This window comes from Nocardioides sp. Z30_9, assembly GCF_058215735.1.
In genome coordinates, this window is the sequence record NZ_JBZAJF010000002.1 from 1,012,401 (window position 1) to 1,068,659 (window position 56,259).

Sequence of the window (56,259 nt, forward strand, 5' to 3'; positions counted from 1 at the left end):
TTCGGCCGCTCGGACAAGCCCGCGCAGCACAGCGACCACAGCTTCGCCCGGCACGTGGAGTGGGTGCGCTCGCTGGTCTTCGACCACCTCGACCTGCAGGAGGTGACGCTGGTCGGCCAGGACTGGGGCGGCCTGATCGGGCTCCGGCTCGTGGCCGAGCACCCGGACCGGTTCGCTCGTGTCGTCGCGGCCAACACCGGCCTCCCGACGGGCGACTTCGACATGCCCGAGATCTGGTGGGACTTCCGTCGCGCCGTGGAGGGCGCCGACGCGCTGGACATCGGCCGTCTGGTCGCCGCGGGTTGCGTGCGCGGTCTCGCGGACACCGACCGTGCGGCGTACGACGCGCCGTTCCCGGACGAGTCGTTCAAGGCCGCGCCGAAGGTGATGCCGACGCTGGTTCCCACCCGTCCCGACGATCCGGCCACCGAGGCCAACCGGGCGGCGTGGGAGGTGCTGAGCCGCTGGGAGAAGCCGTTCCTGGTCGCGTTCAGCGACAGCGACCCGATCACGGGCGCGATGGCCCCGATCCTGCGCAAGCTCATCCCCGGGACCAGCGGCCTCACCCACCCCGTGATCGCCGGTGCCGGCCACTTCCTGCAGGAGGACGCCGGCCAGCAGCTGGGCCGGGTGGTGGCCGACTTCGTCGCCTCCACGACGCCCGATTTGGAGTAGTCGTCCATGGTCCCGTAACCTGTACTCACCGACGCGGGGTGGAGCAGCTCGGTAGCTCGCTGGGCTCATAACCCAGAGGTCGCAGGTTCAAATCCTGCCCCCGCTACCATGTGATATCGCAAGACATAGGAAAGATCCGAACCCTCACTGGGGGTTCGGATCTTTTCTGTTTCTGGGTTGGTAGTCGCGGCGTGGGTCGATGGTGAGCTCGCGGAGGGGCTCGCCGGTGGCGGCGTGGACGACTCGGACGTTGAGGTCCTGGATGAGCAGGATGACGTGGGTTCCCTTGTGGGTTCATCCGATGCCGATGTGGCGGAGTTTGCCGTGGACGCGCAGGGTCACGGTTCCGGACTTGTCGACTCTGTCGTGGCGGACGCGGTCGCGCCGGCGGTGGTTGTCCTTCTCGGGTAGTTGGCCCGGCAGGTCCTACCCCCGCTGCTTCGATCGGTGCGTGCGCGCCGATCAACTTGCTCCGATCGGAGCGGTCGCGCCTCGTGGTCTCGGCCTAGGCTGCCAAAGCGCGTAGCCCGAACTGTCCAGACCGGACTGGGCGGCGACGTGCAGGTCGTGGACCTGTCGCAGGACGCCCACCAAGGCTGCGGTTCCGTCCCGGCCACCGTTGATGCCCTCATGCCCGACTAGGAGTGACATGCCTGCCGCAGACCTCGTGATCGCCGGGGGCACCGTCGTGGCCCCGGATGGACGCCGTCGCGCGAACGTTGCCGTTACCGACGGGGTGATCACCTACGTCGGGACCGACCGCCCCAGTGCCCAGGAAACCGTTGATGCCGGCGGCCTGCTGGTCATGCCCGGGGCGGTGGACACCCACGTGCACCTGATGGACCCGGGCAGCCCCGAGCGGGAGGACTTCCCGACCGGCACCAGCGCGGCGGCAGCGTCGGGGGTCACCACCATCGTCGAGCACTCGCACGGCCGGCCGGTCCGCACCGCCGAGGACCTTCGGGGCAAGCTCGACCACCTGCAGGGCCGCGCCAATGTCGACTTCGGCTTGGCCGCGCACGCCTGGCCCGGTCAGACCGACCAGGTGGCGGACCTCTGGCGGGCGGGCGTCTCGTTCTTCAAGGTCTTCACCTGTACGACTCACGGTGTGCCCGGCCACGATGCCGCAGCGCTGAAGTCGCACCTCGAGTCCACGGCGCTGGCTGGCGCGGTGAGCCTGATGCACTGCGAGGACGAGTCCCTCACCGAGAGCGCGGAGAGACTGCTCCACGAGCAGGGTCGCGACGACAACGCCGTGCTCCTTGACTGGCGAAACCGGGACGCCGAGCTGGTGGCCGCCGCAGTCGCTGCTCTGCTCGTGCGACGCACAGGAGCCAGGGCGACCGTGGCGCACGTCAGCAACCCGGAGGTGGCCTCCTACATCGCCAGTGAGCGTGCCCGTGGAGCGATGCTGGCTGCGGAGGGCTGTCCGCAGTACTTCCTGCTGCGCGAGGACGAGGTCCACGAGCACGGGGCACTGCGCAAGTTCACCCCGCCGGCCCGCGCCCGCACCGATGAAGACGAGCGGGAGATGTGGGACCTGCTCCGACGGGGCGTACTCACCCACATGTCGACCGACCACGCACCCTCGACGCTCGAGCAGAAGCGGGAGGGGGACATTTGGAACGTCCACTTCGGTCTGCCGGGGCTGGACAGCACGATGGCGCTGCTGCTCGATGCCGCGGCTCGGGGACACCTCGCCTACGAGGACGTCGTACGGGTCTACAGCGAGACCCCGGCGAAGACCTACGGCCTGTGGCCACGCAAGGGCCGGCTGGCCCCGGGCGCCGACGGCGACGTGGTCCTGGTCGACCCTGCCGCCACGAGAACGCTCTCCCACGCCAGCGTCCTCTCGAAGGCGGGCTGGACGCCGTTCGACGGCCGCGAGGTGACCGGGCAGGTGGTGCGAACCTACCTGCGCGGTCGGCTCGCGGCGGAGGACGGCAAACCGGTGGACGACCGCAGCGGGGCCTTCCTGCCCGGCCCCGGGCACCGGGCATGACGAAGCCACGTGTTGCGGTCGGGTCCCTCGGCGGCACCATCGCCATGACGTCGGAGTCGGGCGTCGGAGTCACCCCCACCCTGGCGGCGGACGACCTCGTGGCCGCCGTCCCGGCTCTGGCCTCGCTGGCCACGCTGGAGGCGACGACGCTTGCGGTCATGCCGGGTGCCTCCCTCGGTCACGCCAACTGCCTCGATGCGCTGGCGTGGGCCCGCACGGTCATCGACGGTGGTGCTGCCGGCGTGGTGCTCGTCCAGGGGACCGACTCACTGGAGGAGACGGCCTACCTCTTGGACCTGTTCTGGGACCGTGACGAGCCTCTGGTGGTCACCGGCGCCATGCGCAGCCCGCAGCGCGCCGGCAGTGACGGTCCCGCGAACCTCGTGGCCGCCGTCATCACGGCTGCCGCCCCCGCGTCGCGCGATCTCGGCGTGCTGGTGGTGATGAACGACGAGATCCACGGCGCAGCCCGGGTCGCCAAGACCGACACCATGGCGCTCGAGGCCTTCCGGTCGCCAGTGTTCGGGCCATTCGGCCGTCTCGTCGAGGGGGAGCCCGTCTACGGCAATCGGCCGGCCAGGCACCCGGTCCTGGTGGGGGCGGAGGTGCCGGGGGTCGCGCTCCGGGTGGCTCTGTTGACCACTCATCTGGGGGACGACGGTGACCTGCTGCGGCTGACCGCCGACGCTGGGTACGACGGCGTGGTCCTCGCCGCGATGGGGGTGGGCCACGTCTCCACGGGGGTCGCCGCAGCGGTCAGTGACGTCGTCGATCGGTTGCCCGTGGTCTTCGCCAGCCGCACCGGTGGCGGGACCACCGCCCGGGAGACGTACGGCTTCGTCGGGTCGGAGCGTGACCTGCGCGGGCGGGGGGCGGTCGGGGCCGGGTGGCTGACACCGGTGAAGGCGCGGCTGCTGCTGTGGTCGCTGCTGCACGGGCGACACGGCCGTGAGGAGATAGCGCGGGAGTTCGCCCTCCGGGGCGCGGCCGCGTTCTCCCGCGCCTCGGGGTAGTCGACGCCTCCAGCTGGAGCCCGCCTGCTGCGCCTCCCGAGCGCCGTGCTTGCCCGAGGCGACCCATCCTGGGCCCAGTGGCACCAGGAGTGCAGCGACGACGAGGGTGGCGTACCCCAAGGAGACCGGGCGAGTAGTCGCCCCGGTTGGTCTGTGCCACGGCCACGGCGATGACCAAGGCCGCGACGGCAAGAGCTGCGAGCGAGGCCCACCACAGACTTCTCGACACGCCCCAAGGACGGCCTACTTGTTGGTCTCAACTGGTCGGGCGGCCACGCGACGGCTACGACCTGGCGCCGCGTGACGTGGAAAGGAACCTGAGCACCAGGCAGCCTCTCGTCGTGAGCACCCGCTCCGGGCGCAGTCAGCCCAGCAGGCTCTGACCCAGCCAGGTCGTCTCGGTGAAGCCGGGCAGTAGCGCGAACTCGGCCGAGCCGATGGCCGTGGTCCAGGTGTTGAGGTCGTCCTGCTCGTCGAGTCGCCGTTGCAACGGGGTGAACTGGGCGCCGATGTCGGCCTGGTGGCTGAGGAAGATCAGCCCCGCGGAGCGGGCCGGCCCCGGGTCGGTGAAGTTCGCGCCCTTGCGGAAGATGCGGATGCCGGCGTTCTGCGACGGGTGCGACAGACGGGAGTGGGCACCCAGCGGAATGACGAGGTCCCCACGGGCGTCGCGGGCCTCGAGGTCGAGCTCGTCGGTCTCCCGGGTGCCCGAGAGCGGTGCTCCGTGGGTCAGGTCGCGGCCGATGGCGCGCTCCTGCTCGTTCCTGGTGAGCTCGTCCCAGGTATCGAGGTTCATCGCGATGCGGCGTACGACGACGGTCGTGCCGCCGGTGAACCAGTCCGGCGTGGTGGCCCACACGGTGTCGTCGAACAGGGTGGTGCCGACCTCGGGGTTGCCGGTGCCGTCTACCTGGCCGAAGAGGTTCCGCCCGGTCACCGGGCGCTGACGCTGGTCGCGGCCCCGCCACGAGCCCTGCTGCTCCCACCGGAGGCGGGCGAACGGGCGTGCGTCGAGGAGGAGGCGCCGGGTGGCATGGCTGAGGCTGGTGTCGTCGTCACCGGCGACCACGAGCAGCAGGTCGCCGCCGCCCCAGCGCGGTTGCAGCCGGTCGTGACGCATCGCCGGGACCGTGCTCAGCCCTGCGGGGCGGGCGGAGGCCAGGCCGGTCTTGTCGAAGATCCCGGGTCCCCAGCCGACGGTGACCGTGAGGTCGGCTGCCGACTGGGCGAGGTCGGGGGCGGTGTCCCCGGGGGCCGGGCGCCCGGCCGCCAGCGCGGCGATGTCGCCGGTCCACAGGCGCATCAGTCGCGCGAGTGCGTCGGCGTCAGTGCCGTCCAGGAGGTCCAGGGCCAGCAGCCGCACGGCTCGCGGCATCGGCTGAGTGATGCCCGGTTGGTGCGCGCCGTAGGGGCTCACCGTGCGCGGCAGCGCCATCGTGTCGTCGATGGCGATGTCGTCGTGCTTGCTCTGCGCGAAGGTGAAGCCCGCTGTCCCGGCGGCCGCAGCGGCTCCGGCCGCACCCGCCCACCCCAGCAGGTGGCGCCGCGACGGCGCCCCGTCGCGGCCCCCGTCGGTCACGGCTCGGGGGTCGTCGACGGCGAGGGGGTCGTCGACGGGTGGTAGTGGTCCTCCTCCTCGGTGAACTCCTTCACCGGGAGGGTGAGTTCTTCCTCCGTGCCGTCGCTGAACTCGAGGGTGAGGTCGACCTCGTCGCCCGCTGCCAGTGGCTCGGAGAGCCCCATCAGCATCACGTGGTGGCCTCCGGGGCGCAGGTGGACGTGGGAGCCGGCCTTGATCTCGAGGCCCTCCTCGAGCTGCTGCATCAGGTTCTTGCCGTCCTTCATCACCATGGTGTGCACCTGGGTCATGTGTGCGGCCGACGACGTGGCGCCCACCAGCCGTACGGCGGCATCGCCCTTGTTCGCGACCTCCATGAAGGCGCCCGTCATCGAGGCGTCCTTGCTGCCCGTCGTGGCACGCACCCAGGCGTCGCTGACCTCCACCCCACGGGCCTTGGCCGAGGGCTCCGGTGCTGCCTCCGTGCCGCAGCCGGCAAGCAGCAGTGCGAGGCCCAGAGTGATGCCCAGCGTGATGCTCGCAGCGGCGGGGCGTAGGCGGTTCATGGGTCCTCTTCTCCTGAGCGACGATGTCGCCGGCAGGATACCCAGAGGGGTATAGGTTCCCAGAGGGTGGGTGGCACCCGTCGGACGCCTGTGCCAGCGCCGACGCGTGCGGGCGACCTTCAGATCCGCTTGAGCAGTGAGGGCGTCCGGATTCGGCCGTGTTCACCTGCGAGCCGCGCCAGGAGACGGTGCTGCCTGGGCTCCGGTGGCGTCGCAGGTGCCGGCCGGGTCTGCGGGTCCGTGGCCCGGCGGTAGAAGACGCGCTTGGTGGCCTCGGCGGAGGCGACGTAGGCGCAGGTGATGCCGGCCAGGGCCAGCAGCAGGGTGAGGGGTGGGCGGGTGAGCCCCAGGGCGTCGAGGGCGAAGGGCATGAACGGCAGGGCGATCGTGGTCACGCCCACGACCAGGGAGGTCACCATGAGCGGAGTGCCCGGCCGGCTGCGCCACGCCACCCGCGTGGTTCTCAGGACGAACAGGACGGCGAGCTCGGTGAGGGTGGAGCCGATGAACCAGCCGGTCTGGAACAGGGTCGCGCCTGCGTCGAAGACCAGGAGCAGGATCGCGAAGGTGAGCAGGTCGAAGGCGCTGCTGAGCAGGCCGAAGACGACCATGAAGTTCCTGACCTCGCGCAGGTTCCACCTGCGCGGGTGTACGACGCTCTCGGGGTCGACCCGGTCGGCGGCGATGGTGACGCTCGGGAGGTCGGAGAGGAAGTTGAGCAGCAGGATCTGGCGCGGCAGGAGCGGCAGGAACGGCAGGAAGGTGGAGGCGACCGCCATGCTGGCGGTGTTGCCGAAGTTCGCACTGACGGTCGTGTAGATGTACTTGAGGGTGTTGGTGAAGGTCGCTCGTCCCAGGCGGACGCCCTCGACGACCACCCCGAGGTCCTTGTCCAGCAGCACCATCGACGCAGCGCTCTTGGCGACGTCGACTGCGGTGTCGACCGAGATGCCGACGTCGGCCAGGTGCAGGGGCCCTGCGTCGTTGACGCCGTCGCCCAGGTAGCCGACCACCGACCCCCCGGCGCGCACCGCGGTGATGATCCGTTCCTTCTGGGTCGGCGTGAGCTCGGCGAACGCGTTCACCCCGGCGGCGGCCTGCGCCAGGTCTTCGTCGTCCAGGGCGTCGACCTCGGTCCCGGTCATGATGCGCGGTTCGCCGGCACTGAGCCTTCGTGCCACGTGCTGCGCCGAGAGCCGGTTGTCGCCGGTCAGCATGCACAGCCGGATGCCGAGGTCGGTGAGCTGGGTGATCGTCGAGTCGAGCCCTTCCTTGACGGGGTCGTCGAACGCCAGCAGGCCGAGGAGGGTCATGCCCTGCTCGTCCGCCGTACTGAGCTGCGACTGGTCCGGCAGGGACCGCTCCGCCACGGCGACGACCCGGTAGCCCTCCGCGCTGAGCGCACGGAACTGCTCGTCGTAGAGGTGCCTGACCTCGTCCAGTGCGCGCGTCCCGTCGGGGGTGGCTGCGGAGACGGCCAGCTCCAGGACCTTCGCGTAGGCGCCCTTGGTGATCAGGACGCGCCCGTCGGGTCCGTCGGCGAGGACCGAGAGTCGCTTGCGCTCGAAGTCGAAGGGGAGCTCTGCGACGGCCTGCCACGACGCGTCCGGACGTCCGTTGCGCAGGATGGCCTGGTCGAGCGGGTTGGTGAACCCGGTCTGCAGCGCCGCGTTCACCGCGGCGCGGTCGGCGGCTCTCGTGCACTCCTCCCCGTTGAGGTCGAGGGCGGCGTGGAGGGTGAGGCTGCCCTCGGTGAGGGTGCCGGTCTTGTCGGTGCACAGCACGTTCATGCTGCCGAGGTCCTCGATGGCGTCGAGTCGCCGCACGATGACACTCGCGCGGGCCATCCGACGCGCTCCCGTGGACAGGCTGACCGAGATGATGGCCGGAAGCATCTGGGGGGTGACCCCGACCGCGAGCGCGAGGGAGAACAGTGCCGCGTCGATCAGGGGGCGGCCGAGGACGACGTTGACCACCAGGATGAACAGGGTCAGCAGGAGCGTCACCCGGGCGAGGAGGAGCCCGAAGTGAGCGGTGCCCTCCTCGAAGCTGGTCGACGGCGCGGCGGACACGAGGGTTCGCGACATCTGGCCCAGCTCGGTGGCCCGACCGGTCACGACCACCACCGCCTCGCCCTGTCCGCTCACCACGTGGCTGCCCTGGAACAGGACGCCGTGACGGTTGGCGAGTGGGGCGTCTGCCGGGTCCGGCTCCGGGCCCTTGTGCTGCGGATAGGTCTCCCCGGTGAGGGCGGACTGGTCCAGCTGGAGCGAGGATGCGGCAAGGACACGGCAGTCGCACGGAATGACGTCGCCGGCGCTGAGCACCACGAGATCGCCAGGGACGACCTCCGCGGGATCGATGGACACCACACGTCCGTCGCGCCGTACCTCGACCTGGATCTGCACCTGTTCGAGCAACCCGGCGATGGTCGTCGAGGCACTGTGCTCCTGCCAGAAGCCGAGCAGGCCGCTCAGCACGACGATGCACAAGATGACGCCGGCGTCGATGTGGTCACCGAGGGCGAGGGACAGTACGGCGGCCGCGACCAGGATGAGCACGATCGGTTGGGTGAACTGGGATCGCAGCTCGTGGATCACCCCTGTCCCGCGCTTCGGCGACAGCCGGTTGGGACCGGAGGCCTCCAGGCGCCTGGCCGCCTCGTCGCTGCTGAGTCCGGCGCGGTCCGCCTCCAGGTCGTCGAGCACCTGGTTGCCCGACGAGGCCCAGTACGCCGCGTCCCCCGACGCTGGGCGACCGCCCGTGGGCGCTGGCGTTCCGGTCGCTGCCATCGGCTTGTGCGCCCCTTCCCGGAGCCGACCCCGAAGGTCACGGAGGGCGCCTGTCGCGCTGAACTGCTTCTCCAGCATCGTCGGTCCGGGGGGTGTTCCCAAGGGATCCATCGCCGGCCGCAGCCTGTGGGCGTCTCCGTGCGGGACAGGTTTCGGCTCGGTTTGGAATGCAGGTGGAGCATCGGAGTAGGTGATCCAGCTCACAACTCGTCGTGCCGCCCCGACAGCGAGGCAGTGCTCGACTCTCGAGGAAGGTTGTTCGACATGGCACTGCCCAGCCGCCGCAACAGTGACGTCAGGACGTGGAACCCGCTGCAGGAGATGGACGATCTCCAGAGCCGGTTCTCCAAGCTGCTCGAGTCATCCTTCGGCGACTCGCCGGGCCTGCTGGGCACGTCCTGGGCACCTCCCGTGGACATCGAGGAGACCGACGACGCCTTCGTCGTCGAGGCCGAGCTCCCGGACGTGAAGGCCGATGACGTCAACGTCGAGCTCGACGACAACCGGCTCACGATCCACGGCGAGGTCAAGGAGCGCGAGCACAAGGGCATCCTGCACCGGAACACCAGGCGCACCGGGCAGTTCGACTACCGGGTCGACCTGCCGGGCAAGGTGCAGGCCGACGGCGTGGATGCCTCGCTCAAGGACGGGGTGCTGCGGCTGACGATCCGCAAGAGCGAGGCGGACAAGCCGCGGCGGATCGAGATCAAGTAGCTGAAAGAGCTACGTGCCGTCGCTCGGCGCGGCGGTCCGGTGCGGACCGGTGTCCGTCGAGGAGTGCGGCCGTGACCGAGGCCGCGGACGCCGAGGTGCCCCAGCGCAAGGGCAGCCCGGTGATGCTGGTGCTGATCGTCGTGGTGGTGATCCCGTCGGTCCTGGTTGCCGATGTCCTCGGCGCCGGCGCGGCGGCGATCGTCGGGGGACTGGTGGGGATGTTCTCCCTGGTGACGTTCATGGGGGGTCCACTGCGGGCGGATCTGCGTCTCGCCGTACTGATGGCCGTTGCCGCTGCCGTCGTCGCCTCCGCTGTCCACGGCATGGCCCGCACCCTCACCCCGGACCTCAAGCGCGCCGCGATGGCCGTGGTCGTCGCTGCAGCCGTGGCTGGGGCCGTGGTGCTCTGAGGAGTCCTACTCTGTCTGGGTGACCGACGCCCCGGAGCCCGTTTCTGACGCCGTGGCGCGTGGCTCGCGGCGCAGGGAGCGCACGCGCGCCCTCCTCGTCGACGCGGCGGAGCAGCTGATGTCGCAGCGGGCGCCCGAGGAGATCAGGATCGAGGACGTCGCCGCGCAGGCCGGGATCTCGCCAGCGTCGGTCTACGTGCACTTCGGGACCAAGGACGCGCTGCTGGCAGCGGTCACCGAGCGGGTCCTGGCCGTGGCCACCGACGCGCTCCGGTCGGCGTACGCCGCGCAGACCTCCCCGCTCGAGCGGTTCGCGGGGGTCGGCGCCGCCTACCTGCGGCTCCTGCTCGACCACCCGGTGGTGGTGAAGTACCTGACGGTCACGGGCGAACGTGGTCCGCGCACGCCCGTCGAGGACGAGGTGGTCGCGCGGTTCAGCGAGCTCCGGCGGGAGTTCGAGCAGAGCATCCGCGAAGCAGTCGAGAGCGGGGCGATCCGGCAGGTCGACCCGGAGCTGATGTCGTACTTCCTCTTCGGCGCCTGGAACGGGGTCGCCGCGCTGGCGCTGCGCCGCGACGCCTTGGTGCTGTCGCCCGAGCGCGTCGAGCAGGCCGTGATCGAGGCTGGGCTGGTGCTGCTCGAGGGCCTGATCGGACAGCCCGGCGACGACTGAGCGCGCGGCGTCCTTGGTGAGACACGCCACAGGGAGTTAACTGGAGTCCGACTCCAGATCACTCCCCGAAGGTGCCCCCCATGACGCAGACCACGACGCCCCCGACCTCGATGACCGAGCCGGGTGAGGCCGAGGAGACCTGGGACGCCGTGGTGGTGGGAGCCGGCCCGGGCGGCCTGACCTGCGCGGCGTACCTCGCGGCCAACGGCAGGAGGGTGCTGGTGCTCGAGGCCAACCAGGTCGTCGGCGGCAGCACCCAGGTCTTCCGCCGCGCGGGCAACAAGTTCGAGTTCGACGTCGGCACCCACTACGTCGGGGAGTGCGGCCCCGGCGGCCGGATGCAGACCGCGCTCTCGGGCCTGGCCCTGAGCGAGCGGATCAAGTGGCTGCGCCAGCGCCCCGAGGGCCACTGCCAGATCATGATCCCGGGCACGACGTTCCAGACGCCGACCGGCTGGGACACCTACCTCGAGCGCCTGATCGCGGCCTTCCCCGACGAGGAGGCCGGCCTGCGCCGCTGCGTCGAGATCATGCGGATCATCGCGGCCGGCGAGCAGCCGCGCCGGCGCCCGTTGGCGCTGCTGCGCTGGGGGGTTCGGCCGGTCACGAAGCTGATGGCCGCGTGCGGGCTCAGCGCCGACGCCCAGGCCGTGATCCTCGCGGAGAACGGCGACTACACCTGGCCCCCGCACCGCACGCCCACCGCGATGCACGCCGGCTTCCTGCACCACTACCTCCAGGCGGGTGCGTACTACCCGCGCGGCGGTGGCCAGATGATCGGCGCGCACCTCACCGACGTGATCACGACCCACGGCGGCAAGGTCCGCACCAAGGCCCGGGTCGAGCAGATCCTGATCGAGGACGGGCGCGCTGTCGGCGTACGTCTGCGCGGGGGAGAGGAGATCCGCTCCGAGGTGGTCGTCTCCGCGGCCGACTTCAAGAAGACGTGGGCCGACCTGGTCGGCGAGGAGCACCTCACCCGGCGGCTGCGCCGCAAGCTGGAGAAGCTCGAGATGACCCTGCCGATGTTCGCGGTGTACGTCGCCCTCGACGTCGACCTGCGCGAGCGGGACACGCCCCCGTTGGCGTGGGTGTGGCCGAACAACGACGTCGACGGGTACTACCGCGAGGTCGCCGCGGGCCGCTGCCCCGAGCAGATGCCTGTCGGGATCAGCTGCCCCACCGCCAAGGATCCCGAGGGCACGCACTCGGCGCCGCCCGGCTACTCGACGCTCGAGCTGGTCAGCTGGGCGCCCAAGGACCACGAGTTCTGGAACGTCGCCGGCGACCCCGGGGACGGGGACGGCTACGGCCGCGACGAACGCTACCGCCAGGTCAAGGAGGAGCTCACCCAGCGGGTGCTGGACACCGCCGAGCTGATGATCCCGGACCTGCGCGAGCGGATGGTCTTCTGCGAGGCGTCCACGCCGATCACCCAGGAGCGGTTCACCCTCACCACCGACGGGTCCTGCTACGGGATCGCGCCGCTGCTGAGGAACCTCGGCCCGTTCCGGCCGAGGGTCACCACGCACATCCCGGGGCTGTTCCTCGCCGGTGGCAGCACCGAGCACATGTTCGGCATCAACGCCACGATCTGGGGTGGCATGGGCACGGCCGGCACCGTGCTCGGCCGCGACCTGGTGCAGGAGGTGCGCGACGGGGCCGTGTTCGTGGACGAGGCGGACCTCACGCCGATCACCGAGGACTTCGACCCGCTGCTCGCGTCCAAGCCCGGCTCGGTCATCCGCCGCGCGGTGCGTCGCCGACCCCTCACCGGAGCTCGCTGAGGGGGGCAGTCTTGAGTCGTTCCAGACAAGGTCCTATGGTGAGGGCATGTCGGTGTCGGGACTCGAGGGTCGGTTGCGGGAGAAGTCACTGCGCGTGACGGCCCCCCGGCTGGCGGTCCTGGCCGCGGTGCTCGAGCACCCGCACGCGGACACGGACACGCTCGCCACCGTGGTGCGATCCAGCCTCGGTTCGGTGTCCCACCAGACCGTCTACGACGTACTGCGCGTCCTCACCGAGGTCGGCCTGGTCAGGCGCATCCAGCCTGCCGGCGCGACCGCTCGCTACGAGGCGCGGGTCAGCGACAACCACCACCACCTCGTGTGCCGCTCGTGCGGCTCGATCGTGGACGTCGACTGCGCGGTGGGACGGGCCCCGTGCCTGCACGCCAGCGACGACCACGGCTTCGCGATCGACGAGGCAGAGGTCATCTACTGGGGCACCTGCCCCGACTGCTCGACAACATCCGCAAGTGAACTCCCGAGAGAAGGAATCAGATGAGCGGCAACCAGGACGAACCCACCAGCCCGCAGGGCGTGGACGCCAAGGCCGAGGCAGGCTGCCCAGTCGCCCACGACTCGGCAACCGCAGGTGGAAGCGAGAGCGAGAACCCCGCGATCGACTCCCCGACTCCCAAGACCGGCGGCCGCCCGCACTCCCTCAAGGACTGGTGGCCCAACTCGCTGGACCTGTCGGTGCTGCACGCACACTCCTCGAAGGGCAACCCGCTGGGCGAGGACTTCCGCTACGACCGCGAGTTCGAGAAGCTCGACGTCGAGGCGCTCAAGCGGGACATCACCGAGGTGCTCACCACCTCGCAGAGCTGGTGGCCGGCTGACTTCGGTCACTACGGCGGCCTGATGATCCGGATGAGCTGGCACTCCGCCGGCACCTACCGCATCTACGACGGCCGCGGCGGCGCCGGCGACGGCGGCCAGCGGTTCGCACCGCTGAACAGCTGGCCCGACAACGCCAACCTGGACAAGGCCCGCCGGCTGCTGTGGCCGGTGAAGCAGAAGTACGGCCAGGCGATCTCCTGGGCCGACCTGATCGTGCTCGCGGGCAACGTAGCGCTGGAGTCGATGGGCTTCGAGACCTTCGGCTTCGGCTTCGGGCGTGAGGACGTCTGGGAGCCCGAGGAGATCTTCTGGGGCCCCGAGGACACCTGGCTCGGTGACGAGCGGTACGCCGGCGAGCGCGAGCTCCACGAGTCGCTGGGCGCGGTGCAGATGGGCCTGATCTACGTCAACCCCGAGGGCCCCAACGGCAACCCCGACCCGCTGGCCTCGGCCCGCGACATCCGCGAGACGTTCGCCCGGATGGCGATGAACGACGAGGAGACGGTCGCCCTGATCGCGGGTGGCCACACCTTCGGCAAGACCCACGGAGCCGGCGACGCCAACCTCGTCGGCCCCGAGCCCGAGGCTGCCCCGCTGGAGGAGCAGGGCCTGGGCTGGAAGAGCTCGTTCGGGTCGGGCAAGGGCAAGGACGCGATCACCAGCGGCCTCGAGGTCACCTGGACCGACCGGCCGACCGAGTGGAGCAACCGGTTCTTCGAGATCCTGTTCGGCTTCGAGTGGGAGCTCTCGGAGAGCCCCGCCGGCGCCAAGCAGTGGGTCGCGAAGGACGCGGACGCGATCATCCCCGGGCCGACCCCCGACTCCCCGAAGCGCAAGCCGACGATGCTCACCAGTGACCTCGCACTCCGCTTCGACCCGGCGTACGAGAAGATCTCGCGCCGCTTCCTGGAGAACCCCGAGGAGTTCCGGCTCGCGTTCGCGAAGGCCTGGTACAAGCTGCTCCACCGCGACATGGGTCCGGTCAGCCGCTTCCTCGGACCGTGGGTCGCCGAGCCGCAGCTGTGGCAGGACCCCGTGCCGGCCGTCGACCACGAGCTCGTCACCGAGAGCCAGATCGACGACCTCAAGGCACGCGTGCTGGACTCCGGCCTCACCATCGCCCAGCTGGTCTCGACCGCCTGGGCCTCGGCCGCGAGCTTCCGCAGCACCGACAAGCGCGGTGGCGCCAACGGTGCCCGGATCCGGCTGGAGCCCCAGCGCAACTGGGAGGTCAACCAGCCCGAGCAGCTCGCCACGGTGCTCGAGACCCTCGAGGGCATCCAGAGCGACTTCAACGCCCAGGGCGACGCGAAGGTCTCGCTCGCTGACCTGATCGTCATCGCCGGAGCAGCGGCGGTCGAGAAGGCGGCTCGCGATGCCGGCGTCGAGATCAAGGTGCCGGTCCGTCCCGGTCGCACCGACGCGACGCAGGAGCAGACCGACGTCGACTCCTTCCGGGTGCTGGAGCCGCGGGCCGACGGGTTCCGCAACTACCTGCGTCCCGGGGAGAAGACCCAGCCGGAGATCCTCCTGGTCGACCGCGCCTACATGCTGGACCTGACCGCGCCGGAGATGACCGTCCTCATCGGCGGCCTCCGCGCACTCGGGGCCAACTTCGGCGGCGCCGCGCACGGCGTCCTCACCGACCGCCCGGGCGTGCTCAGCAACGACTTCTTCGCCAACCTGCTCGCCCCCGGCACCCGCTGGAAGGCAGCCGAGGACGCGGAGAACGTCTACGAGATCCGTGACCTGGACACCGACGAGGTGAAGTGGACCGCCACCGCGGTCGACCTCATCTTCGGCTCCAACTCCCAGCTGCGTGCCCTCGCCGAGGTGTACGGCAGCAGCGACGCGACCGAGAAGTTCGTGCAGGACTTCGTCGCGGCGTGGACCAAGGTGATGGAGCTCGACCGCTTCGACCTCGCCTGAGACAACCCACCAGCTGAGCCCGCGGTCCTCCGGGACCGCGGGCTCTTCTGTCTTCTCCCCGGCCTGCGCCCGCGAGTGCCGGGCCCGTGCGGGAGCGCCACGGTGACAGCATTACTGTCCCGGTCATGCCGGAGCTCGATGCAGACGTGGTGGTGGTGGGCAGTGGCTTCGGCGGGGCGGTCGCGGCCCTGCGGCTGACCGAGGCCGGTCACAAGGTGCTGGTCCTGGAGAAGGGCCGGCGCCTCTCCGACGAGGACCTGCTGCGCGCCCGCCGGGACCCGCGCGCCTACCTGTGGCAGCCGGGCGCGGGCCTGCGTGGCTTCTTCTGGCAGCGGATCTTCCGCCACGTCGCGATCATTGGCGCCAGCGGTGTCGGCGGTGGGTCCACCGTCTGGGCCGGGGTGCTGCTCGAGCCGCGCGAGGGCTTCTACACCGACCCCGCCTGGTCGCACCTGCGCCCGGACTGGCGCAGCGAGCTCGCCCCCCACCTCGCGCGCGCGGCTGCCATGCTCGGCCGCGTCGTCACCGGGCACCGCGGCCCGATGGACGAGCACCTCGCCGCCGCTGCCGAGAGCGTCGGGGCCGGTTCGACGTACGGGCCGGTGCCGGTGGCCATCCACTTCGGCCGCGAGGGCGTCACCGAGCCGGACCCGTTCTTCGGGGGCGAGGGGCCGGCCCGGACCGGCTGCCGGCTGTGCGGCGAGTGCCTGCTCGGCTGCCCCTACGGCGCCAAGAACCAGCTCACCCGCAACTACCTGCCGCTCGCCGAGAGGTACGGCGCCGAGGTGCGCGCCGAGCACGAGGTCACCGGGATCCGGCCGCTGCCCGGGGGCGGCTACGAGCTCTCCGCCGCTCACCCGTGGCGGCGTACGCCGATCCCGCCGATCACGGCGAACCGGGTGGTGCTGGCCGCCGGCGTGCTCGGCACCCTCGACCTGCTGTTCCGCTGCCGCGACGAGCTGGGGACGCTGCCGCACGTGTCGCGGATGCTGGGCCGGCGGGTCCGCACCAACAGCGAGGCGCTCACCGCGGTGCTCCAGCCGCCGGGGGAGGACCTCTCCCGGGGGCCGACGATCTCCAGCGACTTCTACCCCGACCCCGACACCCACGTCACCCAGAACCGCTTCGTGGGCGGCTGGCACATGCGGCTCCAGGTGGGACCGATCGTGGACGGCGAGCGCAGGCTCGGCCGGGCCGTGCGGACCCTGGGCAGGCTGGCGGCCGCGCCCGTCTCACAGGTGCGCCGGATGGCGGCGCGGGACTTCGAGCGGCGGCTCACGGTGCTCACCGTGATGCAGCACCTAGACAACGAGCTGGCCTTCGAGCGACGGAGGTCTCCGGTGCGGCCCTGGCGGCGCGTGCTGCGGTCGCGGGCGGTGCCCGGACGCCAGGCGCCGAGCTACCTGCCGGTGGCGAACGAGGTCACCCGTGCCTTCGCCGAGTCCTCCGGCGGCACCCCGCTGAACCTGCTCGGTGAGACCGTCGGCGGGCTCTCGGTGACCGCGCACATCCTGGGCGGCGCGGTGATGGGCTCCTCGCCCGCCGACGGCGTGGTCGACGCCTCGCACGAGGTGTTCGGGCACCCGGGGCTCTACGTCGCCGACGCGAGCACCATCCCCGCGAACCTCGGGGTGAACCCCTCGCTGACGATCACCGCGCTGGCCGAGCGGTTCGCGTCGCTGTTTCCGGCCGCACCCGAGGGCGCCGTACGCCGGGAGCCGATCACCGCGCACCCGGCCGGCACCCCGACCGTCACGGACGGTGCCCGATGAGACACCGCGTGACCGGGGTGCCCGCGCTGTTGCGCGCGTGGTCCAGCCTCCCCGCGCCCGCGCTCGACGACGTGGTCGGCGACCTGCGTGCGGAGTTCGTGGCGCCGCTGCGCCACGTCGCCCCAGGGGGTCTCGGCCTCGTCGGGCTGCCGCGCTGGCACGGCAAGCGGTTCGTGCGGTGCGGACCCGAGGAGCTGGCCGGGGTCAATCTCCTCCGGGCCAGGCACGGCTCTGGTGATTGGGCGGAGCGGTTGCCGATGCGGGCGGTGCTGGGGGAGGGGATGGCCGACGGCCGGCCCGCCGTGGTGGTGACCTACGCCGCCGACGCACCCCGCCCGTGGCGCTGGGTCCGCGACGAGCTCCGCGTCGGCAGTGACGGGGTGCTCGTCGGCATGTCGTACGTCGACCGCCCACTGGTTCGCCGCGGTGGGCTGCCGTTCCTGCTCCACCGCGAGTAGGAAGACACGATCCGACCTCGCAATAAGTCCGACAAATGCGCGTCGACGTCGATGATGGTCCACTCGTCCCTGGCCGAGCTCCTCGACTGCTAGCCTGAGCGAACGCTCACTAGCCCAAGGAGTCCTTCGATGACATCGTCACTTGCCGGTTCACGCGTTCTCGTGGTCGGAGGCACGTCCGGGATCGGGCTGGCCGTCGCGGTCATGGCGGCCGGACGTGGCGCGCAGGTCACCGTCGCAGGACGCGACGCAGCGCGGTTGCACGCCGCGACCGAGCAGGTCGGTCAGGGCTGCAGCGGGCGCACGATGGACACCACCGACGACGCCTCGGTCGAGGCATTCTTCGCCCCCGGCGAGGAGTTCGACCACGTGGTCGTGACCGCGGCCAAGCCCGGAGGCGCCTCGCTGAAGGAGCTCCCGATGGACGAGGCGCTGCAGCTGTTCAGCTCGAAGTTCTGGGGCTCCTACCGCGTGGCCAAGGCGGCGACGATCACCCCCGGCGGGTCGATCACGCTGGTCTCCGGACTCGCCGGCCGCCGCCCGCGTCCCAACCGGGTCGTCGTCGGGGCTGCGTGTGCGGCGCTCGAGTCGATGACCCGGGGCCTGGCCCTGGAGCTCGCCCCCGTGCGGGTCAACTGCGTCTCGCCCGGGGTCACCGACACCCCGCTCCTGCGCGCCGGGTTCCCCGACGGCATCGAGCACCTGGCCGCGGCCAGCCCGACCGGTCGCATCGGCACGGCCGACGAGATCGCGATGCAGATCCTCGCGTGCGCCGAGAACGGCTTCATGAGTGGCGCCGTGATCGACCTCGACGGCGCCCGCGCACTGGTCTGAGAGCCGTGACCAGCTCGGTTCCCCAGTCGGGCGATCGCCGCGAGGCGGCTCCGCGCACGTTACTGGGCAAGCTCTGGGACGACCACGTCGTCGTGGCGGGTGCCGACGGGCCGGACCTGCTCTACGTGGACCTCCACCTGCTCCACGAGATGACCTCGCCGCAGGCGTTCCAGGGGCTGCGCGAGAACGACCGCGTCGTACGCCGCCCGGACCTGACCATGGCCACCGAGGACCACAACGTCCCCACCTTCGCCGCCGACGCCGTGGTGAACGATCCCCTGAGCCGGCTCCAGCTCGACCTGGTGCGCACGAACTGCACCGACTTCGGGGTGCCGCACCACCCGATGGGGTCGGCCGGCAATGGGATCGTGCACGTCATCGGGCCCGAGCAGGGGCTGAGCCAACCGGGCCTGACCCTGGTCTGCGGTGACTCGCACACCTCCACGCACGGCGCGTTCGGCGCGCTCGCCTTCGGGATCGGCACCAGCGAGGTCGAGCACGTGCTGGCGACCCAGACGCTGTGGATCAAGCGCCCGGCGGCCCTGGAGGTCCGGGTCGAGGGCAGCCTGCGCCCTGGTGTGACTGCCAAGGACCTGGCGCTGCACGTCGTGCGCGTGCTGGGGCCCAACGGGGGAGCCGGTGCCGTGGTCGAGTACACCGGTGCAGCGGTCCGGTCGCTGACGATGGAGCAGCGGATGACGCTGTGCAACATGACCATCGAGTGCGGCGCCCGTGCCGGACTGGTGGCTCCCGACGAGACCACGTTCGCCTATCTGACCGGACGTCGCCACGCGCCGAGCGGGGAGCAGTGGGACCAGGCCGCGGCGTACTGGCGAACGCTCGTGACCGATCCCGGTGCCGCCTACGACCGCTGCGTGGTGATCGAGGGCGCAGACGTGGTCCCGACCGTCACCTGGGGCACGATGCCCAGCCAGTCGGCGCCGCTCGACGGACGGGTGCCCGCACCGCAGGACGCACCCGACGAGGCCGCACGCGAGGCGATCGTCCAGGCGCTGGCCTACATGGACCTGCGCTCCGGTACGCCGATCAAGGACATCGCCGTCGACACGGTGTTCATCGGCTCCTGCACCAACGGCCGGCTCGAGGACCTGCGCGCCGCGGCCGCGGTCCTCCGTGGTCGGTCCGTGGCCACCGGTGTACGGGCACTCGTCGTGCCGGGCTCCCGTGCGGTTGCCGACGCTGCCGAGGCCGAGGGCCTGGCCGAGGTCTTCACCGCCGCGGGCTTCGAGTGGCGCAGCTCGGGCTGCTCGATGTGCAGGGCGATGAACCCCGACGCCCTGGGTCCGGGGAAGCGGTCGGCGTCGACCACGAACCGCAACTTCGAGGGGCGCCAGGGGCCGGGGGCGCGCACGCACCTGGTCTCACCCGTGGTCGCCGCCGCGACCGCGGTCCGCGGCCGCCTCGGCTCCCCGGAGGACCTCTGAAGAGAGGACCTCTGAAGTCGCCTCAGGACGAGCTCGGCTCAGACGAGCGCGCTCTCGGCGGTGGGGGCGGGGAGGTCGCAGGACGCCGTGCCGTCCTCGCCGAGGACGCACACCGGGCAGTCCTCGTCCTGTCCGGTCATGTTCTGGTCTGCGGTCCGCAGCATCTCGGCCATCATCGGCTGGCGGGTCGAGCGCGGCACCCGGCTGTCCCGGCGGTGCGTCACGCCCCGGGCAACCACGGACTCCAGGGAGCAGTAGCCGGCCGAGGTCGGGTCGACGATGGGGATGCTCGATCGCTCGGCGAGGGTGCGCGCCACCGGCGACATGCAGTTGCAGCCGAGGATGACCGACCCGGCGCCCTCTGCGGCGACGGCCTCGATCTCGACGAGGATGCGCTCGATCATGTGCTCGCGGCCGGCCTTCATCTCGGTCAGGAAGTTCTCCTTCTCCGAGAGCGTCGCCTGCTCGGCGGGCGTGGAGACATAGCGCACCGAGGTGCACAGTTGCTCCGCGTGGTTCTCCTGCAGGATCCGGTCGTAGACGAAGTGCATCGTCTCGGGCCAGATCGTGACGATGGCGAAGCGCTCACCGAGGCCGAGGGCGGTCTGCACGCTCGCCTGGCCGCACCCGACGATCGGGATGTCGACGGCGGCGCGGGCAGCCGCGATGCCGTAGTCGGGCAGGGCGCCGATCAGGACACCGTCGTAGCCCTCATCCTGGGCGCGCATGGCCGCCTCGGCGTACGCGAGGTCGGAGAGGAGCAGGTCGGCCCGGTCGACCGGGAACACCCGGATCCCGGTCTCGACGAGGTCGACCTCGTAGCCGTCGTGCACCAGGCCGTCCTCGATGTGCAGGCCGGCCGCCGCAGCGCCCTTAAGGGTGATGTATGCGAGCCGCTTGTTCATCGTGCCTCCGTGGTCATCCGGTGCGCTGTCGAGGCGCCAGTATCGTATGCAATTGGGATGCGCGCAAGGACGACCTTCTGGAGGCCTTCGGCGTTTTCCCGTTGTTCCGCAGCGCAGAACGGGCATAGATTGTGTGCAACCGAGTGACTCCGTTCTGGTCGCCCGGCTCATCGAAGAAGGAGACATACCCCGTGCCACGTCTGCGCCAGGTGCCCAGGTCCGAAGTCCAGTCCGACGTCGTGCTCGCCATGTACGACAAGCTCTTCGGCAGCGACCGCGACCCGGTGGCCCAGCCCGGCACCTCCGCGGGAACCCCCGGCAACTGGTGGACCGTGTTCGCGCTCGTCCCGGACATCTTCGAGCACGCGGTCCGCGGCTTCGGGCTCTACCGGAGCCCGGTGCGCCAGCTGGACCCGGTGCTGCGTGAGCTCGGCCAGACCCGGGCGGGCTACCTGCGCGGCAGCCAGTTCGTGTTCTCCCAGCACTGCAAGGCGCTGCGCTCCCTCAAGGTCAGCGAGGAGCGCATCGCGGCGGTCGCCTCGTGGGGCGTCTCGGAGCTGTTCAGCCCGCTGGAGCGTGCGGTGCTGGCCTACACCGACTGCCTCGTCGGCGACGGCGGCCGCGTCGACGACGGCACCTTCGAGTACCTCAAGGAGCACCTCGGTGACGAGGTGCTGCTCGAGCTGACCTACATCACCTGCCTCTACGACATGCACGCCGTGATGAGCAAGGCACTGCGCCTGGAGTTCGACGACCGCGAGGAGCCGATCGTGGAGGTCGCCTCGCCGGAGGGCTTCACCGGCTTCGACCTCGGTGCCGCGATCAGCCTCGACGAAGACGCCTGATGACCGGCGCGGGCGAGGCTGGGGAGGCAGGTGAGGGCGGCAGCCTGCTCGGCCTGCACGACGTGCCGACGGCCGTCGAGCTGGTCGCCGCGGTCCGGGAGTTCCTCCAGGACGTGGTGGCCGACCAGGTCACCGGCGCGACCCGGTTCCACACCCGCGTGGCGGCGAACGCCCTGGCCATCGTGGAGCGCGAGCTCGAGCAGGACGGCGCCGACGTCCGCGCCCATGCCGCCCGCCTCTCCGGCCTCGGTTACGCCGACGACACGGCCCTCGCTGCCGCCATCCGCAGCGGCGAGCTCGACCACCGCTCACCAGACCTCACCGAGGCGATCGCCGCCGACGTCGCCGCCAAGCTGCGGGTCGCCAACCCCGCCTACCTCCAGGAGCACGCGTGACCTTCGCCGTCCCCGACCACATCCGCCCGCTGCGCGACGAGGTCTACCGGTTCATGGTCGACCGGGTCGAGCCGAACGAGGCAGTCCTGCACGCCGGTGGCGAGGAGGCCGACACCCTCCTTGCGGGCCTCCAGGCCGAGGCCAAGGAGCGCAACCTGTGGGCGCTGGGCCACCCTGCCGAGCTCGGCGGGGGAGGGCTGCCGTTCCTCGACTACGTCTACATCAACGAGGTGCAGGGACGCAGCGAGTACGGCCAGCTCGCCCTGGGCACCTGGACGCTGCAGGACTCGATCATGCTGCACAAGCACGCCAGCCCGAGGTGGCGCGAGGCCTACCTCGAGCCGCTGGTCGCGGGCCGGATCTCGCCGAGCTTCGCGATGACCGAGCCCGACGTCGCCGGCTCCGACCCGACCGCGTTGGAGACAGCTGCGGTGCTCGACGGCGACGAGTGGGTCATCAACGGCACCAAGTGGTTCACGACCGGAGCCGCGAAGGCGGCGTACACGACCGTGATGTGCCGCACCGAGCCCGATGCCCCGACGCACCAGGCGTTCAGCATGATCATCGTCCCGACCGACACCCCCGGCTACCGGATCCTGCGCGACACCACGGTGCTCGGCATCGACAGCGGCCACTACGAGGTGCAGTACGACGACGTCCGGGTCCCGGCCGAGAACATCCTCGGCGAGCGCGGTCACGGCTTCGTGATCGCCCAGGAGCGTCTCGGTCCCGGCCGCATCTTCCACGCGATGCGTTGGCTCGGCCAGGCGCAGCGCGCCTTCGACCTGATGTGCACCCGGCTCAACGAGCGCGTCGCCTTCGGTGGCCCGCTCGCCGACAAGCAGCTGATGCAGCAGCACGTGTTCGACTCCTACACCCAGATCCAGGCCTCACGGCTGCTCACGCTCAAGGCGGCCGAGCAGATGGACCAGGGGGAGCAGGCGCGGGTGGAGATCGGTGCGGTCAAGGTCTTCGGGGCGCACATGCTCCACGACGTCGTGGACCGTGCCCTGCAGGTGTACGGCGCGGCCGGGCTCACCGAGGACACCCCGCTCTCGCACATGTACCGGACCGCACGCTTCGCCCGCCTCTACGACGGTGCCGACGAGGTGCACATCCAGAGCGTCGGGCGCAGGATCCTCAGCGAGTACCGCAAGGGCGGCAGCTGGGAGTTCGGGCTCCGCTGAGCCACGCCACCACCATCACTGCCCTCGCGGGCGCCAGGAAGAAGGAGCACCACGATGATCGTGATCGAAGCATGGATGACCTGCCGGGCAGGGACCGAGGACGACTTCGCGACGAACGTGCGTGAGCTCGTGCTCGCGACCAGCACCGAGCCCGACTACCTGTCCTACGAGTGCTCCCGGGACGTCTCGAACCCCTCCAGGTTCGTCTTCGTCGAGCACTGGGAGGACATGGAGGCGTTCAGCCGCCACCTCGCCACCGAGCACTACCAGGCGTTCGCGGCCAAGGCGGTCGACTGGATCCAGGGCCGCGACGTGCGCATCCACGAGGTCTCCTCGACCACGCGTCGCTGAGCTCAGCCCAGCAGCTGGAGCAGGTCCCACTCGGTCTCGGCGGCACGCCGCCCGATGGTGGCCAGCTCGACCGAGCGCATCGCTCCCGAGCGGTGCCGCTCGGCCTGGACGATGCAGATGATCCCCCACTTCAGCGTGCCCATGACCTGCCACCAGTGCAGGGCGCGGCGGTCGACGATGGTGCCGCTCTCCGCCTCGTACGCCGCCACGAGGTCGTCGATCGTCCCGAAGCCACCGACCTCGGGCTGCTCGCCGAACCGCCAGGCCTTGACGCACAGCCAGCCCAGATCCTCCAGAGGGTCGCCGAGGTGGGCGAGCTCCCAGTCGAGGACCGCGCGCACGCCCTCAGGACCGACGATGAAGTTGCCGTTGCGGAAGTCGCCGTGCACCACGCGGGCGGGGACCGGGTCGGGCCGGTTCTCCTCGAGCCAGCGGAAGGCGAGCTCGAAGGCGGGGTGCGGCTGTCCGGTCCGGTCGAGGGCGCGCTGCCACTCGGTGAGCTGGTCCCGCTCCTCGAGGCCGGGCACCGCCTCGATCGGGATCCGGTGCAGGCGGGCGAGGATCTGGCCGCACTGCCCGGCGAGCAGCTCGCGGGCGCCGGCGTACTCCGCGTCGCGCAGGATCCGCCGCGGGATCGACTCGCCAAGGATCCGCTCCATCACGACGTACGCCGCCCCGAGGTCGTCCTCGGAGGTGCTCGAGGTGATGATCCCGGGCGAGGGCACGCCGGCCTCCGCGGCCGCGACCATCAGCCCGGCCTCGCGGCCCATCGCCTCGGTCTCCACGGACCCGGGGGCGTCGAGCCGCAGGATCAGGGTGGCCGGCGCCGTCTGCTCGCCCTCGACCGAGAACAGCCAGGTGTGTCGCGACGCCCCGGCAGGGAGCCGGCTCAGGTCGGAGACCTCGAGGGTGTCGTCGCCGGTGCTACGTCGTAGCGCCGCACGGAGCCGGACGCCCAGGTCGTCAGCGGCGGCGCTGGCGGGGCTGTGTGTCACCGGATACCTCCGTGGTTGTGTGCAGGGCCGAGAACCGGCCTAGAGTGTATGCAATCACGCCAGCTTTCGCACCGCGCTCCTGACTGAAAGGCCACATCGTGCACATCATCGAGGTCGGGCCCAGGGACGGCCTGCAGAACGAGGACGTGCTCGTCTCCACCGAGGACAAGATCCAGCTCGTGGAACGCAGCATCGCAGCCGGGTTGCGGCGCATCGAGGCGACCAGCTTCGTCCACCCCCGGCGGGTGCCGCAGATGGCCGACGCCGAGGCGGTGATGGCCGGCGTCCCCCGGCGCGACGACGTCTCCTACATCGGGCTGGTGCTGAACCGGCGCGGCTTCGACCGCGCGGTGGCGGCCGGGGTGGACGAGGTCAACTGCGTGGTGGTGGCCTCGGAGGAGTTCAGCCAGCGCAACCAGGGGATGTCGGTCGCGGACTCGGTGCGGACGGTCGGCTCCCTCGCCCAGGACGCCCGCGACGCCGGACTGATGTTGTCGGTGACGATCGCAGCCGCCTTCGGCTGCCCCTTCGAGGGCGAGGTCCCCGAGGCCCACGTGATCGACCTGGTGCGCCAGGTCGCCGACTTCGGCGTGGACGAGGTCGCCCTCGCCGACACCATCGGCGTCGGTGTCCCGGCACAGGTGACCAGCCTGCTCGAGCAGGCTGCCGTCGTGGCGCCCTCCGTCCAGCTGAGGTGCCACTTCCACAACACCCGCAACACCGGGTACGCGAACGCGATCGCGGCCGTCGCCGCCGGGGTGCACGCGCTGGACTCCTCCACGGGCGGCATCGGCGGATGCCCGTTCGCCCCCGACGCGACCGGCAACATCGCCACCGAGGACCTGGTCTACCTGCTGGAGCGCAGCGGCGCCGCGACCGGGGTGGACCTCGCCCAGGTGATGGAGACTGCGGTCTGGCTCGGTGGGGTGCTCGGTGACACGGTGCCGGGACAGCTGTCTCGCGCCGGCGCCTTTCCTGGTTGACGATCACCACCAACCTTCCCACATTGTGTACAATTTTGGGATGGACACGACCACCTCCCCGACGCCCGGAACCCCAAGCGGGACCACGGGCCCCCTGAGCGGGCTGCGCGTCATCGAGCTCGGAAGCTTCATCGCCGGACCCTTCGCCGGGCAGCTGCTCGGCGACTACGGCGCCGAGGTGCTCAAGGTCGAGTCGGTCGGCTCGGGGGACACGATGCGGCGCTGGGGGATCAACCTGGAGGGGGAGAGCCTCTGGTGGCCGGTGATCGCCCGGAACAAGAAGTCGATCGCGATCGACCTGCGCCAGCCCGACGGCAGGGAGCTGATCCGGCGCCTGGTGGCCGAGGCGGACATCGTGCTGGAGAACTTCCGGCCGGGCACCCTGGCCAAGTGGGGCCTGGGGTACGACGACCTCTCCGCCATCAACCCGCGGGTGATCATGGTGCACGTCTCGGGGTTCGGCCAGACCGGTCCCCGGTCCACCGATGCCGGCTTCGGCAGCATCGGCGAGGCGATGGGCGGGATCCGGCACACCACCGGGAACCCCGAGCTGCCGCCGACGCGCAGCGGGATCAGCCTCGGTGACTCGCTGGCCGCGCTGTTCGCGGTGATCGGAACCCTTGCCGCGGTGCACGAGCGCTCGGTGAGCGGCCGTGGCCAGGAGGTGGACGTCGCGATCTACGAGGCCGTCGCCGCCCTGATGGAGTCGACCATGGCCGACCACGAGCTCGCCGGGGTCACCCGGGGGAGGACCGGCTCGGTGCTCCCGGGCGTCTCCCCCTCGAACGTGTACCCGACCGCGGACGACGCCGAGGTCCTGATCGCGGCGAACGCCGACACCGTCTACGGCCGGCTCTGCGAGGCGATGGGCCGCCCGGAGCTGGCGACCGATCCCCGGTTCGCCACGCATGCCGCCCGCGGGGAGAACATGGCCGAGCTCGACGACCTGATCGGGGCCTGGACCGGTGCGATCCCGGCCGACGAGCTGCTCGCGACGATGGAGAGGCACGGCGTCCCGGCCGGGCGCATCTACACCGCGGCCGACATGCTCAGCGACCCGCACTTCGCCGCGCGGGAGATGGTCGTGCGGATGGTGAACAAGCTCGGCCTCGAGGTCCCGGCAGCAGGAGTGGTTCCGAAGTTCTCCCGGACCGTCCCGGGCGCGCCGGTGGCGGGTCCTGCCCTCGGTGAGCACACCCGGGACGTCCTCGGCTCGCTCGCCGGCGTCGACGACGAGCACTGGGAGCGCCTCGAGGAGGCCGGGGTCACGTTCCAGTCGACCGACTGACCCGACCCGAGGGTGCCGCGCGCAGATCCGCGCCGCGCCCTCGTCGTTCCGCCCCTGGGCCGGATCCGCCACCGCGGGTCCGGCCCATCTGCGTTCTCCGGCCGGTCCGGCCCTGGTTGACACCCCTGGTTCTGTTTTGCAGAATATGGCTCTGTTATCCAGAACTACTGAGCGAAGTGGAGTCAGATGAGCGACTTGCCCGAGGTCCTCGAGCACGTGCGGCGGGGGATGCTGCCGGCGCACATTTACAACGACGCGGAGATCTTCACCGCGGAGAAGGAGCGCCTCTTCGGCCGAGCCTGGATGTTCGTCGCCCACGAGTCCGAGATCCCTGACGTCGGCGACTACGTGGTTCGCCGGGTGATGGACAACTCGTTCATCGTCAGCCGCGCGCAGGACGGCACGATCCACGCCATGTTCAACATGTGCCTGCACCGCGGCATGCAGGTCTGTCGGGCCGAGCAGGGCAACGCCTCGCACTTCCGCTGCCCCTACCACGGCTGGTCCTACCGCAACGACGGCCGGATCGTCGGGCTGCCCTTCCACAAGGAGGCGTACGGCGGTGAGGAGGGGTTCGCCAAGAAGGGCGCCCGGCTGGTGCCCGCGCCCAACCTGGACTCGATCAACGGACTCGTCTTCGTCTCGATGGACCCTGACGCGATGCCGCTGCGGGACTACCTCGGTGACTTCGCCTTCTACCTCGACTACTACACCAGGCAGAGCGCGAGCGGCGTCGAGGTGCTCGGCCCCCAGCGGTGGCGGGTCAAGGCCAACTGGAAGATCGGCGCCGAGAACTTCGCCGGCGACATGTACCACACCCCCCAGACCCACACGAGCGTCGTGGAGATCGGCCTGTTCCGGGAGCCGAAGGCCGAGAAGCGCAAGGACGGGAACACCTACTGGGCCGGTCGCGGAGGCGGTACGACGTACAAGCTGCCCCCGGGGACCCTGGAGGAGCGGATCGCCTACGTGGGCTACCCCGCGGAGATGATCGAGCGGATGAAGCAGCAGTGGTCCGCCGAGCAGCTCGACGTCATCGGCAGGGACGGCTTCATGATCTCGGCGGCCTCGGTGTTCCCGAACCTGAGCCTGGTGCACAACTGGCCCAAGGTCGGTGACTCCGACGACGTGGTGCCGTTCATCTCGCTGCGGCAGTGGCAGCCGATCAGCGAGAACGAGACCGAGGTCGTGTCCTGGTTCGTCGTGGACAAGGAGGCGCCGGAGGAGTTCAAGAAGCTGTCCTACAAGGCCTACCTGATGTGCTTCGGCAGCACCGGCATGTTCGAGCAGGACGACGTGGAGAACTGGGTCTCGCTGACCAACACCGCGGCCGGCACGATGGCCCGCAACCTGCTGCTGAACGGCCGGATGGGGCTGCTCAAGGACGACACCCCCGTGGTGGCGCCGCTGAGCGCGGAGGAGTTCGCCGGGCCGGGTGTGGCCAGGGTCGGGTACGGCGAGTACAACCAGCGTGCGCTGCTGGCCGAGTGGGCCGACCACCTCGAGCGGCAGCCGGTGCCCAGTGCGCCGACGATCGTCGGGATGCCGGGCCAGGACGCCGCTGCGAAGGTGCCGGAGGCGTGCTTGTGACCACCCACATCCCGATCCGGTCGGACTCCTCGCCCCTGGGCCAGGACGCCTCGAGGACCGAGGCGGTCGGCGCCTCCCTGGCCTTCGACGACGCCCGCCACCTGCTGGCGCACCGCTGGCTGGTCGAGGAGGCCTACCTCCTGGACCACCAGGACTACGACCTCTGGCTCGACGTGCTGGCCGAGGACATCCACTACTTCATGCCGATCAAGGTGACCACCGCGCTGGGCACCGGCTACGACACGGCCAGGCGGATGGCGCACTTCGACGAGGACAAGTACTCCCTGAGCCGGCGGGTCGCGCGGTTCCAGACCGAGCACGCCTGGACCGAGGACCCGCCCTCGCGGATCCGGCACCACCTCTCCAACGTCCGCACCTTCGCCACCGACGTGCCGGACGAGCTGGTCGTCGAGTCGGCCGTGCTGCTGTTCCGCAGCCGTGGTGACGTCAACGAGCCCTCGTTGATCTCGGCCGGCCGCACCGACCTGCTCCGGCGTGAGGGCGACCGTTGGCTGCTGGCCCGCAGGCACATCGCGGTGGACGAGTCGGTGCTGCGCACCCAGAACCTGGCGATCTTCCTGTGAAGCTCTCCTGGGAGGGCGAGGCCGAGGACGCCGTCGCCGCTGCCCGGGCGGCCTCGGACCGGAGCAGCCTGGCCGAGCAGACCGAGGGCGAGCCGCTCACGATCGGCAACGAGTTCTCCACGGTGCGGGTCTCCAAGGTGCTCACGCGCAACGGGGCCCGGCTGCTGGTGGAGTCGACGAAGTCCGGGCAGTGGGTGACGCTCGACCCGCTCGAGATGGAGGCCCTCACCTGGCAGAACCCGACGACGCTGTCCGCGATGGTCGGGCACCCGTTCGCCCCGCTGCTCCCGGACGAGCCGGACGAGGCCGACGAGCCGGACGAGCCCGGGGAGCCCCGCGCGTGAGCGGCTGGCTGGAGGGCAAGCGCACGCTGGTCGTCGGGGGCGGCTCCGGGATCGGCCGCGGCGTGGTGTCCGCGTTCGCCGCCGAAGGCGCACGAGTCGCGGTGCTGGACGTCGACGCCGACAAGTGCGAGCGGCTGCGGGCCGAGACCGACGCGGTGGTCGTCCACGGCGACGCGACCACGGCCGCCGCGAACGACGCCGCCGTCGCGGCCGCGGTGGAGGCCTTCGGCGGGCTCGACGTGCTGGTCACCTGCGTGGGGATCTTCGACTTCTACCGGCCCCTGGCCGAGATCGACGCGGCGGACCTCGACGACGCGTTCGACGAGATGTTCGGCGTCAACGTGAAGTCACACCTGCACAGCGTCAAGGCGGCGATCCCGGCGCTGCGGGCCAGCGGTGGCAACGTGGTGCTGACCGAGTCGACCTCGGCGTACTACCCCGGCCGCGGTGGCACCCTCTACGTCGCCTCGAAGTTCGCGGTGCGCGGCCTGGTGACGACGCTCGGCCACGAGCTGGCCCCCGAGGTCCGGGTGAACGGGGTCGCGCCGGGAGGCACCCTGGCCACCGACCTGAAGGGGCTCAGCTCGCTGGGTCTCACCGAGCAGCGTCTCGACGGCCCGGACCGGGCCGCCGAGCTGGCGGCTCGCAACCCGCTCGGGGTCGCGCTCTCCGGCGACGACCACGCCTGGAGCTACGTGTTCCTGGCCTCCGACCGGGCGCGGGGGATCTCGGGACGGGTCGTCCACTCCGACGGCGGCATGGGGATCAAGGGATGAGAGAGGAAGTCCGATGGCACTGCTGAGGGCCGACCTGGACGCGTGCCAGGGATACGCGAACTGCGTCGTGGGCGCGGAGGACGTCTACGACCTCGACGACGACGGCACCGTCGTCCTGCTCCGGACGAGCATCGCCCCGGAGGAGGTCGCCAGGGTCGGAGCGGCTGCCCGCAGCTGTCCCGTCTCGGCGCTATGGCTGGAGGACGAGTGAGCCGGGCGGCGGCTTCCGGCGTACTGGTCGTCGGCGCCTCGGTCGCCGGGGTGGCCACCGCCCGCGAGCTCCGCGCCCAGGGGTACGCCGGGACGGTGCGCGTGCTCGACGCGCAGGCCGAGGTGCCCTACGACAAGCCCCCGCTCTCCAAGGCCCCGGTCGAGGACGACGCGCTCGTGCCGCTGATCACCCACGCGCAGGCCGAGGAGCTCGGGATCGAGCTCGTCCTCGGCCGTCGGGCCGCGGCGCTCGACGTGGCGACCTCCGAGGTCGTGCTGCAGGACGGCGACAGGCTCCGCTACGAGACGCTCGTGATCGCCACCGGGCTCACGCCGCGCCCCGCGCCCTGGGTGGACCCGCACGTCCACGTGCTGCGCACGGTCGAGGACGCACGCGCGCTCCGGGCCGACCTCCGCACCGCCGAGCACCTGCTGGTCGTCGGTGCCGGCTTCGTGGGGGCGGAGGTGGCCGCGCTGGCTCGCGGGCACGGCATCGCCGTGACGCTGGTGGACCCGGCCCCCATCCCGATGAGCCGCGTGGTCGGCGACGTGCTCGGCGAGCGGCTCGCCGCGCTGCACCGTCGTCACGGGGCCGACACCAGGTTCGGGACGGTCGTCACGGACTTGAGCCGGACCGGTCCTCGGCTGCGTGCCCGGCTCTCCGACGGCACGACGGTGGACACCGACGCGGTCCTGGTCGGGATCGGTTCCGAGCTCGACCTGGGGTGGCTGGAGGGCTCCGGTGCGGTCCTGGACGACGGGGTGCTGTGCGACGACTCCGGCCGGGTCCTCGGCTGTCCCGGGATCCACGCCGTGGGTGACGTCGCCCGCTGGCACCAGCCCCGCCTCGGCCGGGCCGAGCGCGTGGAGCACTGGACCAACGCCACCGAGCAGGCCGGGTGCGTCGCCCACAACATCGTCCGGCCCCAGGAGCCACGGTCGCTGGACCCGGTCGGCTTCGTCTGGAGCGACCAGTACGACTGGAGGATCCACCTCGCCGGCACCCGCGACCCGCGGCGTGCGCCCGAGGTGCTCGAGCAGGGCGACCCGTTCCGCCTGGCCGCGCTCTGGTCCGACGACGACGGCCACGTCACCGGCGGGATGACGGTGAACTGGCCCAAGGCCTCGGTCCGGCTGCGCGGTGCGGTGGCTGCCCAGAGCTCCGTGCAGACGCTCCTCGACCAGCTGGGCGGCGCGTCGGGCAGCCGGCCGGCCGGCCAGCCGGCCGGGACGGCGGTGTCGGCATGAGCGCGACGCTGGCACAGCTGCGCGAGGAGGTGGCCGAGGGCTGCCGGGTGCTCGCCGCGCGCGACCTGGCCCCCGGGATCCTCGGGCACATCAGCGTGCGGGTGGACGACGACCTGCTCCTGGTGCGCTGCCGCGGCCCCCGGGAACGCGGTCTGGCGTTCACCACTGCCGAGGACATCCGGCTGGTCGACCTCGACGGCAGGCCCGGAGCCGCAGGCGAGCTGGACGAGCACACCGTCCCCTTCGAGCTGCCGCTGCACACGGCCGTGCTCCGCCGGCGGCCCGACGTGACCTGCGTGGTGCACGCGCACCCGCGTGACGTGGTCGCCGCGGACCTGGCCGGGCTCTCGATCCGGCCCATCGTGGGGGCCTTCGACATCCCGGGGGCCAAGCTCGCGGCCGGCGGCGTCCCGGTCCACCCGCGCTCGGTGCTGGTGCACACCGCCGCCCTGGGGGACGCGCTCGCCGACTCCCTGGGGCAACGGCCGGTCGTGGTGATGCGCGGGCACGGGTTGACCTCGGTGGCCTCGTCGGTGCCCGAGGCGGTGCTCCAGGCCCTGTCGGTGGCGACGATCGCCTCGCTCTCGCTCCAGGTGGCCGCCGCGGGTGGGACACTGGAACCGATCGGCCCCGACGACCTGGCCGACCTCCCCGACGTGGGCAACGGGCTGAACCTCGGTGCCGCCTGGCGCCACGAGCTGGCGAGGATCGTTGCGCAGCAGGGCCCGGTCACTTAGCGTACGTTCGTTAGAAAGTGCTGATCCTGCGGCCCCTCGGCCCACGGACACAGAACACGCCTCGACCGCCCCTCGGGGCAGAGCGGACACCGATCTCCATGACTGCGCCATCCGATCCCGGCCCGGCGGCCGACGCCGACGTGGCCGAACCCGGCCCGGTCGACTGGCGAGACTGCCGCCCCGTCGAGCTGAGCCCGATCCTGCAGCACTCCAGCGAGGCGTTCTACGAGCACGGGTTCCACGGCACCACGGTGCGTGACATCGCCAACCGTGTCGGGGTCACCGTGCCGGCGCTCTACTACCACCACGAGAACAAGGAGGCGATCCTCGCGGCCGTGCTCGAGGCGGCGATCGGGGACCTGCTGCCCCGTGGTGAGGCGGCGATCGCCGAGGCCGGCGACGACGTGCTGCAACAGATGACGAACCTCGTCGAGAGCATCGTGCTGCACCTGACCGTGCGGGCCCGCCTCGCGGCGCTGGACTCGGAGTACCGCTACCTCAGCCCGGAGGCCCGGGCGACGTACGCCGACCTGCGCAAGCGCAACGAGCTGATGACCCTGGAGGTCATCGAACGCGGCCTCGACCAGGGTGTGTTCGCGGTGGCCGACCCGAAGGAGGCGAGCCGGGCGCTGCTCGGGATGCTCCAGGCGATCGCGCGCTGGTACGTGACCTCGGGTCCGCTGCCCCCGCAGGACGTCGCCGCCCGGTACGTCGACCTGAGTCTCGCCCTGCTCGGAGCACCGCGCCGCCTCGCCCGACCGTAGGTCCCTGCTCCGCATCCCGGCCGCCACCGGCCCTTCCTCACCACGCCCGACTGGAGGCACCATGAGCACCGCCAGCACTGCGGACCGCGGGTTCGTCCCCGGCAACATCGGCCACGGCGACCTGACCGTGACCCAGCTGCTGCGGCACGGGTCCACCTGGCACGGCGACCGGACGATCCGCACCGTCGGCGCCGACGAGTCCGCGATCAGCTTCGGTGACTTCGCCGGCCGGGCGGCTGCGCTCGCCCACGGGCTGCGCGAGCTCGGGGTCACCGAGGGAACCTGTGTCGGGTCGCTGCTCTGGAACACCCGGGAGCACCTGGAGGCCTACTACGCCGTGCCCGCCATGGGCGGCCTCCTGCACACGATCAACCCACGGCTCTCCGCCGAGCAGATCGCGTTCACGATCAACCATGCCGGCGACGAGGTGCTGCTGGTCGATGCCGCGTTCGTCGACCAGGTCGCGGCGATCGCCGACCGGACGCCGACGGTGCGGGCGGTCGTCGTGGTGGGGTCGGGGGAGCACGGCTCGCTGGCCGGACTCGCCGCGGAGTCGATCGGGTACGGCGCACTCGTCGACGCCCAGCCCACCGAGTTCGCCTGGCCGGTGCTCGACGAGCGTGCTGCGGCGACCCTGTGCTACACCACCGGCACCACCGGGGACCCCAAGGGCGTCGCCTACAGCCACCGGTCGATCTGGATCCACGCACTGTCGCTGTGCACGGCCAACGCGGTCGCCCTCAGCTCGCGGGACTGCGGCTACATCATCGTGCCGATGTACCACGCGAACGCCTGGGGCTACCCCTACGCGAACTTCTGGGCCGGCGGTGACCTGCTGCTGTGCAACAAGAGCGTCGACCCGGCGACGGTCGTCGAGGCCGTGCGCAAGTACCGGCCCACCTACTCCAACGGCGTGCCGACGGTGTGGAACGAGATCCTCAGCCACCTCGACGCCGACCCGGACCGCGACCTGGAGTCCCTGGACCGGGTGATCCTCGGCGGCGCCCCCATCCCGCAGACGCTCCGCTCGGGGCTCAGGGACCGCTACGGCGTGGAGGCGCTCCAGGGGTGGGGGATGACCGAGACGTCGCCGCTGGTGACCCTCAACCGGCCGCCACGGCCCGAGGAGGACCCGCACCCCGAGACCCGTGCGGGCATGCAGGGCCGGGTGCTGGCGGGCGTCGACATCCGGCTGGTGGAGCCGGACACCGGGACGGTGCTGCCCGCCGACGGCGAGACCGTCGGGGAGCTCGAGCTGCGCGGCCCCTGGATCGCCGACTCCTACTACCGCACCGATGCGCCGGAGAAGTTCCACGACGGCTGGCTGCGCACGGGCGACGTCGGCACCCTCGACCCGCTCGGTTACGTGAACCTCACCGACCGGGCCAAGGACGTGATCAAGTCCGGGGGCGAGTGGATCTCCTCGGTACACCTCGAGCTCGAGATCGCCAAGCATCCCGACGTCGCGCAGGCGGCCGTCATCGGCGTACCGGACGAACGCTGGGACGAGCGTCCGTGTGCCCTCGTCGTGCTGCGGCCCGGGGCCGCGGTCACCCTCGAGGAGCTCCGGACCGCCCTGCTCGAGGCCGTGCCGAAGTGGTGGATCCCCGAGCGCTGGGTGCTGCTCGACGCGCTGCCGCTGACCAGCGTCGGGAAGTTCGACAAGCGCGCCATGCGCACGCTCGTCGCCGACGCGAGCCTCGAGGTCCGCACCCTCTAGGGCACGCGGCCCGCCCTCCCGGGCCGGCCAGGACCCCCGCACCACCGCCACCGAACGGCTGCTCGAACCGCTGAGCAGCCGGTCCTCGTGTTCGGCAGAAGCAACTTCTGCACAGCGAACCAAGTGGTTCAGTCGACGCTCAGCAAATCGTTATATTCGGATGCCTAGCGAACGCTAAGAAGAACTTGACTTCCCACTTAGCGGATGTTCAACTTCCACCCGACCACGCTCGTGAGTCACATCACAGTTTGAAGGGACACCACCAGATGTTGCGAAAGACGATCCCGGCTGCGCTCGCCGCCGGCGCCCTCCTGACGCTGACCGCCTGCGGCAATTCCTCCTCCGGGAGCTCCGAGGCCAAGGACGGGGTCAAGATGGGTCCCGGCGTCTCCGCCAAGGAGATCAAGGTCGGCATCCTGACCGACTACTCCGGTCCGATCGCCGAGGCGGCCACGTCGGGTTCGCTCGGGCTCGAGGTCAAGCTCGAGGAGAAGAACGCCGAGGGCGGGATCTGCGGACGCAAGCTCGTCGCGGTCAAGGGCGACACCAAGTACGACGCGCAGCAGACCACCCAGGTCTACCGGGCCAACGCCAACGACGTCGTGATGCTCGGCCAGGTGATCGGCACCGCGTCGATCAACGCGGTCAAGGAGAACATCGCCCGCGACGACATGCCGACCCTGGCGGGCTCCCTGAACACCACGACGCTCTCCCTCGAGGACGTCTACGTCACGCTCCCGACCTTCGAGGTCGAGCTGATGAACGGTCTCGTCTGGGCCGCCGAGCAGGCCAAGGCCAGCGAGAGCAACCCGATCAAGGTCGGCATCGTCGCCAGCACCGATGACTTCGGCAAGGTCTACATGGACGCCGTCAAGTTCGCTGCCGAGGGCACCCCCGGCGTCGAGGTCGTCGCCACACCGACCTACGCACCCACCGACAAGGACTACACCGCCCAGGTCTCCGACCTGAAGAAGTCCGGCGCCACCGTCGTCGTGCTCGGCAACGGTGTGGGCGAGACCGCCGGCTTCGTCGGCACCGCCGCGCAGCTCGGCTTCAAGCCGACCTGGATCGCCGACTCCGGCGCCTGGTCCGCCGCACTGGCCGTCCCGCTCAAGGGCCTGCTCGACGACTTCTACGTCTCCGGCGGCTACGGCGGCCTCAGCGACGACGTCCCCGGGATCAAGGCCCTCGACGCAGCCATCGCGAAGTACGCGCCCAAGTCGAAGCCGAACAACTTCCAGGTCGCCGGCTGGATGATGGGCGACACCGTGATCGCCGCCCTGACCAAGGCGTGCGAGGACAAGGACCTGACCCGCGCCGGCGTCATCAAGGCGATGAAGGACCTCAAGGTCGACTACCAGGGCATCACCCCGCCCATCGACCTGGGCAACGGCAGCCAGATCGTGAGCTACAACTCGCGGATCAACAAGGTCGAGGCCGACGGCCAGCTGACCCCGATCACCGAGTTCGCCGCCGCTGACGTCTCCAAGGCGTGGGGCGAGAAGAACGGCTTCTGATTCCACTGTGCGGGGCGCGCGGTGAACCTGCCGTGCGCCCCGCACTGCTCAGTCCTTCGACTCACACGGGAGCAGACAGACAGATGACCCTCTTCTTGCAACTGACCTTCCAGGGGCTCGCCCTCGGGATGGTCCTCGGCCTGATCGCGCTCGGGTTCGTGATCATGATCAAGGGCTCGGGAACCTTCAACTTCGCCCACGGCGAGTTCGTTGCCCTGGGTGCCTACCTCGTGCTCGCGATGATGCCGCACATGCCGTACTGGCTGGCGTTCATCGTCGCGGTGGTGGCGACCGTCCTGCTGGCACTGGTCGTCGAGGCCGTCCTGCTCCGCAAGCTGATCGGGCACGGGGTCACCGTCGTGGTCCTGGCCACGCTCGGCATCGGTGTCATGGTGCACGCCCTGGTGCTGATGATCTGGGGCATCGGGTCGAAGGACTCCGCCGGCCCCGTCGGCGGCGGCACCACCACGATCGGCGGCGTCGTGCTCACCTGGAGCGGCATCGTCACCATCGTGAGCTCGCTGGCCGTGCTGGCCCTGCTCACCCTCTTCTTCCGGCGCACGCCCTACGGCCTGGCACTGCGCGCCACGGCCAGCCACCAGGAGGCCGCGCTCGCCCAGGGGATCAACGTGGGCAGGATGTTCGCGCTCTCCTTCGCGATCGCCGCGTCCCTGGCCGTCGTCGCCGGCATCTTCCTGGCCTCGTTCCCGAGGGTCGTCTCGCCCTCGATGGCGCACGTCGCCCTGGTCGCCATCCCGGCGATCGTGATCGGCGGGATGGACTCGCTGCTCGGCGCCGTCGTCGCCGGACTCCTCGTCGGGCTCATCCAGGTCCTCGGCTCGGGCTACCTCGCCGACTTCGGCGGAGGCAAGCTCCACGAGGTCCTGCCCTACATCTTGATGCTCGTCGTCCTGGCAGTCAGACCGTACGGGCTCTTCGGCAGCCGCGGCATCGAAAGGGTGTGACAGATGTCAGCCACGATCAATCCTGAACGCGTCGAGGGCGCTCCCGCCGCGGAGTCGCTCGCGGCGCTCCGCCCCCGGCGTCGTCCCTGGGGCCTGCTGGCCTGGGCCGTCGTGCTGCTGGTCGCCCCCCTGGTGATCGGCTCCGACAAGTGGATGGGCATCGGCGTCTTCGCGCTGATCGCCGCGATCAGCGCGGTCGGCCTGCAGGTGATCATGGGCTTCGCCGGCCAGATCTCGATGGGCCAGGCCGCCTTCATGGCGATCGGGGCCTACTCCGCAGCCTGGCTCGGGGTCGACCTCGAGCAGCCGTGGTGGATCTGGCTGCCGGCCTCCGCCCTGATCTCGGGCGTCTTCGGCGCGATCTTCGCACCGATCGCGGTCCGGATCCGCGGGCTCTACCTCGCGGTCGCCACCCTGGCGCTGGTGTTCATCGGCCTCTACGTCTGGGAGACCTGGACCAGCTTCACCGGCGGCGGCAGCGGCCGCACGGCCGCCGCGGTCGAGATCAACGGGCAGAACCTGCTCGACGGCTACTGGAGCGGTGACACCCAGGTGTTCACCCTGTTCCAGGCGTGGTGGTACTTCATCCTCGCCGTCCTGGCCGTCGTCGTACTGCTCACCTGGAACATCAAGCGCTCCCGCCTGGGCCGCGCCATGTTCGCCGTCCGGGACCGGGACATCGCCGCAGGGGTCGCCGGCATCCCGGTGACCAGCACCAAGGTGGTCGCCTTCGCGATCTCCTCGGCCTTCGCCGGTCTCTCCGGTGCGCTGCTGGCCGGGTACATGGGCTTCATCTCCTCCACCCAGTGGTCGCTGATGCTCTCCGTGGACATCATCTGCATGGTCGTCATCGGCGGCCTGGGCAGCATCTCCGGTGCGGTCCTCGGCGCCTTCTTCTTCAAGGCGATCCCCGAGGTCGTGAACTGGCTCGCGACCTTCGTCCCGGGCATCTCCCAGGACGCCAAGGTCGAGGGCGGCATCACCGCGCCGCTGCTGTCCCAGTTCGTCTACGGGCTGGTGATCGTGCTGGTGCTGATCTTCGAGCCGCGCGGCCTCAACCAGATGTTCCGCAGGGCGTTCGCCGCGGTCCGCGCACGTCGAGAAAGGGCGACCCAGTGAACCCGACACCCACCCCTTCCGCCGAGGCCCCGGCCCTGGCCGTCGAGGGTCTCAGCGTCCGGTACGGCGCTGCGAACACGTCGCTGACCGACGTGAGCCTGACCGTGCCGAAGGGCGAGATCGTCACGCTCCTCGGCCCCAACGGCGCCGGCAAGACCACGATGATGCGCGCGGTGTCCGGGCTGCTGGGAACGCACGGCGCGGTCGTCACGTCGGGCAGCGTCAGGCTGCTCGGCGAGGACGTCACGACCGAGAGCCCGTCCTCGCGGGTACGCCGCGGCCTGGCCCAGGCGCTGGAGGGCCGGCAGGTCTTCGGTGACCTGACCGTCGCGGAGAACCTGGCCTCCGGGGCCTACATACGCAGGTACAAGAAGGCCGAGGCGCACGAGGTGCGGGAACGGGTGCTGAGCCACTTCCCGGCCCTGCACGCCCTGCTGGACCGCAAGGCCGGCTACCTCTCCGGCGGCGAGCAGCAGATGCTCGCGATCGGGCGGGCGATGATGTCCCAGCCCTCGGTGCTGCTGCTGGACGAGCCGAGCCTCGGCCTGGCTCCCAAGATCGTCGAGAACGTCCGGGACGTGATCCTGGCGATCAACGCCGAGGGAGCCTCGATCCTGCTCGTCGAGCAGAACGCCGCGATGGCGCTCTCGATCGCACAGCACGGCTACATCCTCGAGCACGGTCGCGTGGTCAAGGAGGGTCTCGCAGCGGACCTCCGTGCCGACGACGAGATCATCTCGCTCTACCTGGGAGTGGCCCCCACTGGCACCGGACCTCGCGCCGAAGGAGCTGGCACACATGCCTGACCCGACCACCCACCACCAGCCCGACCTGCTCGAGGTCGAGGAGATCTCGCTCAGCTTCGCCGGGGTCAAGGCGATCGACGGCGTCAGCTTCTCGGTCCGCGAGGGCGAGCTGTTCTCGGTCATCGGCCCCAACGGGGCCGGCAAGTCGTCGCTGTTCAACTGCATCTCCGGGGTCTACCGGCCGCAGTCGGGCTCGGTGCGCTTCACCGGGGACGAGCTGCTCGGCCTCAAGCCGCACGTCGTGGCCCGCAAGGGGATCGCGCGCACGTTCCAGAACGTCGAGGTCTTCCCCGCGATGACGGTGGAGGAGAACCTGCTGCTCTCGCGGCACAACTTCATGCGCAGCGGCCCGATCGCCTGCATGGTCCGGGTCGGGCGCTCGCTGAAGGAGGAGCGTGAGGCGGCCGTCAAGGTCCGCGAGTACGCCGACCTGCTCAACATCGTGCACCTGCTCGACGAGCCGGTCGGCCCGTTGCCGCACGGCACCCAGAAGCGGATCGAGCTGGCGCGGGTGCTGGCGATGGAGCCGCGCCTGATCATGCTCGACGAGCCGGTGGCGGGGATGAACTTCGACGAGACCGCGGAGATGGCCGCAGCCATCCAGCAGGTGAACAAGGACCTCGGCGTCGCGATCCTGCTGGTCGAGCACGACATGCACATGGTGATGGGCATCTCCGACCGCATCTGCGCCCTCGACTTCGGCCAGCGGATCGCGCTGGGCACCCCGGCCGAGGTGGCTCGCGACGAGCGCGTCATCGCTGCCTACCTGGGGGGTGCCCTGTGAGCGCCGAGCCGTTGAAGGTCTGGGGGATCGCGGGCAGCCTGCGTGAGGGATCGGTGAACCGCAAGCTGCTGAGTGCCGCGAAGCAGCTGGCGCCGGCCGACATCGAGGTCCACATCACCGGGCTGCTCCCGGAGATCCCGTTGTTCAACGAGGACCTGCTCGTGGACTGCCCGGCGGGGGTCGAGGCGATGCGGGCGGAGGTCGCCGCGGCGGACGCGCTCCTGATCGTCACCCCGGAGTACAACGGGGGAGTGCCGGGCGTGCTGAAGAACGCGCTGGACTGGCTCTCCCTCCCCTTGGGTGGATCCGTGCTGCAGCGGATGCCGGTGGCCGTGATGGGTGCCTCGCCCGGCCGGCTGGGCACCGCGCGCAGCCAGCTAGACCTGCGCGCGACGTTCCTGTTCTCCCAGTCCCCGGTGGTGGCGGGGCCGGAGCTGATCCTGAGCTTCGCCGACGCGGCCTTCGACGAGGAGGGCCGGCTGACCGACGAGGTCGCCATCGACCGGCTCGCCTCCATCTTCGACGGGCTCAAGCGCTATGCCCGGATCAACCAGGCCCAGGAGGTCCTCGGATGAGCAGCACGATCGATCGCCAGTTCGTCAGCAGCGCCTCGCCCGGTGCCCCGCGCGCCGGCGCCGGTGGCCACCCCTGCCAGGGGCTGTACCACTCCCCGGCCGGGGAGCGCCCGAGGATCGCGGTCATCGCCACGCACTACCAGATCGACTTCTCCGAGCACTACCTCGCCGAGCTCCTCGCCGCGCGCGGCCTCGGCTTCCTCGGGTGGAACACCCGGTTCCGGGGCTACGAGTGGCTGTTCAACCTCGACCAGGCCCTGGTCGACATCGGGGTCGGCGTGCGCTGGCTCAAGGAGCAGGCCGGGGTCGACCAGGTGATCCTCCTGGGCAACTCCGGGGGCGGCTCGCTGATGGCGGCCTACCAGTCCCAGGCGGTGGAGCCGTGCATCCGCCCCGCCCGCGACATGGAGCCGGCGCCCGGCGTGGACGAGCTGATCGCCGGTGACGGCTACATCTCGATGGCCGCGCACCTGGGCCGTCCCGACGTGCTCACCGACTGGATGGACGCCTCGGTCCTCGACGAGCTCGACCCGCTCGCGACCGATCCCGACCTCGACCTGTTCAACCCTGAGAACGGACCGCCGTACTCCGAGGAGTTCGTCGCCCGCTACCGGGCCGCCCAGGTGGCCCGCAACCACCGGATCACCGCGTGGGCGAAGGACGAGCTCGACCGGGTCACCACCGCCGGCTACCACGACCGGTACTTCAGCGTGTCCCGGACCTGGGCCGACCCGCGCATGGTCGACCCGACCCTGGACCCGTCGAGCCGCAAGCCGGGCTGGTGCTACCGCGGCCCGACCGAGGAGGCCAACCGGGGCGAGCGCGGCATCGGTGGCCAGACCACGCTGCGCAACTGGCTGAACATGTGGAGCCTGGAGGAGTCCCAGACCCGCGCCGAGCCGCACCTGGCCAAGATCACCGTGCCCACGCTGGTGGTCAACCCCGAGGCCGACACCGGAGTCTTCCCCAGTGACGCAGAGCGGATCTTCGCCGCGATCGGGAGCACCGACAAGGAGCGGATCGACATGCCCGGGGACCACTACTTCGCCGAGCCCGCCCACGCCCGGGGCGACGTCGCCGACGTCGTCGCGCACTGGGTGAGCACGCGCTTCTCGGGGGGCGAGGGGTGACGGACGCGGACGCGCTCACGCGGGCTCGTCGCCAGCACTGGGTCAACCAGGTCGCCCGGCACGCGTTCGAGCGGCCGGACCGGTGCGCGGTGAAGTGCGCCGGGCGGGAGCTGAGCTGGGCCGAGCTGGAGGAGCGCGTGCTCGCGCTCTCGGGTGCGCTGGCTCGGCGTGGGGTGCGCGAGGGCGACCGGGTCGCGCTGCTTCTGGGCAACCGGCTGGAGTACATCGAGATCCTGATCGCGGTGAACCGGCTCGGGGCGGTGGCCGTCCCGCTGAACTTCCGGCTCAGCGCGGCCGAGATCGACTACATCCTGGGCGACAGCGGCTCGGCGCTGCTCTTCGTCGACGCCGGCACGGCAGCGGCGGGCGCGGCCGCCGCCGGTGACCGGCTGCCGGTGGTGGAGATCGTCGATGCCGGCGCGTCACCGCACGGCGTCGGCACGGCGTACGACGAGCTGCTGGCCGAGAGCGGGGAGCCGGCCCCCGAGCTGGACCTGCTCGAGGAGCTGCCGGCGCTGATCATGTACACCTCGGGGACCACCGGGCGGCCCAAGGGCGCGGTGCTCACCCACCACAACCTGGCCGCCCAGTGCGCGACCCTGCTCACCGCGTTCGCGTTCGAGATGCGCGACGAGGTCAACCTGTGCACCTCGCCGCTGTTCCACATCGGCGCGATCGGCGCCACCGCGCCGGCGATCATGATGGGCGCGACCTCGGTGATCCTGCCGACGGGGGCGTTCGACGGGGCCACCACCCTGGACCTGATCGAGCGCGAGCGGGTGACCTCGTGCTTCATGGTGCCGACCCAGTGGCAGGCGGTGTGCGAGGAGCAGGCGCGCGCGCCCAGGGACCTGTCCGCGCTGCGGGTGACCGGGTGGGGCGCGGCGCCGGCCAGCGACACGCTGCTGCGGGAGATGGGCCGGCTGTTCCCCGGGTCCTCGAACGTCGCCCTGTTCGGGCAGACCGAGATGTCGCCGGTGACCTGCGTGCTCGAGGGCAGGGACGCGCTGCGCAAGCTCGGGTCGATCGGGCGTCCCGCGCCCGGCGTCTGGGTGCGGATCGTGGACAAGGAGATGCGCGACGTCGCTCCGGGCGAGGTGGGCGAGATCGTCTACCGGGGGCCTGGCACGATGCTCGGCTACTGGAACAACCCGGAGGCGACGGCCGAGGCCTTCGCGGGCGGCTGGTTCCACTCCGGCGACCTGGTCCGGATGGACGAGGACGGCTTCCTCTACGTCGTGGACCGCGCCAAGGACATGATCATCTCCGGCGGGGAGAACATCTACTGCGCCGAGGTCGAGAACGTGCTGGCGGGACACCCCGACATCGCGGAGGTGGCCGTGATCGGCCGCAGCCACGAGGTCTGGGGCGAGACCCCGGTGGCCGTGGTCGCGCTGAAGGCCGGTGCGGACCCGCTGGACATCGAGGCGCTCCGGACCTGGGCCGGTGCCCAGCTGGCCCGCTACAAGCTCCCGACCGAGCTCGTGCTCCTGGACTCGCTGCCGCGCAACGCCTCCGGCAAGCTCGTGAAGGGCGTGCTGCGTGAGCGGCTCAGCGAGAGCTGAGCGGCTGCGTCGTACCCCCACGCCGGTCTCGGATCGTTACGCTGCGGTCGTGGCGAACGCGAACACCGACGACGAGCACGGCCCTCGGCCCCAGTACCCGATCGAGTCGGTCGACAACGCGCTGCGGATCCTGCGGCTCTTCGCCGAGCGACGCAGCATCCGGCTCACCGACGTCAGCGAGTACCTCGGGGTGGCGTCCTCCACGGCGCACCGGTTGCTGGCGATGCTGCAGTACCGCGGCTTCGTCAGGCAGGCCGAGGGGTCGCGCGCCTACGAGCCCGGCCCGGCACTGACCGGGATCGCGTTCGCGGTCCTGCGCCAGGCCGACGTGCGCGCCCGCGTGCACCCGTTCCTCGAGCAGCTCTCCTCCAGCCTGGGGGAGACCGTGCACCTGGGCCGGCTCGTCGGCAGCACCGTGACCTTCGTCGACGCGGTGGAGAGCACCCGCGCCGTGCGGGTCGGCTCCCGGCTCGGGATGACGATGCCGGCGCACTGCACCTCCTCGGGCAAGGCCCTGCTCACGATGCTCGACGACGAGGCGATCGTGGCGCTGTTCCCCTCCGAGCGGTTGCCGAAGCTCACGCCCCACTCGATCACCAAGCGCTCGGTGCTGCTGCGCCAGGTCGAGGAGGCCCGGCGTACCGGGGTCGCCGTCAGCATGGAGGAGAGCGAGGACGGCGTGGCGTCGGTCTCGGTGCCGCTCGGTGAGTACGCCGGCGCCCGCTACGCCCTGAACGTCGCGACCCCCACAGGGCGGATGACCGAGGTGACGCGCGCGGAGATCTCCGACGAGCTCACCCGCGCGGCCGGGAAGCTCGCCGCGTACTTCATCTGAGCCGGCGGCCCGGCCTACGGGCCCGGGCCGGGAAGCAGACGAGGCCCTGCCGATCCTCGCGGATCAGCAGGGCCTCGGTTCTGCCGGTGTCTGTCTCAGCTCAGCGCAGAGGTGAGCTGTCCTCGGTCGAAGTACTCCTCGATCCGGGTGATCTTCTCGTCCTCGACGTAGACCCGCAGGATCGCGGGCACGACTGCGAGCTTGCCGTTGCGGCCGGCACGGATCACGTGCTGGCGCAGGAACCCGCCGTCGACCTCGACGGTGCGGGCGTCGGCGTACTCGAAGCTCTCGTAGCGCTCGGGGATGCTCCCCAGCGTGGTGAGGTTCTCGGCCTTGGTCTGGTCGACGAGGTCGTAGTTGTGCCAGATGGTGGCGTCGTCGCGGTAGAGGTTGTCGACCGCCTCGATGTCACCGCCGGAGACCGCGGCGAAGAACCGGTCCGCGAACGCGAGCATCTCGCTCATGCAGGCACGGGGACGGATCCGGCGGGGACGCCGTCCTTGGTCATCGGGGCGTGGCGGACGTCCTCGGGGGTCAGGGCGCGGGTCCATGCGGCGAACTCGAGCAGGATGCCGTCGGGGTCGAAGAAGTACATCGAGCGGACGTAGACGCCGTCGTGCAGCTCCGCGGAGATGCCGCGCTCGCTCTCGTCGTGGTTGAGCACCGGACCGGTCTTGACGCCCTTGGCGTCGAGCTTGGCCTTGTACTCGTCGAACTTCTCCAGCGGCACCTTGAAGGAGACGTGGTTCATCGAGCCGTGCGCGGTGACGATGTCGCCGATGCCGGGCAGCTCGGCGGCCGAGGCGATGCCCGGGGCCCGCTTGGGCGCGCCGGGGAACCAGAAGAACGCGATGTACTCGTCGTGGCCCATGTCGAAGAAGAAGTGCTGGCCGCCGTTGCTCATGGCGATGGTCTTGGCGAGCTTCATGCCGAGGACGTTGGTGTAGAAGTCCACCGTTCGCTCCATGTCCTCGCAGACCAGCGCGAGGTGGCAGAGCCCACCGAGTTCGAATTCCGTGTTTGCCATGGGTCTCTCCTTGACGTGTGTGACGTGTGCAACCTCGCACCCTGGCGGTGACGATAGTCACAGGTGTTCGGCGCTGTCAATAGTTAGCGTCCGCTAAGTAGCCCTCGTGAGAACGGTCGGCCATCGATGCCCGATCGTGGATAACGTGTCGCCGTGGATCGAGTGCGGAGTGTGAAGGAGCAGGGCCTGGGGCCCCGGATGAAGGCTGCCCGGGTCTCTCGGCACCTCGGCCTGCGCGAGCTCGCCCACCAGGTCGGGATGAGTCCGTCGTCGTTGAGCGAGTTCGAGAACGGCAAGTCCACCCCGGGCGCACCGCGGCTCGAGGCGCTCTCCCGGGCGCTGGAGGTGCCGGTGACGGTGGCGACCCCGGACCCGCCCGCGCCGTGGTTCGAGCACTGGCGCGAGTTCGACCCGGTCGAGCTCGACCCGGTCACGGAGGCTGCCCTCGACATCTTCACCGAGCTCGGCTACCACGCCTCGACCATGCGGATGATCGCCGAGAGGTGCGGGCTCTCGGTCGCGGGCGTCTACCACCACGCCGAGAGCAAGCAGGAGCTGCTCAGCCGGATGCTCGCCCGGGGGATCCGCGAGCTCGCGGACCGGTGCGCCGCTGCCGCGGCCGACGGGGACACGCACGAAGGGCGCCTGGCCAACCTCACCGAGTGCGTCGTGCTGTTCCACCTGCACCGCCGGCGCTGGGCCGTCCTGGCCGCGACCGAGCTGCGCTCGCTCGGCGAGGAGGACAAGGCCAGGCTGATCGACTCGCGCCGACACGTCCGTCGGATGGTCCAGGGGGTGATCACCGAGGCGCGGGCCGGGGCGGTCGCGGAGACCTCCGCGGAGCTGACCGCCCGGGCGATCATCACCATGTGCGTCGCGATCGCCGACTGGTACGACGAGCGCCTGCACGGGCCTGCCGACGACCTCACCCGGCAGTACGTCGCCCTGGCCCTGTCGATGGCAGGCGTCCGACCGGTCGCGACCTGACCTGGCCCCGCCGGTGCTTTGCATCGTGACCGTTACCGGTTAAATTAGCGAACGCTCACTAGTGGAGAGGCGAACGCATGGGTGCGAACAACCGGGGGGTGGGGCGCTGATGCGCATCGTGGAGGTCCGTGAGGTCGCGGTGCCGCTGGGCGGCAACTTGGCCAATGCGGTGGTCAGCTTCGCGGGGCACACCGTCTCGCTGGTTGCGGTGGTCACCGACGTGGTCCGTGACGGCCGCCCGCTGACCGGGGTGGCGTTCAACTCGATCGGGCGGCATGCGCAGAGCGGGATCCTGCGTGACCGGATGATCCCGCGGCTGCTGGCGGCCGACCCGGACGAGCTGCTGGATCCGGTCTCCGGGATGCTCTCGCCGGCGGCGGTGCTCGCGGTGTGCCTGCAGGGCGAGAAGCCCGGGGGTCACGGTGACCGTGCCGCGGCGGCCAGTGTCCTGGAGCTGGCCTGCTGGGACCTGCTCGCGAAGGCGGCCGGGGAGCCGGCGTACGCGACGATCGCGCGGGCGCACGACCGCAAGCCCGAGCCGGACGGGGTCCCGGTCTATGCGGCCGGTGGCTACTACCAGCCCGGCAAGGGCACCGTGGCGCTGCGCGCGGAGCTTGCCGGCTACCGGGACACCGGGTTCGCGGCGACCAAGATCAAGATCGGCGGCGCCACGATCGGTGAGGACCTGGAGCGGGTCGAGGCGGCGATCGATGTGCTGGGTTCGGGTTCGGCGGTCGCGGTGGACGCGAACGGCCGGTTCGGCCTCGATGAGGCCGTGGCCTACGGGCGGGCCCTGGAGGGGTACGGGCTGCGGTGGTACGAGGAGGCCGGCGATCCGCTGGACTACGACCTCAACCGTCGGCTGGGCGAGGAGTACGGCGGTGCGTTGGCGACCGGGGAGAACCTGTTCTCGGTGCCGGACCTGCGGAACCTGCTGCTGTTCGGTGGGGTGCGCGCGGACCGCGACGTCTTCCAGATGGATGCCGGGCTCAGCTACGGCCTGACCGAGTACGTGCGGATGATCGAGCTGATGGAGGCCCACGGCATCGACCGCCGGGCCGCGTTCCCGCACGGCGGGCACCTGATCAACCTGCACATCGTGGTGGCGCTCGGCCTCGGTGGCTGCGAGGCCTACCCGGGTGTCTTCGAGCCGTTCGGTGGCTACAGTGCCGGCTGCCGGCTCGAGGACGGCCGGATCCGTCCCGCGGAGGACCCCGGTTTCGGGCTCGAGGCCAAGGCCGGGCTCGCCGAGCACATCACCGCACTGGTCGGCTGAGGAGCCAGGATGAGGATCGCCGTCGTCGGTTGTGGCGCCATGGGGTCGGTCTACGCCGCCCGGCTCGCGCTCGGTGGGCACGAGGTGCTCGCCGTGGACCGCTGGGCCGACCACGTCGCGGCGATGAACGCCGACGGGCTGCTGCTCTCGGGGCCCGACGGGGAGCGCCGGGTGCCGGTCTCGGCGCACACGAGCGTTCCCGAGGAGGTGGTGGACCTCGTCGTGCTGGCGGTCAAGGCCGCCGACGTCGGGTCGGCCGCGGCGCGGCTGGGCCCGCTCCTGGGTGAGGAGACCGTGGTCCTCACGATCCAGAACGGCCTGGGGTCCACCGACCTCGCCGAGGCCGCGGTCGGTGCCGAGCGGCTCGCGGTGGGGATCGCGGCCGGCTTCGGGGCCTCGATCCGGGGACCGGGCAGGGTGCACCACAACGCGATGAAGGCGATGCGCTTCGGGTCGGCGGGCTCGCTGGACCAGGGGAGGGTGGAGGCCGTCGCCGAGGCGTGGCGCGCCGGCGGGTTCGATGCCGCCGCGGTCTCCGACATCGCCGCGATGCAGTGGGAGAAGCTGATCTGCAACGTCGCCTACAGCGCCCCGTGCGCGCTGACCGGCCTGACCGTGGGTGAGGTGATGGACGACGAGCAGATGGGGCCGGTCAGCCGGGACGCGGCCGTCGAGGCGTGGGAGACCGCGCGGGCGCTGGGGGTGGGGGTCACGGTCACCGACCCGGTCAAGCACGTGCGTGACTTCGGGGCCCAGATGCCGGCCGCGAAGCCCTCGGCACTGCTGGACCACGAGGCAGGCCGCGTCAGCGAGATCGCGTTCATCAACGGCGCCGTACCCCGCGAGGCGGCGAAGGTCGACCGCACGGCACCGGTCAACGCCACGCTCACCGCCCTGGTCCGTCAGCGGGAGAGCACCTTCTCCTAGATCGCGGCCAGGCCCCCGTCGACCACCAGCGTGGTGCCGGTGACGTAGCTGGACCCGCTGCCGGCCAGGAAGAGCAGGGCGGCGTCGAGCTCGTGCTGCTCGCCGAACCGGCCGAGCAGGCTGTGCTCGGCGACCATCGTGCGCAGGGCGTCCTCGCCGTCGCTGGTCATCTCGCTGGCGAAGTACCCCGGGCACAGCGCGTTGACCCGGATCCCGCGTCGCGCCGACCACTGCTGGGCCAGGTCGCGGGTCAGCCCGATCACGCCGGCCTTGCTCGCGGCGTACGGCGCCTGCGGGAACCGGGATCCAACGAGCCCGTGCACGCTGGCGATGTTGACGATCGAGGAGCCGCGCGGCATCTGCGGGGCGCACGCGCGGGCCATCCAGTAGGCGCCGTTGAGGTTCACCTCGATCACCTGGCGAAACACCTCCTCGCGCTCGTGCAGCGCCGCCCCGGAGGCGCCGATCCCGGCGTTGTTCACGAGCACGTCGACGCGACCGTAGGCCGTCACCGCGGCTTCGACGAGCGCCCGGCAGTCGTCGGGCTCGGTCACGTCGGTGGTCCTGACCAGCACCTCCGCGCCGTCGACCCGCAGCTTCTCCGCGACCTCCTCGAGCCGGTCGGTGCGGCGGGCCCCCAGGACGAGCGTCCCGCCGACCGCGGCGACCGCCTTGGCGAAGCCGACGCCGAGCCCCGAGCTGGCTCCGGTGATCACCACGACCTTGTCGTCGAGGCGGAACGAGTCGAGGGGGGAGATGGTCGTCATGGCGCTCCAGTACGTGGTCGTGGGCCGTGCCGTCGGCGTCGCGGCCTGCTACCTTAGCGAACGCTAAATCAAATGCAATGAAAGGTGGGATCGCGTGCACACCTCCGGGCGCACCGCAGTCATCGTCGACGTCGTTCGCACCCCCTCGGGGCGCGGCAAGCCGGGCGGCTCGCTCAGCGGGGTGCACCCGGTCGAGCTGCTCGCGACCGTGCTCGGTGCCCTGGCCGAGCGCAACCAGCTCGACCCGGAGCTCGTCGACGACGTGATCGCCGGCTGCGTGATGCAGGTGGGCCAGCAGGCGGTCAACATCGCCCGCCAGGGCGTGCTCGCCGCGGGCTGGCCCGAGTCGGTGCCGGGGACCACCGTCGACCGGCAGTGCGGCTCCAGCCAGCAGGCCGTGCACTTCGCCGCGCAGGGCGTGATCGCCGGTGCCTACGACATCGTGGTCGCGGCGGGCGTCGAGTCGATGAGCCGGGTGCCGATGGGCAGCTCGACGCTGGACCAGGACGCCTACGGTCCCTCCGTCGCGCAGCGCTATCCCGAGGGCCTGGTCAACCAGGGCGTGTGCGCCGAGCTGGTCTCCGAGAAGTGGGGCCTGGGCAGGGACGAGCTCGACGAGTACGCCGCCCGCTCGCACCGCCTCGCCGCCGAGACCGCGGCGGCCGGTGGCTTCGACCGCGAGATCGTCCCGGTCCGGGTGGGCGACGACCTGGTGCGGCTCGACGAGACCATCCGCATCGGCACCACCGCCGCAGGCCTCGCGGGGCTGCGGCCCGCCTTCGCGGTCCCCGAGATGCAGGAGCGCTTCCCGCAGCTGGAGTGGCGGATCACCCCCGGCAACTCCTCGCCGCTGACCGACGGTGCGTCGGCGTCGCTGATCATGGCCGAGGAGGTCGCGCTGCGCCTCGGCCTGACGCCGCGTGCCCGGTTCCACAGCTTCGCGGTGGCCGGCGACGACCCGCGGCTGATGCTCACCGCGCCGATCCCCGCCACCGCGAAGGTGCTCGCCCGGGCCGGCCTGGGCATCGAGGACCTCGACGCCTACGAGGTCAACGAGGCCTTCGCGCCGGTGCCGCTGGCCTGGGCCGCCGAGGTGGGTGCGGACCCGGAGAGGCTCAACCCTCGCGGGGGTGCGATCGCGCTGGGCCACGCCCTGGGCGCGTCCGGGACGCGGCTGCTGGCCACGATGCTGGGCCACCTCGAGGCGACCGGCGGCCGCTACGGGCTGCAGACCATGTGCGAGGCCGGCGGCCTCGCCAATGCCATGATCATCGAGCGGCTCTGACCGCACCGGCAGGAGAACCGACATGAGCCAGGACCTCTGGGCCACCCGCCCCCTGTTCAACGACGACCACGAGTCGTTCCGGGTCAGCGTGCGCGAGTTCCTCGCCCGCAGTGTGACCGACCACGCAGACGAGTGGGACGCGGCCGGGATCATCCCCCGCGAGCCCTGGCTCAAGGCGGGGGAGCTGGGCTACCTCGGCATCAACGCCCCATCGGCGTACGGCGGCGGCGACTCCCTGGGCGACTACGCCTTCCGGGTCGCGATGATCGAGGAGTGTGCCCGCGCCGGCGCCACCTCCTTCCTCTCGGGGACCTCGTGCCACGCCGACATCGTGCTGCCCTACGTCTTCGACCTCGCCAACGAGGAGCAGCTGGCTCGCTGGGTCCCGGGGATGTGCTCGGGCGAGATCATCGGCGCGATCGCGATGACCGAGCCGGGCACCGGGTCCGACCTCCAGGGCATCCGCACCAGCGCCCGCCGCGAGGGCGACCACTGGGTGCTGAACGGGTCGAAGACCTTCATCACCAGCGGCATCAACGCCGACCTCGTCGTCGTGGTCGCGCGCACCGACCCGGACCCCGCCGCGCGGAGCAGGGCGTTCAGCCTGCTCGTGGTCGAGCGCGGGATGGAGGGCTTCACCCGGGGTCGCAACCTGGACAAGGTCGGGCTGAAGTCGCAGGACACCGCCGAGCTCGTCTTCGAGGACGTGGTCGTGCCGGCCGAGAACGTCCTCGGCGAGGTCGGCTCCGGCCTGGGCTACCTGATGAGCCACCTCCCGCTGGAACGGATCGGCATCGCGGTCGCTGCGTGCGCCGGTGCCCGGGCGGCACTGGCCTGGACGCTGGAGTACGTGCTGGAGCGCCAGGCCTTCGGCAAGCCGGTCGCCACCTTCCAGAACACCGAGTTCGCGCTCGCCGAGATGGTCACCGAGCTCGAGGTCACCCAGGAGTACGTCGACCAGGCGGTGCTCAAGCTGAACCGCGGCGAGCTCTCCGCCGTGGACGCGGCCAAGGCCAAGTGGTGGTCCACGGAGATGCACAAGCGCACTGTCGACCGGTGCGTGCAGCTGTTCGGCGGCTACGGCTACATGCTGGAGTACCCGATCGCGAAGGCGTTCGCGGACACCCGGGTGACCACGATCTACGGCGGCACCACCGAGATCATGAAGGTCATCGTGGCCCGCGACGTCCTGGGCCTGCGATGAGCGCCGACCAGTACGCCGACCTCGTCCGGCCCGCCGAGCTCGGCGCGGTGCTGGCCGAGGCCCTGGGCGACGACCGCTGGCGCGACCCGCAGGTGACCCTGATCGCGGGCGGAAAGTCCAACCTGACCTTCGGGCTGAGCAGCCCGGCCGGTGAGCTCGTGCTGCGCCGCCCGCCGACGGGTGACCTGCTGCCCAGCGCGCACGACATGGGCCGCGAGGCCCGGGTGCAGCGCGCGCTGGCCGGGACCGCGGTGCCGGTCCCCGGCATCCGCTACGAGGACACCGAGGGCGCGCTGCTCGGGGTCCCGTTCTACGTGATGGACCGCGTCGAGGGGTTGGTGCTGCGCGAGGAGCTCCCGGCGGGGTACGCCGACGACGCCGACTCCCGCGTCGCGATGGCGGACGCCCTGATCGACGCCCTGGTCGCGATCCACCAGGTGGACCCCGCGGCGGTGGGCCTCGGTGACTACGGCCGTCCGGACGGCTTCCTGGCCCGGCAGCTGCGTCGCTGGCGCGGTCAGTGGGACGCCTCGAAGACCGAGGACCTGCCCGACCTCGACGAGCTGGGTCGGCTCCTCGGCGAGCAGCTCCCGGCGCACCAGCGCGCCGGCATCGTGCACGGCGACTTCCGGCTGGACAACTGCCTGATGGACCCGGCCGACCCGACCCGGGTCGCCGCCGTGCTCGACTGGGAGATGTCGACCCTCGGTGACCCGCTCACCGACCTCGGGATGCTGCTCTTCTACTGGCGGCACCCCGGCGAGCCCGCCCCCCTGCTCACCCCGGCGCCGAGCCAGCAGCCCGGGTTCCCGGACCGCGAGCACCTGGCGCACCGGTACGCCGCGGCGACCGGGGTCGCCCTGGAGGGCCTGGACTACTACGCGGCGTTCGCCCACTTCAAGTTCGCGATCATCGCCCAGGGCATCGCCGCGCGCACCGCATCCGGGTCGATGGCGGGGCAGGAGTTCGGCAACCTGGACTCCGAAGTGCGCCGGATCGCCGCCGACGGGCTGGCCGTGCTGCGCGCGATCGGCTGAACTGACGACGTACACACCGCAGAGAACAAGAAGGTAGGGATCAACGTGGACTTCGAGCTGTCGCCGAAGGCGCAAGAGGCCGTGGCCGAGATGTGGGACTTCATGCGCGAGGAGGTCTTCCCGGCAGAGCCGGTGTGGGCGGCCTCGTTGCGCGAGCACGGCGAGCACTCCCACCCGCCGGTGATGGAGGACCTGAAGGCCTCGGCACGCGACCGCGGGCTGTGGAACCTCTTCCTTCCCCAGCTCTCGGGACTCTCCAACGTGGAGTACGCCGCGGTCGCGGAGGTCTCCGGGTGGTCGCCGGTGATCGCCCCCGAGGCGATCAACTGCCAGGCGCCCGACACCGGCAACATGGAGACGCTGCACCTGTTCGGCACCGAGGAGCAGAAGAGGACCTGGCTGGAGCCGCTGCTCGCGGGAGAGATCCGCTCGGCGTTCGCGATGACCGAGCCGGACGTGGCGTCCTCCGACGCCACGAACATCGAGACCCGGATCGAGCGCGACGGTGACGACTACGTCATCAACGGCCGCAAGTGGTGGATCACCGGTTCCGCCGACGAGCGGTGCCAGGTCTTCATCGTGATGGGCAAGAGCGACCCGGACGCCGACACCCACCGGCAGCAGTCGATGGTGCTGGTCCCGCGGGACACCCCAGGCCTGACCATCGAGCGGCACCTGCCGATCTTCGGCTACCAGGACCAGCACGGCCACTCCGAGATCGTCTTCGACGACGTCCGGGTCCCGGCGAGCAGCCTGCTGGCCGAGGAGGGCGACGGGTTCAAGATCGCGCAGGCCCGGCTCGGGCCCGGACGCGTCCACCACGCGATGCGTGCGATCGGGATGGCCGAGCGGGCGTTGGCCCTGATGGTCGAGCGGGCCAAGAGCCGCGTCGCGTTCGGGAAGCCGCTCGCCGACCAGGGCGTGGTCCAGGAGCTGATCGCCCAGTCGCGGATCGACATCGACCAGGCCCGGCTGCTGGTCTACAAGACCGCGTGGCTGATCGACCACCACGGCGCCAGGGGCGCGCGCACCGAGATCGCGGCGATCAAGGTGGCCGCGCCGGCGATGGCGACCGCGGTGATCGACCGGGCGATCGAGGTCTTCGGTGGGGCCGGGGTCAGCGACGACACCCCGCTGGCGTACTTCTACGCCTGGGCGCGGGTGCTGCGCATCGTGGACGGCCCCGACGCGGTGCACCGCCGGTCGATCGCACGCGAGGAGCTGCGCCGGGAGCGCCCCTACACCGGCTGAGCCCCGATTGGATGACCCGGTGGATTACCTGGGGGAATACCCATAGGGGGTATAGGGTTGGGAGATCTGCAAGCCTGATTTCCGACCCTCGACCTGATCAGGAGCCCTCCGATGAACACCACCGAGTACCAGGTCACCGGCATGACGTGCGGCCACTGCGAGGCGGCGGTCCGCGAGGAGGTCACTGCCGTGCCCGGCGTCCAGGACCTCCAGGTCAGCGCCGAGACCGGCAAGCTGGTGATCGTCTCCTCCGCGCCGGTCGACGACGACGCCGTGGTCGCGGCGGTCGACGAGGCCGGCTACGAGGCGGTTCGCGTGCGATGAACGCCGGGACGCGCCTGGGGGTGTACGCCGCCGGTCTGGCCGTCGTGTTCGGCGCCGCCTACACGACCGCGGACGCCGTCGTCCCGCAGAGTGCCGTCCGGAGCTGGGCCGACGAGTCGGCGGAGAAGTTGCACGAGAAGTCCGAGGGCCACGACGGCGCCGAGCACGCGGCCACGCCTCGCAGCGAGGCGGCGGCCGAGAGCCAGGTGCAGGGCGTGAGCATCGCGCGGGACGGCTACCTGCTCGGCACGGTGACCGCCCCCACCGGTCTCGGGGAGCGCAAGGACCTGTCCTTCCGGATCCTCGACGACCGGGGCCGTGCGGTGACGAGCTACGAGACCTCGCACGAGCGGCGGCTCCACCTGATCGTCGTACGCACCGACGGGACGCACTTCCGCCACGTGCACCCGACCATGGACGCCGAAGGCACCTGGTCGCTGCCGTGGCGCTGGACGGCAGCGGGCACCTACCGGGTGTACGCCGACTTCGTTCCCGAGGGATCCGACGGGAAGAGCGCGGCTCCCGTGACGCTGACAAGGACCCTCGAGGTCGCCGGCGAGCTCGACCCCGTCCGGGCCGAGCCCACGAGACGGGCCTCGGTCGACGGGTTCACCGTCGACCTCACCGGGGACCTGGTCCCCGGGACCGGGTCGGAGCTGACCCTGCGGGTGTCCCGCGACGGCAGGCCGGTCACCACGCTTCAGCCCTACCTCGGGGCCTTCGGGCACCTGGTCGCGCTTCGGGAGGGTGACCTGGCCTATCTCCACGTCCACCCCGAGGGGGAGGAGCCCGCGGCCGGTGCCCGGTCCGGGCCGGACCTGGAGTTCGTGGCGCAGGCGCCCACCCCGGGCCGCTACCTGCTCTACCTCGACTTCCGCGTCGACGGTTCGGTCCACACCGCTCCCTTCGTCCTCGACACCGCAGGGACGCCCCGGGAGACCGGGACCCCGGCTCCCGGGACCGAGGACCACTCCGGTGGACACGGCCACTGACCACCGATCCACTCCCTGAGAGGAGGAGGAGACCATGACTGCACCGCCTGTCCAGGGGACCGGCCCCACGATCGAGCTCGAGATCGGCGGGATGACCTGTGCCTCCTGCGCAATGCGCGTGGAGAAGAAGCTGAACAAGCTCGACGGCGTGAGCGCGACGGTGAACTACGCGACCGAGAAGGCCCAGGTCCATGCCCCCGAGGGGCTGGACCCGGAGACGCTGATCGCCGAGGTGGCCAAGGCCGGCTACACCGCACAGCTGCCCCGCCCCGCGACCCCGGCTCCTGACGGGGCCGACGCGGAGGACCAGTCCGACCCCGAGCTGGTCCGGCTGCGGCAGCGCCTGATCGGCTCGGTCGTGCTCGCCGTGCCGGTGATCGCGATGTCGATGGTCCCGGCGCTGCAGTTCGACTACTGGCAGTGGGCCTCGCTGGTGCTGGCCGCGCCGGTGGTGCTGTGGGCCGCGTGGCCCTTCCACAAGGCCGCCTGGGTCAACCTGCGCCACGGTGCCGCCACGATGGACACCCTGGTCTCGCTCGGCACCCTCTCGGCCCTGCTGTGGTCGCTGTATGCGCTGTTCCTCGGCACCGCGGGCACGCCGGGGATGACCCACCCGTTCCAGCTGACCGTGGAGCCCACCGACGGGGCCTCGAACATCTACCTCGAGGTCGCCGCAGGCGTCACGATGTTCCTGCTGGCCGGGCGGTACTTCGAGAAGCGGTCCAAGCGGCGGGCAGGGGCGGCGCTGCGTGCCCTCCTCGAGCTCGGCGCCAAGGACGTCACCGTGCTGCGTGGGGGAGCGGAGGTCCGCGTCCCGACCTCGGAGCTCGGGGTCGGCGACGAGTTCGTCGTACGCCCGGGGGAGAAGATCGCCACCGACGGGGTGATCACCTCCGGCAGCTCGGCGGTCGATGCCTCCATGCTCACCGGCGAATCGGTGCCCGTCGAGGTCGGTGAGGGCGATGCCGTCACCGGCGGCACCGTGAACGCGGGCGGCAGGCTGGTCGTCCGCGCCACCCGTGTGGGCGCCGACACCCAGCTCGCCCAGATGGCCAAGCTCGTCGAGGACGCCCAGTCGGGCAAGGCGCAGGTGCAGCGGCTGGCCGACCGCGTCTCCGGGATCTTCGTCCCGGTGGTGATCGGGATCGCCGTGGCGACGCTCGGGGCCTGGATCGGGGCCGGCTTCCCGCTCAGTGCCGCGTTCACCGCAGCAGTGGCGGTGCTCATCATCGCCTGCCCGTGTGCGCTCGGGCTGGCCACGCCGACCGCCCTCCTGGTCGGCACCGGCCGCGGCGCCCAGCTCGGCGTGCTGATCAAGGGGCCCGAGGTGCTCGAGTCGACGCGCCGGATCGACACCGTGGTGCTCGACAAGACCGGCACCGTCACCACCGGGACGATGACGCTGGTCGACGTCGTCACCGCACCGGGGGTCTCCCGGGACGAGGTGCTGCGACTGGCCGGCGCACTCGAGGCGGCCTCCGAGCACCCGATCGCCCGGG

The 56,259-nt window shown here is 71.1% G+C and carries 56 protein-coding genes and 1 tRNA gene (2 of these 57 running past the window's edge); 49 read left to right on the forward strand and 8 right to left on the reverse strand.

Annotated features, from left to right (window positions below):
- The 5 genes from AC4BGB_RS15565 to AC4BGB_RS15585 form a co-directional block, all read left to right on the forward strand.
- Nucleotides 1-675, forward strand: partial view of a haloalkane dehalogenase gene (locus AC4BGB_RS15565; RefSeq protein ID WP_490547784.1) — the 3' portion only. Its footprint begins 249 nt before the window's first position; 675 of the gene's 924 nt are visible here — the last part of the coding sequence; its start codon lies beyond the left edge, outside the window; it ends in the stop codon at nt 673-675.
- Nucleotides 676-707: 32 nt separating this feature from the next.
- Nucleotides 708-784 (forward strand) — tRNA-Met (locus AC4BGB_RS15570).
- A 68-nt stretch (nt 785-852) separates the two neighbouring features.
- Nucleotides 853-1,086 carry a hypothetical protein gene (locus AC4BGB_RS15575; protein ID WP_490547785.1) on the forward strand — a complete coding sequence of 78 codons (234 nt, stop codon included), beginning with the start codon at nt 853-855 and terminating at the stop codon, nt 1,084-1,086.
- 238 nt (nt 1,087-1,324) lie between these two features.
- Nucleotides 1,325-2,677 (forward strand): dihydroorotase, encoded by a 1,353-nt coding sequence (locus tag AC4BGB_RS15580; RefSeq protein ID WP_490547786.1) that lies wholly within the window; start codon nt 1,325-1,327, stop codon nt 2,675-2,677.
- The gene (locus AC4BGB_RS15585; RefSeq protein ID WP_490547787.1) at nt 2,674-3,690 is read left to right on the forward strand and encodes an asparaginase; all 1,017 of its coding nucleotides are present in this window, start codon (nt 2,674-2,676) and stop codon (nt 3,688-3,690) included. The genes AC4BGB_RS15580 and AC4BGB_RS15585 overlap by 4 nt, the downstream gene beginning before the upstream one ends.
- A gap of 364 nt (nt 3,691-4,054) precedes the next feature.
- Here the strand turns inward: AC4BGB_RS15585 and AC4BGB_RS15590 are convergent, their stop codons facing one another.
- The 3 genes from AC4BGB_RS15590 to mgtA form a co-directional block, all read right to left on the reverse strand.
- Complete coding sequence (locus tag AC4BGB_RS15590; protein ID WP_490547788.1) at nt 4,055-5,269, reverse strand: Dyp-type peroxidase; 1,215 nt, start codon at nt 5,267-5,269, stop codon at nt 4,055-4,057.
- Nucleotides 5,266-5,814 carry a copper chaperone PCu(A)C gene (locus AC4BGB_RS15595; RefSeq protein WP_490547789.1) on the reverse strand — a complete coding sequence of 183 codons (549 nt, stop codon included), beginning with the start codon at nt 5,812-5,814 and terminating at the stop codon, nt 5,266-5,268. The genes AC4BGB_RS15590 and AC4BGB_RS15595 overlap by 4 nt, the downstream gene beginning before the upstream one ends.
- A gap of 119 nt (nt 5,815-5,933) precedes the next feature.
- The gene (gene mgtA / locus AC4BGB_RS15600) at nt 5,934-8,606 is read right to left on the reverse strand and encodes a magnesium-translocating P-type ATPase (RefSeq protein WP_490547790.1); all 2,673 of its coding nucleotides are present in this window, start codon (nt 8,604-8,606) and stop codon (nt 5,934-5,936) included.
- A gap of 264 nt (nt 8,607-8,870) precedes the next feature.
- Between mgtA and AC4BGB_RS15605 the strand changes: the two genes are divergently transcribed.
- The 10 genes from AC4BGB_RS15605 (at nt 8,871) to leuC (ending at nt 19,465) form a co-directional block, all read left to right on the forward strand.
- Entirely contained in the window at nt 8,871-9,320 is a 450-nt protein-coding gene (locus AC4BGB_RS15605) for an Hsp20/alpha crystallin family protein (RefSeq protein ID WP_490547791.1), read from the forward strand.
- 71 nt (nt 9,321-9,391) lie between these two features.
- Complete coding sequence (locus AC4BGB_RS15610; protein WP_490547792.1) at nt 9,392-9,730, forward strand: hypothetical protein; 339 nt, start codon at nt 9,392-9,394, stop codon at nt 9,728-9,730.
- A 19-nt stretch (nt 9,731-9,749) separates the two neighbouring features.
- Complete coding sequence (locus AC4BGB_RS15615; RefSeq protein WP_490547793.1) at nt 9,750-10,403, forward strand: TetR/AcrR family transcriptional regulator; 654 nt, start codon at nt 9,750-9,752, stop codon at nt 10,401-10,403.
- An 80-nt stretch (nt 10,404-10,483) separates the two neighbouring features.
- The gene (locus AC4BGB_RS15620; RefSeq protein ID WP_490547794.1) at nt 10,484-12,190 is read left to right on the forward strand and encodes a phytoene desaturase family protein; all 1,707 of its coding nucleotides are present in this window, start codon (nt 10,484-10,486) and stop codon (nt 12,188-12,190) included.
- A 46-nt stretch (nt 12,191-12,236) separates the two neighbouring features.
- Nucleotides 12,237-12,689, forward strand: a complete 453-nt coding sequence (locus tag AC4BGB_RS15625) for a Fur family transcriptional regulator (RefSeq protein WP_490547795.1) — start codon at nt 12,237-12,239, stop codon at nt 12,687-12,689.
- Nucleotides 12,686-14,956, forward strand: a complete 2,271-nt coding sequence (gene katG, locus AC4BGB_RS15630; RefSeq protein WP_490547796.1) for a catalase/peroxidase HPI — start codon at nt 12,686-12,688, stop codon at nt 14,954-14,956. Before AC4BGB_RS15625 ends, katG begins: the two co-directional genes overlap by 4 nt.
- A gap of 125 nt (nt 14,957-15,081) precedes the next feature.
- Nucleotides 15,082-16,728: a GMC oxidoreductase gene (locus AC4BGB_RS15635; protein ID WP_490547797.1), complete on the forward strand. Its 1,647-nt coding sequence runs from the start codon at nt 15,082-15,084 to the stop codon at nt 16,726-16,728.
- A gap of 8 nt (nt 16,729-16,736) precedes the next feature.
- Complete coding sequence (locus AC4BGB_RS15640; protein ID WP_490547798.1) at nt 16,737-17,186, forward strand: hypothetical protein; 450 nt, start codon at nt 16,737-16,739, stop codon at nt 17,184-17,186.
- A gap of 129 nt (nt 17,187-17,315) precedes the next feature.
- Nucleotides 17,316-18,020, forward strand: a complete 705-nt coding sequence (locus AC4BGB_RS15645; protein WP_490547799.1) for an SDR family oxidoreductase — start codon at nt 17,316-17,318, stop codon at nt 18,018-18,020.
- A 5-nt stretch (nt 18,021-18,025) separates the two neighbouring features.
- Nucleotides 18,026-19,465: a 3-isopropylmalate dehydratase large subunit gene (leuC, locus tag AC4BGB_RS15650; RefSeq protein ID WP_490547800.1), complete on the forward strand. Its 1,440-nt coding sequence runs from the start codon at nt 18,026-18,028 to the stop codon at nt 19,463-19,465.
- A 38-nt stretch (nt 19,466-19,503) separates the two neighbouring features.
- Here leuC and AC4BGB_RS15655 read toward each other — a convergent pair whose 3' ends face one another.
- Nucleotides 19,504-20,370, reverse strand: coding sequence for an aspartate/glutamate racemase family protein (locus AC4BGB_RS15655; protein WP_490547801.1), 867 nt, complete (start codon nt 20,368-20,370; stop codon nt 19,504-19,506).
- A 191-nt stretch (nt 20,371-20,561) separates the two neighbouring features.
- Between AC4BGB_RS15655 and AC4BGB_RS15660 the strand changes: the two genes are divergently transcribed.
- The 4 genes from AC4BGB_RS15660 to AC4BGB_RS15675 are packed head-to-tail and all read left to right on the forward strand — an operon-like array spanning nt 20,562 to nt 23,148.
- Nucleotides 20,562-21,215 carry a carboxymuconolactone decarboxylase family protein gene (locus tag AC4BGB_RS15660; RefSeq protein ID WP_490547802.1) on the forward strand — a complete coding sequence of 218 codons (654 nt, stop codon included), beginning with the start codon at nt 20,562-20,564 and terminating at the stop codon, nt 21,213-21,215.
- Nucleotides 21,215-21,610 (forward strand): DUF6285 domain-containing protein, encoded by a 396-nt coding sequence (locus tag AC4BGB_RS15665; RefSeq protein WP_490547803.1) that lies wholly within the window; start codon nt 21,215-21,217, stop codon nt 21,608-21,610. Before AC4BGB_RS15660 ends, AC4BGB_RS15665 begins: the two co-directional genes overlap by 1 nt.
- Nucleotides 21,607-22,797: an acyl-CoA dehydrogenase family protein gene (locus AC4BGB_RS15670; protein WP_490547804.1), complete on the forward strand. Its 1,191-nt coding sequence runs from the start codon at nt 21,607-21,609 to the stop codon at nt 22,795-22,797. The genes AC4BGB_RS15665 and AC4BGB_RS15670 overlap by 4 nt, the downstream gene beginning before the upstream one ends.
- A gap of 54 nt (nt 22,798-22,851) precedes the next feature.
- Entirely contained in the window at nt 22,852-23,148 is a 297-nt protein-coding gene (locus AC4BGB_RS15675) for a putative quinol monooxygenase (protein ID WP_490547805.1), read from the forward strand.
- Between the two features lie 2 nt (nt 23,149-23,150).
- Here AC4BGB_RS15675 and AC4BGB_RS15680 read toward each other — a convergent pair whose 3' ends face one another.
- Entirely contained in the window at nt 23,151-24,143 is a 993-nt protein-coding gene (locus AC4BGB_RS15680; protein ID WP_490547806.1) for a phosphotransferase family protein, read from the reverse strand.
- 98 nt (nt 24,144-24,241) lie between these two features.
- On the opposite strand from AC4BGB_RS15680, the gene AC4BGB_RS15685 reads away from it, so the two are divergent.
- The 20 genes from AC4BGB_RS15685 (at nt 24,242) to AC4BGB_RS15780 (ending at nt 43,683) form a co-directional block, all read left to right on the forward strand.
- Nucleotides 24,242-25,126, forward strand: a complete 885-nt coding sequence (locus AC4BGB_RS15685) for a hydroxymethylglutaryl-CoA lyase (RefSeq protein WP_490547807.1) — start codon at nt 24,242-24,244, stop codon at nt 25,124-25,126.
- A gap of 40 nt (nt 25,127-25,166) precedes the next feature.
- Nucleotides 25,167-26,414 carry a CaiB/BaiF CoA transferase family protein gene (locus tag AC4BGB_RS15690; protein WP_490547808.1) on the forward strand — a complete coding sequence of 416 codons (1,248 nt, stop codon included), beginning with the start codon at nt 25,167-25,169 and terminating at the stop codon, nt 26,412-26,414.
- Nucleotides 26,415-26,600: 186 nt separating this feature from the next.
- Nucleotides 26,601-28,004, forward strand: a complete 1,404-nt coding sequence (locus AC4BGB_RS15695; protein WP_490547809.1) for an aromatic ring-hydroxylating oxygenase subunit alpha — start codon at nt 26,601-26,603, stop codon at nt 28,002-28,004.
- Nucleotides 28,001-28,588: a 3-phenylpropionate/cinnamic acid dioxygenase subunit beta gene (locus AC4BGB_RS15700; RefSeq protein WP_490547810.1), complete on the forward strand. Its 588-nt coding sequence runs from the start codon at nt 28,001-28,003 to the stop codon at nt 28,586-28,588. Before AC4BGB_RS15695 ends, AC4BGB_RS15700 begins: the two co-directional genes overlap by 4 nt.
- Entirely contained in the window at nt 28,585-28,932 is a 348-nt protein-coding gene (locus AC4BGB_RS15705; RefSeq protein WP_490547811.1) for a hypothetical protein, read from the forward strand. The genes AC4BGB_RS15700 and AC4BGB_RS15705 overlap by 4 nt, the downstream gene beginning before the upstream one ends.
- Nucleotides 28,929-29,708 (forward strand): 3-(cis-5,6-dihydroxycyclohexa-1,3-dien-1-yl)propanoate dehydrogenase, encoded by a 780-nt coding sequence (gene hcaB / locus AC4BGB_RS15710; protein ID WP_490547812.1) that lies wholly within the window; start codon nt 28,929-28,931, stop codon nt 29,706-29,708. Before AC4BGB_RS15705 ends, hcaB begins: the two co-directional genes overlap by 4 nt.
- A 13-nt stretch (nt 29,709-29,721) precedes the next feature.
- Nucleotides 29,722-29,919 carry a ferredoxin gene (locus AC4BGB_RS15715; protein WP_490547813.1) on the forward strand — a complete coding sequence of 66 codons (198 nt, stop codon included), beginning with the start codon at nt 29,722-29,724 and terminating at the stop codon, nt 29,917-29,919.
- A complete protein-coding gene (locus AC4BGB_RS15720; protein ID WP_490547814.1) occupies nt 29,916-31,166 on the forward strand; it encodes an NAD(P)/FAD-dependent oxidoreductase in 1,251 nt (416 codons plus the stop codon). The genes AC4BGB_RS15715 and AC4BGB_RS15720 overlap by 4 nt, the downstream gene beginning before the upstream one ends.
- Entirely contained in the window at nt 31,163-31,903 is a 741-nt protein-coding gene (phtC, locus tag AC4BGB_RS15725; protein ID WP_490547815.1) for a 3,4-dihydroxyphthalate decarboxylase, read from the forward strand. The genes AC4BGB_RS15720 and phtC overlap by 4 nt, the downstream gene beginning before the upstream one ends.
- A 98-nt stretch (nt 31,904-32,001) precedes the next feature.
- Complete coding sequence (locus AC4BGB_RS15730; protein WP_490547816.1) at nt 32,002-32,667, forward strand: TetR/AcrR family transcriptional regulator; 666 nt, start codon at nt 32,002-32,004, stop codon at nt 32,665-32,667.
- A 61-nt stretch (nt 32,668-32,728) separates the two neighbouring features.
- On the forward strand, nt 32,729-34,387 hold the full coding sequence (locus AC4BGB_RS15735) for a long-chain fatty acid--CoA ligase (RefSeq protein WP_490547817.1): 1,659 nt from the start codon (nt 32,729-32,731) through the stop codon (nt 34,385-34,387).
- Nucleotides 34,388-34,653: 266 nt separating this feature from the next.
- Nucleotides 34,654-35,904, forward strand: a complete 1,251-nt coding sequence (locus AC4BGB_RS15740; protein WP_490547818.1) for an ABC transporter substrate-binding protein — start codon at nt 34,654-34,656, stop codon at nt 35,902-35,904.
- A gap of 83 nt (nt 35,905-35,987) precedes the next feature.
- The gene (locus AC4BGB_RS15745; protein WP_490547819.1) at nt 35,988-36,869 is read left to right on the forward strand and encodes a branched-chain amino acid ABC transporter permease; all 882 of its coding nucleotides are present in this window, start codon (nt 35,988-35,990) and stop codon (nt 36,867-36,869) included.
- Nucleotides 36,870-36,872: 3 nt separating this feature from the next.
- Nucleotides 36,873-37,988, forward strand: coding sequence for a branched-chain amino acid ABC transporter permease (locus AC4BGB_RS15750; RefSeq protein WP_490547820.1), 1,116 nt, complete (start codon nt 36,873-36,875; stop codon nt 37,986-37,988).
- Nucleotides 37,985-38,794 (forward strand): ABC transporter ATP-binding protein, encoded by an 810-nt coding sequence (locus tag AC4BGB_RS15755; protein WP_490547821.1) that lies wholly within the window; start codon nt 37,985-37,987, stop codon nt 38,792-38,794. The genes AC4BGB_RS15750 and AC4BGB_RS15755 overlap by 4 nt, the downstream gene beginning before the upstream one ends.
- A complete protein-coding gene (locus tag AC4BGB_RS15760) occupies nt 38,787-39,578 on the forward strand; it encodes an ABC transporter ATP-binding protein (RefSeq protein WP_490547823.1) in 792 nt (263 codons plus the stop codon). Before AC4BGB_RS15755 ends, AC4BGB_RS15760 begins: the two co-directional genes overlap by 8 nt.
- Nucleotides 39,575-40,153 carry an NADPH-dependent FMN reductase gene (locus AC4BGB_RS15765; protein ID WP_490547824.1) on the forward strand — a complete coding sequence of 193 codons (579 nt, stop codon included), beginning with the start codon at nt 39,575-39,577 and terminating at the stop codon, nt 40,151-40,153. The genes AC4BGB_RS15760 and AC4BGB_RS15765 overlap by 4 nt, the downstream gene beginning before the upstream one ends.
- The gene (locus tag AC4BGB_RS15770) at nt 40,150-41,283 is read left to right on the forward strand and encodes an alpha/beta hydrolase family protein (RefSeq protein ID WP_490547825.1); all 1,134 of its coding nucleotides are present in this window, start codon (nt 40,150-40,152) and stop codon (nt 41,281-41,283) included. The genes AC4BGB_RS15765 and AC4BGB_RS15770 overlap by 4 nt, the downstream gene beginning before the upstream one ends.
- Nucleotides 41,280-42,848: a long-chain-fatty-acid--CoA ligase gene (locus AC4BGB_RS15775; protein ID WP_490547826.1), complete on the forward strand. Its 1,569-nt coding sequence runs from the start codon at nt 41,280-41,282 to the stop codon at nt 42,846-42,848. Before AC4BGB_RS15770 ends, AC4BGB_RS15775 begins: the two co-directional genes overlap by 4 nt.
- 49 nt (nt 42,849-42,897) lie before the next feature.
- Nucleotides 42,898-43,683, forward strand: coding sequence for an IclR family transcriptional regulator (locus AC4BGB_RS15780; RefSeq protein WP_490547827.1), 786 nt, complete (start codon nt 42,898-42,900; stop codon nt 43,681-43,683).
- A gap of 95 nt (nt 43,684-43,778) precedes the next feature.
- Here the strand turns inward: AC4BGB_RS15780 and AC4BGB_RS15785 are convergent, their stop codons facing one another.
- Nucleotides 43,779-44,147 carry a nuclear transport factor 2 family protein gene (locus AC4BGB_RS15785; RefSeq protein WP_490547828.1) on the reverse strand — a complete coding sequence of 123 codons (369 nt, stop codon included), beginning with the start codon at nt 44,145-44,147 and terminating at the stop codon, nt 43,779-43,781.
- Complete coding sequence (locus AC4BGB_RS15790) at nt 44,144-44,710, reverse strand: VOC family protein (protein WP_490547830.1); 567 nt, start codon at nt 44,708-44,710, stop codon at nt 44,144-44,146. The genes AC4BGB_RS15785 and AC4BGB_RS15790 overlap by 4 nt, the downstream gene beginning before the upstream one ends.
- A gap of 153 nt (nt 44,711-44,863) precedes the next feature.
- Between AC4BGB_RS15790 and AC4BGB_RS15795 the strand changes: the two genes are divergently transcribed.
- The 3 genes from AC4BGB_RS15795 to AC4BGB_RS15805 all read left to right on the forward strand — a co-directional run bounded on the left by AC4BGB_RS15795 (nt 44,864) and on the right by AC4BGB_RS15805 (nt 47,900).
- The gene (locus AC4BGB_RS15795) at nt 44,864-45,697 is read left to right on the forward strand and encodes a TetR-type transcription factor C-terminal domain-containing protein (protein ID WP_490547831.1); all 834 of its coding nucleotides are present in this window, start codon (nt 44,864-44,866) and stop codon (nt 45,695-45,697) included.
- A gap of 109 nt (nt 45,698-45,806) precedes the next feature.
- Nucleotides 45,807-46,973 carry an enolase C-terminal domain-like protein gene (locus AC4BGB_RS15800; protein ID WP_490547832.1) on the forward strand — a complete coding sequence of 389 codons (1,167 nt, stop codon included), beginning with the start codon at nt 45,807-45,809 and terminating at the stop codon, nt 46,971-46,973.
- Nucleotides 46,974-46,982: 9 nt separating this feature from the next.
- Nucleotides 46,983-47,900, forward strand: a complete 918-nt coding sequence (locus AC4BGB_RS15805; protein ID WP_490547833.1) for a ketopantoate reductase family protein — start codon at nt 46,983-46,985, stop codon at nt 47,898-47,900.
- Here the strand turns inward: AC4BGB_RS15805 and AC4BGB_RS15810 are convergent.
- Nucleotides 47,897-48,667: an SDR family NAD(P)-dependent oxidoreductase gene (locus AC4BGB_RS15810; protein ID WP_490547834.1), complete on the reverse strand. Its 771-nt coding sequence runs from the start codon at nt 48,665-48,667 to the stop codon at nt 47,897-47,899. The genes AC4BGB_RS15805 and AC4BGB_RS15810 overlap by 4 nt on opposite strands.
- Before the next feature lie 94 nt (nt 48,668-48,761).
- Between AC4BGB_RS15810 and AC4BGB_RS15815 the strand changes: the two genes are divergently transcribed.
- From AC4BGB_RS15815 to AC4BGB_RS15845, 7 genes are all read left to right on the forward strand, one after another.
- Nucleotides 48,762-49,952 (forward strand): thiolase family protein, encoded by a 1,191-nt coding sequence (locus AC4BGB_RS15815; RefSeq protein ID WP_490547835.1) that lies wholly within the window; start codon nt 48,762-48,764, stop codon nt 49,950-49,952.
- Between the two features lie 22 nt (nt 49,953-49,974).
- Nucleotides 49,975-51,156: an acyl-CoA dehydrogenase family protein gene (locus AC4BGB_RS15820; protein ID WP_490547836.1), complete on the forward strand. Its 1,182-nt coding sequence runs from the start codon at nt 49,975-49,977 to the stop codon at nt 51,154-51,156.
- Nucleotides 51,153-52,193 (forward strand): phosphotransferase family protein, encoded by a 1,041-nt coding sequence (locus AC4BGB_RS15825; RefSeq protein ID WP_490547837.1) that lies wholly within the window; start codon nt 51,153-51,155, stop codon nt 52,191-52,193. The genes AC4BGB_RS15820 and AC4BGB_RS15825 overlap by 4 nt, the downstream gene beginning before the upstream one ends.
- 45 nt (nt 52,194-52,238) lie before the next feature.
- Nucleotides 52,239-53,444 carry an acyl-CoA dehydrogenase family protein gene (locus AC4BGB_RS15830; protein WP_490547838.1) on the forward strand — a complete coding sequence of 402 codons (1,206 nt, stop codon included), beginning with the start codon at nt 52,239-52,241 and terminating at the stop codon, nt 53,442-53,444.
- 111 nt (nt 53,445-53,555) lie between these two features.
- On the forward strand, nt 53,556-53,768 hold the full coding sequence (locus AC4BGB_RS15835; protein WP_490547839.1) for a heavy-metal-associated domain-containing protein: 213 nt from the start codon (nt 53,556-53,558) through the stop codon (nt 53,766-53,768).
- A complete protein-coding gene (locus AC4BGB_RS15840) occupies nt 53,765-54,760 on the forward strand; it encodes a DUF8832 domain-containing protein (protein WP_490547840.1) in 996 nt (331 codons plus the stop codon). Before AC4BGB_RS15835 ends, AC4BGB_RS15840 begins: the two co-directional genes overlap by 4 nt.
- 34 nt (nt 54,761-54,794) lie before the next feature.
- A protein-coding gene (locus tag AC4BGB_RS15845; RefSeq protein ID WP_490547841.1) for a heavy metal translocating P-type ATPase crosses the window boundary here: on the forward strand, nt 54,795-56,259 show its 5' portion. 833 nt of this gene lie beyond the right edge of the window; only the first 1,465 of its 2,298 coding nucleotides appear in the window; the start codon lies at nt 54,795-54,797; the stop codon falls past the right edge of the window.

Bases quoted from the DNA above. Each gene is read 5' to 3' on its own strand.
- AC4BGB_RS15810 (WP_490547834.1), bottom strand. From the start codon at position 48,667: ATGACGACCATCTCCCCCCTCGACTCGTTCCGCCTCGACGACAAGGTC.
- AC4BGB_RS15715 (WP_490547813.1), top strand. From the start codon at position 29,722: ATGGCACTGCTGAGGGCCGACCTGGACGCGTGCCAGGGATACGCGAAC.
- AC4BGB_RS15825 (WP_490547837.1), top strand. From the start codon at position 51,153: ATGAGCGCCGACCAGTACGCCGACCTCGTCCGGCCCGCCGAGCTCGGC.
- AC4BGB_RS15785 (WP_490547828.1), bottom strand. From the start codon at position 44,147: ATGAGCGAGATGCTCGCGTTCGCGGACCGGTTCTTCGCCGCGGTCTCC.
- AC4BGB_RS15665 (WP_490547803.1), top strand. From the start codon at position 21,215: ATGACCGGCGCGGGCGAGGCTGGGGAGGCAGGTGAGGGCGGCAGCCTG.
- AC4BGB_RS15635 (WP_490547797.1), top strand. From the start codon at position 15,082: ATGCCGGAGCTCGATGCAGACGTGGTGGTGGTGGGCAGTGGCTTCGGC.
- AC4BGB_RS15790 (WP_490547830.1), bottom strand. From the start codon at position 44,710: ATGGCAAACACGGAATTCGAACTCGGTGGGCTCTGCCACCTCGCGCTG.
- AC4BGB_RS15595 (WP_490547789.1), bottom strand. From the start codon at position 5,814: ATGAACCGCCTACGCCCCGCCGCTGCGAGCATCACGCTGGGCATCACT.
- AC4BGB_RS15750 (WP_490547820.1), top strand. From the start codon at position 36,873: ATGTCAGCCACGATCAATCCTGAACGCGTCGAGGGCGCTCCCGCCGCG.
- AC4BGB_RS15580 (WP_490547786.1), top strand. From the start codon at position 1,325: ATGCCTGCCGCAGACCTCGTGATCGCCGGGGGCACCGTCGTGGCCCCG.
- AC4BGB_RS15745 (WP_490547819.1), top strand. From the start codon at position 35,988: ATGACCCTCTTCTTGCAACTGACCTTCCAGGGGCTCGCCCTCGGGATG.
- AC4BGB_RS15770 (WP_490547825.1), top strand. From the start codon at position 40,150: ATGAGCAGCACGATCGATCGCCAGTTCGTCAGCAGCGCCTCGCCCGGT.
- AC4BGB_RS15690 (WP_490547808.1), top strand. From the start codon at position 25,167: ATGGACACGACCACCTCCCCGACGCCCGGAACCCCAAGCGGGACCACG.
- AC4BGB_RS15620 (WP_490547794.1), top strand. From the start codon at position 10,484: ATGACGCAGACCACGACGCCCCCGACCTCGATGACCGAGCCGGGTGAG.
- AC4BGB_RS15840 (WP_490547840.1), top strand. From the start codon at position 53,765: ATGAACGCCGGGACGCGCCTGGGGGTGTACGCCGCCGGTCTGGCCGTC.
- mgtA (WP_490547790.1), bottom strand. From the start codon at position 8,606: ATGGCAGCGACCGGAACGCCAGCGCCCACGGGCGGTCGCCCAGCGTCG.
- AC4BGB_RS15740 (WP_490547818.1), top strand. From the start codon at position 34,654: ATGTTGCGAAAGACGATCCCGGCTGCGCTCGCCGCCGGCGCCCTCCTG.
- AC4BGB_RS15835 (WP_490547839.1), top strand. From the start codon at position 53,556: ATGAACACCACCGAGTACCAGGTCACCGGCATGACGTGCGGCCACTGC.
- AC4BGB_RS15695 (WP_490547809.1), top strand. From the start codon at position 26,601: ATGAGCGACTTGCCCGAGGTCCTCGAGCACGTGCGGCGGGGGATGCTG.
- AC4BGB_RS15655 (WP_490547801.1), bottom strand. From the start codon at position 20,370: ATGAACAAGCGGCTCGCATACATCACCCTTAAGGGCGCTGCGGCGGCC.
- AC4BGB_RS15800 (WP_490547832.1), top strand. From the start codon at position 45,807: ATGCGCATCGTGGAGGTCCGTGAGGTCGCGGTGCCGCTGGGCGGCAAC.
- phtC (WP_490547815.1), top strand. From the start codon at position 31,163: ATGAGCGCGACGCTGGCACAGCTGCGCGAGGAGGTGGCCGAGGGCTGC.
- AC4BGB_RS15645 (WP_490547799.1), top strand. From the start codon at position 17,316: ATGACATCGTCACTTGCCGGTTCACGCGTTCTCGTGGTCGGAGGCACG.
- AC4BGB_RS15730 (WP_490547816.1), top strand. From the start codon at position 32,002: ATGACTGCGCCATCCGATCCCGGCCCGGCGGCCGACGCCGACGTGGCC.
- AC4BGB_RS15735 (WP_490547817.1), top strand. From the start codon at position 32,729: ATGAGCACCGCCAGCACTGCGGACCGCGGGTTCGTCCCCGGCAACATC.
- AC4BGB_RS15605 (WP_490547791.1), top strand. From the start codon at position 8,871: ATGGCACTGCCCAGCCGCCGCAACAGTGACGTCAGGACGTGGAACCCG.
- AC4BGB_RS15760 (WP_490547823.1), top strand. From the start codon at position 38,787: ATGCCTGACCCGACCACCCACCACCAGCCCGACCTGCTCGAGGTCGAG.
- AC4BGB_RS15585 (WP_490547787.1), top strand. From the start codon at position 2,674: ATGACGAAGCCACGTGTTGCGGTCGGGTCCCTCGGCGGCACCATCGCC.
- AC4BGB_RS15805 (WP_490547833.1), top strand. From the start codon at position 46,983: ATGAGGATCGCCGTCGTCGGTTGTGGCGCCATGGGGTCGGTCTACGCC.
- katG (WP_490547796.1), top strand. From the start codon at position 12,686: ATGAGCGGCAACCAGGACGAACCCACCAGCCCGCAGGGCGTGGACGCC.
- AC4BGB_RS15820 (WP_490547836.1), top strand. From the start codon at position 49,975: ATGAGCCAGGACCTCTGGGCCACCCGCCCCCTGTTCAACGACGACCAC.
- AC4BGB_RS15625 (WP_490547795.1), top strand. From the start codon at position 12,237: ATGTCGGTGTCGGGACTCGAGGGTCGGTTGCGGGAGAAGTCACTGCGC.
- AC4BGB_RS15675 (WP_490547805.1), top strand. From the start codon at position 22,852: ATGATCGTGATCGAAGCATGGATGACCTGCCGGGCAGGGACCGAGGAC.